Annotated in this window: 52 protein-coding genes and 1 pseudogene; 19 read left to right on the top strand and 34 right to left on the bottom strand. The window is 69.7% G+C overall.

Annotation, left to right across the window (positions count from 1 at the left end; translation table 11 throughout):
* Positions 1-30 precede the first annotated feature (30 nt).
* Positions 31-828 carry a serine protease gene (locus tag P1P70_RS03360; RefSeq protein WP_319234422.1) on the top strand — a complete coding sequence of 266 codons (798 nt, stop codon included), beginning with the start codon at positions 31-33 and terminating at the stop codon, positions 826-828.
* A 145-nt stretch (positions 829-973) separates the two neighbouring features.
* On the opposite strand, the gene P1P70_RS03355 is transcribed toward P1P70_RS03360, so the two are convergent.
* A complete protein-coding gene (locus P1P70_RS03355; RefSeq protein WP_319234418.1) occupies positions 974-2,092 on the bottom strand; it encodes a winged helix DNA-binding domain-containing protein in 1,119 nt (372 codons plus the stop codon).
* Between the two features lie 401 nt (positions 2,093-2,493).
* On the opposite strand from P1P70_RS03355, the gene P1P70_RS03350 reads away from it, so the two are divergent.
* From P1P70_RS03350 to P1P70_RS03335, 4 genes are all read left to right on the top strand, one after another.
* The gene (locus P1P70_RS03350) at positions 2,494-3,678 is read left to right on the top strand and encodes a magnesium and cobalt transport protein CorA (protein ID WP_319234416.1); all 1,185 of its coding nucleotides are present in this window, start codon (positions 2,494-2,496) and stop codon (positions 3,676-3,678) included.
* Between the two features lie 236 nt (positions 3,679-3,914).
* A complete protein-coding gene (locus P1P70_RS03345) occupies positions 3,915-4,052 on the top strand; it encodes a hypothetical protein (protein WP_319234414.1) in 138 nt (45 codons plus the stop codon).
* A complete protein-coding gene (locus P1P70_RS03340; protein WP_319234421.1) occupies positions 3,991-4,497 on the top strand; it encodes a hydroxypyruvate isomerase family protein in 507 nt (168 codons plus the stop codon). The genes P1P70_RS03345 and P1P70_RS03340 overlap by 62 nt, the downstream gene beginning before the upstream one ends.
* Positions 4,498-4,924: 427 nt before the next feature.
* Positions 4,925-5,278 carry a cupin domain-containing protein gene (locus tag P1P70_RS03335; protein ID WP_319234413.1) on the top strand — a complete coding sequence of 118 codons (354 nt, stop codon included), beginning with the start codon at positions 4,925-4,927 and terminating at the stop codon, positions 5,276-5,278.
* Between the two features lie 173 nt (positions 5,279-5,451).
* On the opposite strand, the gene P1P70_RS03330 is transcribed toward P1P70_RS03335, so the two are convergent.
* The 9 genes from P1P70_RS03330 to solA all read right to left on the bottom strand — a co-directional run bounded on the left by P1P70_RS03330 (position 5,452) and on the right by solA (position 14,261).
* The gene (locus P1P70_RS03330; RefSeq protein ID WP_319234412.1) at positions 5,452-6,435 is read right to left on the bottom strand and encodes a D-2-hydroxyacid dehydrogenase; all 984 of its coding nucleotides are present in this window, start codon (positions 6,433-6,435) and stop codon (positions 5,452-5,454) included.
* 1 nt (position 6,436) lies between these two features.
* A complete protein-coding gene (locus P1P70_RS03325) occupies positions 6,437-7,888 on the bottom strand; it encodes an NAD-dependent succinate-semialdehyde dehydrogenase (protein WP_319234411.1) in 1,452 nt (483 codons plus the stop codon).
* A 41-nt stretch (positions 7,889-7,929) separates the two neighbouring features.
* A complete protein-coding gene (locus P1P70_RS03320) occupies positions 7,930-9,210 on the bottom strand; it encodes an FAD-binding oxidoreductase (RefSeq protein ID WP_319234410.1) in 1,281 nt (426 codons plus the stop codon).
* Positions 9,211-9,219: 9 nt separating this feature from the next.
* Complete coding sequence (locus tag P1P70_RS03315; RefSeq protein ID WP_319234409.1) at positions 9,220-9,399, bottom strand: hypothetical protein; 180 nt, start codon at positions 9,397-9,399, stop codon at positions 9,220-9,222.
* Between the two features lie 71 nt (positions 9,400-9,470).
* Complete coding sequence (locus P1P70_RS03310; protein WP_319234407.1) at positions 9,471-10,238, bottom strand: amino acid ABC transporter ATP-binding protein; 768 nt, start codon at positions 10,236-10,238, stop codon at positions 9,471-9,473.
* Positions 10,235-11,194, bottom strand: coding sequence for an amino acid ABC transporter permease (locus P1P70_RS03305; protein WP_319234405.1), 960 nt, complete (start codon positions 11,192-11,194; stop codon positions 10,235-10,237). Before P1P70_RS03305 ends, P1P70_RS03310 begins: the two co-directional genes overlap by 4 nt.
* 1 nt (position 11,195) lies before the next feature.
* Positions 11,196-12,215: an ABC transporter substrate-binding protein gene (locus P1P70_RS03300; RefSeq protein ID WP_319234403.1), complete on the bottom strand. Its 1,020-nt coding sequence runs from the start codon at positions 12,213-12,215 to the stop codon at positions 11,196-11,198.
* A gap of 100 nt (positions 12,216-12,315) precedes the next feature.
* Positions 12,316-12,996 (bottom strand): haloacid dehalogenase type II, encoded by a 681-nt coding sequence (locus tag P1P70_RS03295; RefSeq protein ID WP_319234400.1) that lies wholly within the window; start codon positions 12,994-12,996, stop codon positions 12,316-12,318.
* 128 nt (positions 12,997-13,124) lie between these two features.
* A complete protein-coding gene (solA, locus tag P1P70_RS03290) occupies positions 13,125-14,261 on the bottom strand; it encodes an N-methyl-L-tryptophan oxidase (protein WP_319234398.1) in 1,137 nt (378 codons plus the stop codon).
* A 278-nt stretch (positions 14,262-14,539) separates the two neighbouring features.
* On the opposite strand from solA, the gene P1P70_RS03285 reads away from it, so the two are divergent.
* Complete coding sequence (locus P1P70_RS03285) at positions 14,540-16,168, top strand: PucR family transcriptional regulator (protein WP_319234396.1); 1,629 nt, start codon at positions 14,540-14,542, stop codon at positions 16,166-16,168.
* 46 nt (positions 16,169-16,214) lie between these two features.
* Here P1P70_RS03285 and P1P70_RS03280 read toward each other — a convergent pair whose 3' ends face one another.
* The 3 genes from P1P70_RS03280 to P1P70_RS03270 all read right to left on the bottom strand — a co-directional run bounded on the left by P1P70_RS03280 (position 16,215) and on the right by P1P70_RS03270 (position 19,879).
* Positions 16,215-17,273 (bottom strand): tartrate dehydrogenase, encoded by a 1,059-nt coding sequence (locus P1P70_RS03280; protein ID WP_319234394.1) that lies wholly within the window; start codon positions 17,271-17,273, stop codon positions 16,215-16,217.
* 73 nt (positions 17,274-17,346) lie between these two features.
* Entirely contained in the window at positions 17,347-18,231 is an 885-nt protein-coding gene (locus P1P70_RS03275) for a LysR family transcriptional regulator (protein WP_319234393.1), read from the bottom strand.
* 379 nt (positions 18,232-18,610) lie between these two features.
* Positions 18,611-19,879: an aspartate aminotransferase family protein gene (locus P1P70_RS03270; protein WP_319234391.1), complete on the bottom strand. Its 1,269-nt coding sequence runs from the start codon at positions 19,877-19,879 to the stop codon at positions 18,611-18,613.
* A 225-nt stretch (positions 19,880-20,104) separates the two neighbouring features.
* Between P1P70_RS03270 and P1P70_RS03265 the strand changes: the two genes are divergently transcribed.
* Positions 20,105-21,790, top strand: a complete 1,686-nt coding sequence (locus P1P70_RS03265) for a PucR family transcriptional regulator (protein ID WP_319234389.1) — start codon at positions 20,105-20,107, stop codon at positions 21,788-21,790.
* A 346-nt stretch (positions 21,791-22,136) separates the two neighbouring features.
* On the opposite strand, the gene P1P70_RS03260 is transcribed toward P1P70_RS03265, so the two are convergent.
* Together P1P70_RS03260 and P1P70_RS03255 are read right to left on the bottom strand one after the other, a co-directional pair.
* Complete coding sequence (locus tag P1P70_RS03260) at positions 22,137-22,922, bottom strand: hypothetical protein (protein WP_319234387.1); 786 nt, start codon at positions 22,920-22,922, stop codon at positions 22,137-22,139.
* Positions 22,915-23,859: an ATP-binding cassette domain-containing protein gene (locus tag P1P70_RS03255; RefSeq protein ID WP_319234386.1), complete on the bottom strand. Its 945-nt coding sequence runs from the start codon at positions 23,857-23,859 to the stop codon at positions 22,915-22,917. The genes P1P70_RS03260 and P1P70_RS03255 overlap by 8 nt, the downstream gene beginning before the upstream one ends.
* 484 nt (positions 23,860-24,343) lie before the next feature.
* Here P1P70_RS03255 and P1P70_RS03250 point away from each other — a divergent pair, with 484 nt between their 5' ends.
* Complete coding sequence (locus P1P70_RS03250; RefSeq protein WP_319234384.1) at positions 24,344-25,597, top strand: sensor histidine kinase; 1,254 nt, start codon at positions 24,344-24,346, stop codon at positions 25,595-25,597.
* A complete protein-coding gene (locus tag P1P70_RS03245; protein ID WP_319234382.1) occupies positions 25,588-26,235 on the top strand; it encodes a response regulator transcription factor in 648 nt (215 codons plus the stop codon). The genes P1P70_RS03250 and P1P70_RS03245 overlap by 10 nt, the downstream gene beginning before the upstream one ends.
* 159 nt (positions 26,236-26,394) lie before the next feature.
* Here P1P70_RS03245 and P1P70_RS03240 read toward each other — a convergent pair whose 3' ends face one another.
* The 3 genes from P1P70_RS03240 to P1P70_RS03230 are packed head-to-tail and all read right to left on the bottom strand — an operon-like array spanning position 26,395 to position 27,351.
* Positions 26,395-26,799, bottom strand: coding sequence for an amidohydrolase family protein (locus tag P1P70_RS03240; RefSeq protein ID WP_319234380.1), 405 nt, complete (start codon positions 26,797-26,799; stop codon positions 26,395-26,397).
* Between the two features lie 10 nt (positions 26,800-26,809).
* A complete protein-coding gene (locus P1P70_RS03235) occupies positions 26,810-27,085 on the bottom strand; it encodes an amidohydrolase family protein (protein WP_319234378.1) in 276 nt (91 codons plus the stop codon).
* Positions 27,082-27,351: a hypothetical protein gene (locus tag P1P70_RS03230; protein ID WP_319234377.1), complete on the bottom strand. Its 270-nt coding sequence runs from the start codon at positions 27,349-27,351 to the stop codon at positions 27,082-27,084. Before P1P70_RS03230 ends, P1P70_RS03235 begins: the two co-directional genes overlap by 4 nt.
* Positions 27,352-27,525: 174 nt before the next feature.
* Between P1P70_RS03230 and P1P70_RS03225 the strand changes: the two genes are divergently transcribed.
* A complete protein-coding gene (locus tag P1P70_RS03225) occupies positions 27,526-28,023 on the top strand; it encodes a CGNR zinc finger domain-containing protein (protein ID WP_319234376.1) in 498 nt (165 codons plus the stop codon).
* 26 nt (positions 28,024-28,049) lie between these two features.
* Here P1P70_RS03225 and P1P70_RS03220 read toward each other — a convergent pair whose 3' ends face one another.
* From P1P70_RS03220 to P1P70_RS03170, 11 genes are all read right to left on the bottom strand, one after another.
* Positions 28,050-28,967, bottom strand: a complete 918-nt coding sequence (locus P1P70_RS03220; RefSeq protein ID WP_319234375.1) for an AEC family transporter — start codon at positions 28,965-28,967, stop codon at positions 28,050-28,052.
* On the bottom strand, positions 28,964-29,359 hold the full coding sequence (locus tag P1P70_RS03215) for an aminotransferase class I/II-fold pyridoxal phosphate-dependent enzyme (RefSeq protein ID WP_319234374.1): 396 nt from the start codon (positions 29,357-29,359) through the stop codon (positions 28,964-28,966). Before P1P70_RS03215 ends, P1P70_RS03220 begins: the two co-directional genes overlap by 4 nt.
* A 547-nt stretch (positions 29,360-29,906) precedes the next feature.
* Positions 29,907-30,881, bottom strand: coding sequence for an aldo/keto reductase (locus P1P70_RS03210; protein WP_319234372.1), 975 nt, complete (start codon positions 30,879-30,881; stop codon positions 29,907-29,909).
* A gap of 163 nt (positions 30,882-31,044) precedes the next feature.
* On the bottom strand, positions 31,045-31,911 hold the full coding sequence (locus P1P70_RS03205) for an alpha/beta hydrolase (RefSeq protein ID WP_319234370.1): 867 nt from the start codon (positions 31,909-31,911) through the stop codon (positions 31,045-31,047).
* Between the two features lie 27 nt (positions 31,912-31,938).
* The gene (locus P1P70_RS03200; protein ID WP_319234368.1) at positions 31,939-32,826 is read right to left on the bottom strand and encodes a VOC family protein; all 888 of its coding nucleotides are present in this window, start codon (positions 32,824-32,826) and stop codon (positions 31,939-31,941) included.
* Between the two features lie 578 nt (positions 32,827-33,404).
* A complete protein-coding gene (locus tag P1P70_RS03195; protein WP_319234366.1) occupies positions 33,405-34,169 on the bottom strand; it encodes an IclR family transcriptional regulator in 765 nt (254 codons plus the stop codon).
* Between the two features lie 230 nt (positions 34,170-34,399).
* Positions 34,400-35,044 carry an FMN-dependent NADH-azoreductase gene (locus P1P70_RS03190; protein ID WP_319234364.1) on the bottom strand — a complete coding sequence of 215 codons (645 nt, stop codon included), beginning with the start codon at positions 35,042-35,044 and terminating at the stop codon, positions 34,400-34,402.
* Positions 35,045-35,476: 432 nt separating this feature from the next.
* Positions 35,477-36,496 (bottom strand): 4-hydroxy-2-oxovalerate aldolase, encoded by a 1,020-nt coding sequence (gene dmpG, locus P1P70_RS03185; protein WP_319234362.1) that lies wholly within the window; start codon positions 36,494-36,496, stop codon positions 35,477-35,479.
* Complete coding sequence (locus tag P1P70_RS03180) at positions 36,493-37,437, bottom strand: acetaldehyde dehydrogenase (acetylating) (RefSeq protein WP_319234361.1); 945 nt, start codon at positions 37,435-37,437, stop codon at positions 36,493-36,495. Before P1P70_RS03180 ends, dmpG begins: the two co-directional genes overlap by 4 nt.
* A gap of 2 nt (positions 37,438-37,439) precedes the next feature.
* Positions 37,440-38,222: a 2-keto-4-pentenoate hydratase gene (locus P1P70_RS03175; protein WP_319234360.1), complete on the bottom strand. Its 783-nt coding sequence runs from the start codon at positions 38,220-38,222 to the stop codon at positions 37,440-37,442.
* Positions 38,223-38,610: 388 nt separating this feature from the next.
* Positions 38,611-39,201, bottom strand: a complete 591-nt coding sequence (locus tag P1P70_RS03170) for a helix-turn-helix domain-containing protein (RefSeq protein ID WP_319234359.1) — start codon at positions 39,199-39,201, stop codon at positions 38,611-38,613.
* Positions 39,202-39,274: 73 nt separating this feature from the next.
* On the opposite strand from P1P70_RS03170, the gene P1P70_RS03165 reads away from it, so the two are divergent.
* From P1P70_RS03165 to P1P70_RS03150, 4 genes and pseudogenes are all read left to right on the top strand, one after another.
* Entirely contained in the window at positions 39,275-40,114 is an 840-nt protein-coding gene (locus P1P70_RS03165; protein ID WP_319234357.1) for an SDR family oxidoreductase, read from the top strand.
* Positions 40,111-40,416, top strand: coding sequence for a hypothetical protein (locus P1P70_RS03160; protein WP_319234356.1), 306 nt, complete (start codon positions 40,111-40,113; stop codon positions 40,414-40,416). Before P1P70_RS03165 ends, P1P70_RS03160 begins: the two co-directional genes overlap by 4 nt.
* 141 nt (positions 40,417-40,557) lie before the next feature.
* Positions 40,558-41,160 carry a hypothetical protein gene (locus P1P70_RS03155; protein ID WP_319234354.1) on the top strand — a complete coding sequence of 201 codons (603 nt, stop codon included), beginning with the start codon at positions 40,558-40,560 and terminating at the stop codon, positions 41,158-41,160.
* Between the two features lie 673 nt (positions 41,161-41,833).
* A pseudogene (locus tag P1P70_RS03150) lies at positions 41,834-42,097 on the top strand (SDR family oxidoreductase); the annotation flags it as partial.
* Between the two features lie 436 nt (positions 42,098-42,533).
* On the opposite strand, the gene P1P70_RS03145 reads toward P1P70_RS03150, so the two are convergent.
* On the bottom strand, positions 42,534-43,643 hold the full coding sequence (locus P1P70_RS03145) for an SPFH domain-containing protein (protein WP_319234353.1): 1,110 nt from the start codon (positions 43,641-43,643) through the stop codon (positions 42,534-42,536).
* 39 nt (positions 43,644-43,682) lie between these two features.
* Positions 43,683-44,120 carry an NfeD family protein gene (locus P1P70_RS03140; RefSeq protein WP_319234351.1) on the bottom strand — a complete coding sequence of 146 codons (438 nt, stop codon included), beginning with the start codon at positions 44,118-44,120 and terminating at the stop codon, positions 43,683-43,685.
* Between the two features lie 245 nt (positions 44,121-44,365).
* Here P1P70_RS03140 and sigJ point away from each other — a divergent pair, with 245 nt between their 5' ends.
* From sigJ to P1P70_RS03115, 5 genes are all read left to right on the top strand, one after another.
* Complete coding sequence (sigJ, locus tag P1P70_RS03135) at positions 44,366-45,310, top strand: RNA polymerase sigma factor SigJ (protein ID WP_319234348.1); 945 nt, start codon at positions 44,366-44,368, stop codon at positions 45,308-45,310.
* Positions 45,311-45,466: 156 nt separating this feature from the next.
* Positions 45,467-46,711 carry an NAD(P)/FAD-dependent oxidoreductase gene (locus P1P70_RS03130; protein ID WP_319234346.1) on the top strand — a complete coding sequence of 415 codons (1,245 nt, stop codon included), beginning with the start codon at positions 45,467-45,469 and terminating at the stop codon, positions 46,709-46,711.
* 262 nt (positions 46,712-46,973) lie between these two features.
* Positions 46,974-47,834, top strand: coding sequence for a molybdate ABC transporter substrate-binding protein (gene modA, locus P1P70_RS03125; protein ID WP_319234344.1), 861 nt, complete (start codon positions 46,974-46,976; stop codon positions 47,832-47,834).
* The gene (locus P1P70_RS03120) at positions 47,831-48,631 is read left to right on the top strand and encodes an ABC transporter permease (RefSeq protein WP_319234343.1); all 801 of its coding nucleotides are present in this window, start codon (positions 47,831-47,833) and stop codon (positions 48,629-48,631) included. Before modA ends, P1P70_RS03120 begins: the two co-directional genes overlap by 4 nt.
* Positions 48,628-49,776: an ABC transporter ATP-binding protein gene (locus tag P1P70_RS03115; RefSeq protein WP_319234341.1), complete on the top strand. Its 1,149-nt coding sequence runs from the start codon at positions 48,628-48,630 to the stop codon at positions 49,774-49,776. The genes P1P70_RS03120 and P1P70_RS03115 overlap by 4 nt, the downstream gene beginning before the upstream one ends.
* 98 nt (positions 49,777-49,874) lie before the next feature.
* Here P1P70_RS03115 and P1P70_RS03110 read toward each other — a convergent pair whose 3' ends face one another.
* The 3 genes from P1P70_RS03110 to P1P70_RS03100 all read right to left on the bottom strand — a co-directional run bounded on the left by P1P70_RS03110 (position 49,875) and on the right by P1P70_RS03100 (position 51,916).
* Positions 49,875-50,630 carry a class I SAM-dependent methyltransferase gene (locus P1P70_RS03110; protein WP_319234339.1) on the bottom strand — a complete coding sequence of 252 codons (756 nt, stop codon included), beginning with the start codon at positions 50,628-50,630 and terminating at the stop codon, positions 49,875-49,877.
* Between the two features lie 187 nt (positions 50,631-50,817).
* Entirely contained in the window at positions 50,818-51,369 is a 552-nt protein-coding gene (locus tag P1P70_RS03105) for a GNAT family N-acetyltransferase (protein ID WP_319234336.1), read from the bottom strand.
* A gap of 64 nt (positions 51,370-51,433) precedes the next feature.
* The gene (locus P1P70_RS03100) at positions 51,434-51,916 is read right to left on the bottom strand and encodes a DUF2267 domain-containing protein (protein ID WP_319234420.1); all 483 of its coding nucleotides are present in this window, start codon (positions 51,914-51,916) and stop codon (positions 51,434-51,436) included.
* Between the last annotated feature and the right edge of the window lie 49 nt (positions 51,917-51,965).

Raw genomic sequence — 51,965 nt, 5'->3', positions numbered from 1 at the left:
CCCCACCGGCAACCCCCCATGAGGAGAACCATGTTCGGGTTCAACCGCGCCAAGAAGTCGATGGTCGCCGCCGCTGCCACGGCCGCCGCTGCCGCCGGCGCACTGCTGACCGCGCCCGGCGCCGTCGCCGCTCCCCAGCCCATCGTGGGTGGCACCACCACCACCGCGAGCGCGTACCCGTACGTCATGCAGATCACGGACGCCTCGCAGAACCAGTTCTGCGGCGGCACCCTGGTCTCCCCGACGAAGGTGATCACCGCGGCCCACTGTGTCGAGGACAGATCGGCCTCCAGCACCCGCGCGGTCGGCGGCCGCACCTACCTCAACGGCACCAACGGTACGGTCAGCCGGGTCAGCCGCATCTGGATCCACCCGAACTACACGGCCGCCGAAGAGGGCAGCGACGTGGCGGTGCTGACCCTGTCGACGTCGATGCCGTACACCCCGATCTCGTACGTCTCCTCCTCCCAGACCGGTGTCTACGCGGCCGGCACGACCGCCCGCATCCTCGGCTGGGGCGACACGTCCGCAGGAGGCAGCGCCTCCAACCAGCTGCGCACCGCGACCGTGCCGATCGTCGCCAACTCGGTCTGCGGCAGCTCCAGTTCCTACGGCTCCGAGTTCATCGCGAGCGACATGGTGTGCGCCGGGAAAGCGACCGGCGGCGTGGACACCTGCCAGGGCGACAGCGGCGGTCCCCTGGTCATCGGGGGCGTCCTGGCAGGCATCACCTCCTGGGGTTACGGCTGCGCCGACGCGCAGTACCCCGGTATCTACACCCGGCTGACCACCTTCTCCAGCGCGGTGTCCGCGCAGGTCAACTCGTAACGCAGGACACGGGAAGAAGAGACGGGGAGAAGTCGGCCCACGGACTCCTGAGGCACATCCTCAGGTGATACCAGGGGGCGCCGCGAACCTGCCACGAGCGGTTCGGGGCGCCCCCTCTCCATTGCGCGACGGTGCCGAGGGTGGGTCAGCGGCCGGCGGCTGCCACGGTGCCGAAGCGGATGTCGTACGAGCCGGCGCCGTGCAGCGTTTCGAGCAGGCGGTCGGCCTCCTCCACCAGTTCCGTCCGCTGCCGCCCGGTGAGCTGTCCGAAGGGTTCGAGGGTCACGACGTCGGCGTCGAGCTTCCAGATGCCGGCCAGGAATCCGTCGACGAGGAAGGTGCGGTAGGCCTGGTTCCCCTGCCAGGAACGGCCCTTGAGGTCGGGCGGGACCACCCGGGAACGGTCGGCGTGGGAGAGGAGCAGATTGTCGAACTCGGGGAGCAGCCGGGGCGGCACCGGAGTCTCCGGGTCAGGGCGGGGCGCGTCCGGGAGGTCGAAGAGCTCCGTGCCACGGTCGTCCCGGAAGGTGACCAGCTCCGGGCGCAACCGCTCGAACGCCTCACGCAACCGGGTCAGTCCGGCCCAGGCCTGCATGTCCTTCACGGAAGCGGGCCCGAAGGCGGCGAGATAACGCCGGACCACGGCCTCGGGTGCCGGGGCCTCCTCGGCGGGCCGCCCGAGCCAGTGCTCGGCGGTGGTCAGCGCGACCTGCCCGCTCCTGCCCCACAGGCCGCGCGGGGTGACCTGGACGAGCGGCAGCCGACAGCGCGCGGCGAGACCGAGGGCGAACGGGTCGGCGTCGGGCCACTCCACGACCAGGGCCTCACGCAGCTGCTTCAGCGTGCGGGGCTCGGCCTCGACGAGTTCGCGGGCGATGGCCTCCAGCCGGTCGAGGTCGACGCCGACCAGGCCCTTGCGGAACAGGTTCAGCTCCCGTTCCCGGGCCGGCTGCACCAACGGCCGCAGGGTGAGGCAGTCCTCGGCGGTGTGCGTGTGGATCGTGGACCGCATGCTGACGATGCGGACGACTTCCCGATCGGCCATCAGCCCCGACAACTGCTCCGGCGCGAACCCGTCCAGGCGGGCCGCCAGCGCGTAGTAGGGCGGCTGGACGTTCTGCGCCTGGAGGCCGAGAAGGTGCTCGACGGCGTCGTCGGCTGACAACTGCGTCCGGTCCAGGAGGAGTTGACGGGCCAGGGTCGCTCGGTTGAGAGCGCGGGTGCCGAGCCGGGGAGCGGCGGTCTGGTGCGCCTTGTTCGTCATGCTGTGCACGCTAGCGGGCGTTGCGGACACCGTCTGTCCTCAACGTCGAACGTCGAGGGCACACGGTTTCGCTCCCTCTCGCCGCGCCCTCACCGACTCCCCCGGCGCGACGACCGCCGCTGGAACCCCGCCCGAAGCAGCCCCAACCGGCCGCCCCCCGCCGGAACTTGCCGCACCTGACCCAGCCTTGCCGAACTGCACAGAACGCCGCCGAACCCTGACCGTGTCGTCCGTCCGTATGGGGCGCGCATCCGGCTCATCCGGCCCGCAACCAGCTCACCCGGCCGGCAACCAGCTCGCACCCGACCCGCAACCAGCTCGCATCCTGTCCGCCTCCGGTCCGTATCCTGATCGGTGACCCCGCAGTCGTACGATTCCGCGCACCTCGGGAGGCATCCGCGATGGCCGATCGACGCGCCCGCCCGGCCCCGAAGAGCACCGGCCCCGCTTCCAGGGGCGGCCGGAAGTCCGTCTGGCGCCGCGCACTGCCCCCTCCCCCGGCACCACCCGGCGGGCCGACGACACCGAGCCCGGACCCGGCGCCACCGGCCTCGGCCGAGCGGGCGGCCAGCGTGGTGGAGGCGGCCGTCTACCAGGACGGTGTACGCGCCTCCTCACCGGCCACGCTCGCGGACACGTTCCGTGAACTCCGCCAGGCCCCGGCCGGCATGGCGTGGATCGGGCTCGCCCGGCCGACCGAGGCTGAACTGCTCTCCCTGGCCGCCGAGTTCGACCTGCACCCGTTGGCGGTCGAGGACGCGATGGAGGCGCATCAACGCCCCAAGCTGGAGCGCTACGGCGAGACCCTCTTCGTCGTCCTGCGTGCCGCGCGCTACCTCGACGCGCAGGAGGAGGTGGACTTCGGCGAGCTGCACGTCTTCGTGGGGCCGGACTTCGTGATCACGGTCAGGCACGGGGCGGCACCGGACCTGTCGGCCGTGCGCCGCCGGATGGAGGAGAGCCCGGAACTGCTGAAGCTGGGCCCGGAGGCCGTCCTCTACGCCATCCTCGACGCGGTGGTGGACGGGTACGCACCGGTCGTCGCGGGTGTGCAGAACGACATCGACGAGATCGAGACGGAGGTCTTCCGCGGCGACCCGAAGGCCTCCCGCCGCATCTACGAACTCTCGCGCGAGATGGTGGAGTTCCAGCGCGCCACACGCCCCCTCGTCGGCATGCTCCACGGCCTCATGGCCGGTTTCACCAAGTACGAGACGGACGAGGAACTCCAGCGCTACCTCCGTGACGTCGCCGACCACGTCACCCACACGAGCGAGCGCGTGGACGGCTTCCGACAGGCCCTCACCGAGATCCTCACGGTCAACGCCACCCTGGTCACCCAGCAACAGAACGCGGAGATGCGCGCCTTGGCGGAGGCGGGCTTCGAACAGAACGAAGAGATCAAGAAGATCTCGTCGTGGGCGGCGATTCTGTTTGCTCCCACGCTGGTCGGAACTATCTACGGCATGAACTTCGAGAACATGCCTGAGTTGGGCTGGAGCTTCGGATACCCCTTCGCGATCGGCCTCATGGGGGTTGTTTGTGCCAGTTTGTATGTGATTTTCAAGCGGCGGGACTGGCTCTGAGCCCTCTTGCCGAGCTCAGTTCTTGTGCGGCCTCTGCTCTCGCACCGGTCACGGATCGGGGCGAAATCAACTCTGGGGAGAATCCGGGGAGAATCTGCCGCCGACAAGGGCCCTGCGTCGGCGACTTCGCCCCTGCCCCGTTCCCCGCCAAGCCTGTCGCCGAGCGCCGTTGCCCCACCCGCAACGGACACAGACAGTGGCATTGACTCCTTGGTTGAAGCCACAAGCCCCCCAGCATGCCGAGGTTCGCAGCGAACCTGTCCATGATGTACACCGAGCACGATTTCCTCGACCGCTTCGCCGCGGCCTCGGCTGACGGCTTCGAGGCCGTGGAGTACCTCTTCCCTACCGGTCGAGCGGGCCAAGCATCGTGACACCTACCTGACCAACCTGGCCTGGGCCACGGAGCGGGCCGCCACGGCCGGCGTCGACATCCTGATCGAGCCGATCAACGGCCGCGACATGCCCGGGTACTTCCTGAACACCCAGGCCGAGGCCCACGCCGTGGTGCTGGGGGTGGGAGCCTCGCATCGCAAAGTGCAGCTCGACCTCTACCACTGCCAGATCGTCGAGGGTGACCTCACCGCGACCCTGCGCCGCGACCTGCCGACCGGCCGGGTCGGTCATCTGCAGATCGCGGGCGTGCCCGACCGGGGTGAGCCCGACCAGGGTGAGCTCAACGTCCGGCACCTGTTCGACGTGGTCGACGAGCTGGGCTTCGACGGGTGGATCGGCTGCGAGTACCGACCCCGCGCCGGCACGATCGAAGGTCTCCGCTGGCTCCACGACTACCGGAGCCGACGAGGGCAAAACGCGTGAAGACGCGGTTCGTCTGCCTGGTGCACCGAGGGACGGGCTGATGCGCGCAGACCCGTCCATGCCGCTGGATGCGCCCGCGGCGACCGATCCGCTCCTGGCCATGAATGCCCCTCCGGCCTCCCGCCTGACACAACGTCCGAACCTCGTGCCCACGACGGACAGATCACACGTGGGCTCCGTGCGCGGCGTCAGAAATACTCGATGGGCCGGGGCAGTCGTACGCTCCACACCGCTGGTGCAGGCCGCCGCCCAGCAGGTCGCCTTCGATGCCGATCGTCCGGCACTTCATGTCGGAGTCAAAACCCGTGGCGGCAGCCGTCAGGCCCTGCTCCGAGACGTGCGATGAGTCTGATCGAACTCGGCCCGGTGACGCCTGGTACGTCCGCTCCCGATTTCCGTCGTTGTCACATCCAGTAGAGGAAAAGAAATGTCACTCCTGAAGACCATCGATCCCAACCCCCCTTTCGCACCCCAGGAGTCCGGCCCGCTGCCGGAACGCCTGATCTCCGGTGACCCGACCTACAAGACCTGGGCCCAGGACGCCGCCCGCGGGGAAACGATCAAAACGGGCGTCTGGGAAGCCACGCCCGGCGAGACGCACTCGATCAAGGGCGAGCTCTTCGAGTTCTGCCACATCCTCTCCGGCGTCATCGAACTCACGCCGGAAGGCGGCGAGCCGGTGATCTACAAGGCAGGCGACAGCTTTGTCATGAAGCCGGGCTACGTCGGTGTCTGGAAGACCATCGAAACCGTGCGCAAGATCTACCTGACCGTTTCATAGGCCCGGCTCAGCGAAGCGGTACGGGGCGATGGGACCGGGCGGCTGCCGCCCGGTCCCATCCATGCTGCTCGGCCTCCGGGTCCAGCAAGGTGCGGCAAGTCGGAGAGAGAAAAGGCGAGTGGCACGCGCCGCGACCGGTAGGAGTCACCGGTCGGGGCGCATGCTACTCGCCTTCAGGGTGGGGGCGTGTCATCGACCACGTAGCCGAGCCGCTTGTCCACCACGTTGCGCAGCGGCCGGCCCTCGAGGTGCCGGGCGAAGTTGTCGAGGAACACCTCGATAAGCGCCTCCCGCTCGCGGGTGGTCTCGCCCGCCGTGTGCGGGGAGACGATCACGCCGGGCATGTCCCACAGTGGTGATCCGGCAGGCAGCGGTTCTTGAGCGAACACGTCCAGGGCCGCTCCGGCGAGCCGTCCGGCGGCGAGGTGGTCGACCAGCGCCTCCTCGTCGACGAGTCCGCCCCGGCCTACGTTGATCAGCCGCGCCCCCGGCTTCATGGCGGCGAGCACGGGGGCGTCGACCATGCCCCGGGTGCCCTGGGTGAGGGGGGCGGCCAGGACGACGTAGTCCGCTTCCGTCAGGGCGGAGCGCAGGGTCGTCGCACCGTGAACAGTGCCGAAGTCGGGATCGTCCGAGCGGGACTTGCGGCCCGCACCGCTCACCCGCATCCCGACGGCGCGCAGCAGCCGGGCGGTGGCCCGGCCGATCGGCCCCGTCCCCCAGACCAGCGCGGTGCGTCCGGTGATGCCGTCACTGGGGCGCGGACGCCACTCGCGGCGCCGCTGGTGCTCCCACGTGCCGGGGAAGTCCTTGGCGAGGGCGAGGATCAGGCCCAGGACGTACTCGGCGGTCGGCTGCTCGTAGACCCCGCGGGCGTTGGTCAGGACCACCTGCGGATCGTCCACCAGGGCGGGGAACAGCAAGGAGTCCACGCCTGCGGAGGACGCGTGGACCCAGCGGGGCGCCTTCTGCGGATCATCGGGCCACGCCTCCCGGATGGCCGGGGTGATGGTCACCCAGGCCAGGAGGACGTCGGCGCCGGGGAGGAGGTAGGGCAGTTCCTCCTCCGTGGCGTAGACGGTGTCGGCAAGGCCCTCGATGCGTGCGGTGGCGGGGGGCCGGTTGCCGCGGTAGAGGACGACGAGTCGCTCGCGCATGTCAGGCTCCGACGGGGACGGCCATGTACTTGTACTCCAGGAACTCGTCGATGCCGACGAGTCCGCCTTCGCGGCCAAGGCCGGACTGCTTGACGCCGCCGAAAGGCGCGGCGGGGTTGGAGACCAGTCCTGTGTTGATGCCGATCATGCCGCTTTCGAGACGTTCGGCGACCCGCAGGGCACGGTCGAGGTTCTGGGTGAACAGGTAGGCGGCCAGACCGAATTCGGTGTCGTTGGCGGCGGCGACGACCTCGTCCTCGGTCTCGAAGGTGCGGATCGCGGCGACGGGGCCGAAGACCTCGGAGTCGATGATGGCGGCGTCGGGGGCGATGCCGGTGAGGACGGTGGGCGGGTAGAAGCAGCCCGGCCCTTCGGGGAGTTCACCGCCGGTCAGGACGGTGGCACCGCGCTTGACTGCGTCCTGCACCAGGTCGTGGGCTTTGCTGCGGCCGGCGGCATCGATGAGGGGGCCGACGTCGGTGCCGGGTTCGGTGCCGGGCCCGACGGTGAGGGCGGCCATACGGGCGGTGAGGCGCTGGGCGAACTCGTCGGCGACGGAGGTGTGGACGAAGATGCGGTTGGCCGCACAGCAGGACTCGCCCATGTTGCGCATCTTGGCGACCATGGTGCCCTCGACGGCGGTGTCGAGGTCGGCGTCCTCGAAGACGATGAGCGGTGCGTTGCCGCCCAGTTCCATGGAGGTGCGGATGACGGTGTCGGCACACTGGGCCAGCAGGATCCGCCCGACCTGGGTGGAGCCGGTGAAGGAGAGCTTGCGGATCTTCCCGCCGCGAAGGAGGGGTTCGACGACGCCGGCCGCGTCGGAGGTGGTGACGATGTTCAGCACACCCGCCGGCAGGCCCGCTTCGGTGAGGATCTCCGCCAGTGCGAGGGTGGTCAGGGGGGTCTGGGGGGCGGGTTTGAGGACGATGGTGCAGCCGGCGGCGACGGCCGGGCCGATCTTGCGGGTGCCCATCGCCAGGGGGAAGTTCCAGGGGGTGATCAGCAGGCAGGGGCCGACGGGCTGACGGGCGACCAGCAGTCGGTTCCTGCCGTCGGGGGCGGTCATCATGCCGCCGTCGATGCGCACGGCTTCCTCGGAGAACCAGCGGAAGAACTCCGCTCCGTAGGCGACCTCGGCACGCGCCTCGGCCAGGGGCTTGCCCATCTCCAGCGTCATCAGCAGCGCGAGGTCCTCGGTGCGCGCGATGATGATGTCGTAGGCGCGGCGCAGGATCTCACTGCGCACGCGCGGCGGGGTGGCGGCCCAGGCGGCCTGCGCGGCGACCGCCGCCTCGAGGGCACGCCGGCCGTCGGCGGGTGAGGCGTCGGCGACCTGGCACAGTTCCTCGCCGGTGGCGGGGTTGTCGACGGACAGGGTCCGGCCGGACTCCGCGTCCTGCCAATCGCCGCCGATGAACAGCTGCTTGGGAACATCACGGACGACAGTCATGGTGAGTATCTCCTTGTAGGTGTAGTGGGACTGCCGACCGGTCAGCGGATGCGGTCGAGCGTCTTGTAGTAGGCGCCCGCGAAGGGCAGGAACCAGGCAGTGCCGTTGTAGAGGGGGATGCGGGGCGGGGCGATGTCGCGGACGGGGCTGACCTCGGGGTGGCCGTCCATCACCTCGGCCATGACCTGCCCCATGTGGGTGGCCATCTGCACGCCGTGCCCGGCGTATCCCAGGGAGTAGTAGACGCCGTCCTCGGTCTGCCCGGCGTGCACGATGCGGTCCATGGCGAAGCCGACGGAGCCGCCCCACACGTACTCGATCCTGGTGCGGGAGAGCTGCGGGAAGATCTCGCACATCTCACGGAACAGAACGGCCCCGCTCTTCTTGTCCGAGGTGGGGTCGGACGGGGCGAAACGGGCGCGGCCTCCGAACAGCAGCCGGTTGTCCGGGGTGAGCCGGAAGTAGTGGCAGACCTTGTTGGAGTCGACGATGAGGCGGGCCTTGGGGATGATGTCCCGGGCCAGCTCCTCGCCGAGCGGCTCGGTGACGATGATGAAGCTGCCCACGCAGACCTGCTGCCGGCGCAGCCAGGGGAAGTTCTTGTCGGTGTAGGCGTCGGTGGCCATCATGACCTGCCCGGCGCGGATGACACCGCGCTCGGTGCTGACCTCGAACCGGCCGGCGGCGGTACGCCGCACGCCGATGGCCGCGTTGCGCTCGTGGATCTCGACACCGGTGCGCTCGCACGCCTCGGCCATACCGCGCACGAAGCGGCCGACGTGCAGGGCCGCGCTGAACGGGTCGAGCAGGCCGCCGTGGTAGGCGTCGGATCCGATCTCGGAACGCAGCTCGGCCTTGCCGATCAGAGTGGTCTCGTGTCCGAAGTGCTTGGCCAGGTCACGTTGTTGGGCCTTCTTGCTCTCGAAGTGGGCGGGACGGGACGCGACACCCAGGCGTCCTACGCGGCGGAACTGGCAGTCGATGGACTCCTCGTTCACGATCCGCTCGACGGTGTCCACGGCCTCGCCGTAGGAGTTGTAGATCTCGCGGGCCCGTTCGAGTCCGTACCGGCGGATGGCCTGGCTCACGCCGATGGTGAAGCCCAGGTTCGCCATGCCGCCGTTGCGGGCGGAGGCACCGGAGCCGATCTGGCCCTTCTCGACGAGGGTGACGCGGGCGCCCTTGCGGGCGGAGTGCAGGGCGGTGGACAGACCCGTCAGGCCGGCGCCGACGACCACCACGTCGGTGTCCTCGGTCAGCGGCTTGCCGGATCGGTCGGGAAACGCCCCGGCGGTTTCTATCCAGTAGGGAATCGTCTTCATGTCGGGTCCTTAGCGGGGAGTTTCGAAGGAGGCGCGGCCGGGCAGCACCAGGTGCCCGGCCGACGGCGATGTCAGGTGCGAGGGCGGGGACGCCAGGGCGATGAGGACCGCGCTGACGGCTGTGACGGTCGGGGCCACGTCGAGACGGCGGGCGTTGGAGACCAGGGACCGGCAGGGCGCGGGTGTCACGTTCACCGCAGTCGGTCAGCTGCTCCTCCAACCTCGCTGCCGGAGCCGCTGCCACCTGTCGGTGCCACTGCCTACAGCACTCTTTCGAGGAAGGCCTGGGTTCGTTTCTCACAGGGGTTGCCCAGGACTTCGCGGGCATCGCCGCGTTCGACGGCGATGCCTTCGTCCATGAAGAGCACTTCGTCGGCGACTTCGCGGGCGAAGCCCATCTCGTGGGTGACGAGCAGCATGGTCATTCCGTTGCCGGCGAGGTCGCGCATGACGGCGAGTACTTCACCCACGCGCTCGGGGTCCAACGCGCTGGTGGGTTCGTCGAACAGCATGATGGTGGGTTCCATCGCCAGCGCGCGGGCGATGGCCACGCGCTGCTGCTGGCCGCCGGAAAGCTGGGCGGGGTACTTGTGGCCGCAGCCCTCGAGGCCGACCTTGGCCAGCAGCTCTTGTGCCTGCTCCCGGCAGGCGGCGCGGTTTTTCTTCTGCACCAACACCGGTCCGGACATGACATTGCTTTCGGCGGTCATGTTGGGGAACAGGTTGAACTGCTGGAACACCATGCCGATGCGGGCGCGTTGCTCGGCCAGCCGTTTCGGGCGGACGGCGTGGTAGGCGTCGTCCTTCTCGACGTAGCCGAAGTCCTCTCCGTTGACCTTCAGGACTCCGCGGTCGACGGGCTCCAGACCGTTGATGCACCGCAGCAGGGTGGATTTGCCGGATCCGCTGGGCCCGATGATGCAGGAGATCTCCCCGGCCGCGACGGTCAGGTCGATGTCACGCAGAACCTGGTGACGTCCGAAGCTCTTGCACAGCTTGCGTGCGACGATCGTTCCGTCGGCGTTCACAGCAGGGACTCCCTCGTGGTGGGAACGGGCCGGTCCGCCCCCGGCCCGGCCGGCGTGGCGGCCGGGGTCAGCCGCGTCCTGGTCGAGCGGGAGAAACGGCGCTCGATCATGGACTGCGGCACGCTCAGCACCAGCGTCATGATCAGGTACCAGAGGCTGGCCACGATCAGCAGCGGAATCGTCTGGTAGTTGCGGGCGTAGATCGACTGTGCGCTGTTCAGCAGGTCGGCGACGCCGAGCACACTCACCAGCGAGGTCTCCTTGAGCATGCCGATCACCTGGTTGCCGGTGGCCGGGATGACCGCCGGCATGGTCTGCGGGATGATCACACGCCGGAGCCTGGTGAACCCCGACATGCCCAAGGACTCCGCCGCCTCGTGCTGTCCCCGGGGAACCGAGGCGAACCCGCCGCGGATGATCTCCGACATGTACGCGGCCTGGTTCAGCGTCAGCCCCACCACGGCCGCGGTCATCGGCGTCATGATCGCGTTCACGTTCACCGGCGTGGAGATGTCGGTGAACGGGATACCGACGGAGATGTTCGGGTACAGCGCCGCGATGTTGAACCAGAAGATCAGCTGCACCAGCACGGGGGTGCCGCGGAAGAAGGCGATGTAGAGCTGGGCCAGCCCGGAGACGGGCCGCAGGTGCGACATCCGCATCACCGCCAGCACCAGCCCCAGCAGCGTGCCCAGAGCCATGCTCGCCACGGTCAGGAGGAGCGTGATCAGCAGGCCGTTGAGGATGGTCTCGGTGGTGAAGTAGCTGAACACCACCGGCCAGCGATAGTTCTCGTTCGTCACCACGGTCCACACCAGACCGGCGACGATCGCGATCGCGACGGCCCAGGCGACGTAGTCGCGCGGACGTTTCGGCGTGATCCGCTTCTTTTCTTCGGCCAGTAGTTGTGACACCGGTCGGCTCCTGGTCTTCATACCGATCAGATCCGTGGACATGTCAGTCCTGCGGGACGGCCATGGCCGCGGTCTTGATCCCGAGGTCCTTGAGACCCCAGCGGCCCAGCGCCTCGGTGTACTTGGGGTCGTCGACGATCGACTGGATGGCAGCCTGCACCGCGGGGGTCAGCGCAGAGTCCTTCTTCAGCGCGACGGCCACGGGCTTGGTGGCCACCAGGGGCTTGAGGACGTCGAACGTCTTGGGCTGCTGCCGGGCCGCCCACTCGAGCGAGACGAAGTCGTACATCACCGCGTCGATCCGCTTGGAGACCAGCTGGGTCAGAGCGTCGTTCACGCTGGGCAGGGTCACCGCGTCGATGGCCGGCTTGCCCTTGCTCGTACAGTCCTGCTTGGACAGCTGGGGCAGCCACTGCAGCTCCGCGGTGCTGCCGGAGGTGACGGCGACACGGTGCCCGCACAGCGTGTGGGTGCCCAGCTTCTGCGGGTTGCCGTAAGGGACGGACACTCCGGTCCCGGAGTTGACGTAGTTGACCATGTCGAGCACCTTCAGCCGGTCGCTGGTGGCACCCATGGTGGAGGCGGTGAAGTCGTACCGGTTGGCCTGCAGACCGGTGATGATGGTGTCGAACTTGACGTTGTTGATCTGCAGCTTCAGACCGAGCTTGGCGGCGATCAGCCGGGACATGTCCGGGTTGAAGCCGATCGGGGTCTTGTTGTCCGACGCCATGAACGTGGTGGGCGGATAGGCCAGGTCCATGGCCACCGAGAGCGTGCCCTTGGCCTTCACCGCCGCGGGCAGCAGCTTCACCGCCTTCGCGTCCGGCGTCACGCCCACCGAGATGTCGTCGGTGTGCTCGGCCGACGCGCCGGATCCCCCGCCCTGCGTCGTGCCCTTCGCCCCCGCGTTCTGTGCCGTGCCGCTCGCCCCGCACGCGGCGAGCGCGAGGGCCAGGGCGGTGGTGACGATCGGGATGCTCAGGTGCCTGTTGACCTGCATCGCGGCGGCCGCGGCGCCTGCGGTGCGGAATACGTTTCTGCGGCCTGTCCGGTTGGTTTCCATGGCGGTGCCTCCTGGGGATACGGGGATACGGGGAATCCGTGCTGCGGGGACGACGTGCGGATCGGACGGGAGGGGCGGCTGAGCGGGTGCGCGTCGCGCGTCAGATGCCCAGCATCTGGTTGAGCTCGTCCAGGGACTTGACGGTCACGTAGTCGTAGCCATGGGTGACCGGGTCGCAGCCGCGGTCCAGCAGGACGAGGTTGCGGAAGCCCATGTCGTGCATCGGCATCAGGTCGTAGCGGGTGTGCGAGGAGACGTGCACGAAGTCCTCGGGGGACGCGTCGAGCTGGTCGAGCATGTACTCGAACGCGGCGTAGCGGGGCTTGTAGTAGCCGGCCTGCTCCGCGGTGAAGACCGCGTGGAAGTCCGCACCGAGCCGGGGCACGCTCTCCGCGAGGAAGGAGTCGTCGGCGTTGGAGAGGATCACCAGCTTGTAGTTCTCGCCCATCTTCTTCAGGGGTTCCTGCACGTCGGCGTGCGGGCCCCAGCTGCGCACGCCGTCGGCGAGCCGCTTGCCCGCGTCCGGGGCCGCCTTGATCCCCCACTTGCGGCAGACCCGCTCGAAGGCGGCCTGCAGCGTCTGCTCATAGGGGTTGTACTTGTCGAGGACCGCGTCGTAGCGGTAGCCGCGGAACTCCTTGACGAACTGGTCCCAGTGCTCGGCCGGGATCTGGTCGCCGACGAGCTCACGCGTGATGGGGGTCATCGGCCACTCGATCAACGTGCCGTAGCAGTCGAACGAGACGTACTTCGGGCGGAACTGGAACGAGGGAATGGGCATGGAAGTGCTCCACTTTCTTGTGTCGGGGAACTGGTCAGGGCCGGCGCGACCCTTTTTAGGCATGCTCACGACAGATGACTCGCGACAGAGACGTGAGTGGGGGTGATGGCGTCGACAACCGCCGGAGATCAGGCGGCGCCGACTCCTGCCGGAGCAAGGAAGTCGACAGGGTGCTGCGTGGTGCCGTCGAGCGCCAGGTCGGCGGCGATCTCTCCCATCGCGGGCGAGAACTTGAAACCGCTGCCGGAGAACCCGGCCATGACGATGATGTCGTCCTCGCCGGGGAGATGACCGACGAGCGGGTTTCCGGACTCCGTGTAGCCCTCCATGTAGGCCGACATCCTGATGGGGTCGGGGTTCAGGTCGGGCATGAGTTCACCGATGAGCTCGCGGAAGACACCGAGTTCTTCGGGGCGGACGGTACGGTCGAGCCGTTCGGGCTCGGGCACCGGCGCATGGTATTTGAGGGAGAGACCGAGCTTGACGGAGATGCCGTCGGGCGACGGGATTCCGAAGCAGTCGTGGGGTGCGGCGCGCACGAAGGAGGGGGCGCCGCCCGCGAACCAGTCGTGGCGGGTGGGCAGGTGCCAGGAGCAGACCACCCGGCGGACGTCGACGGTCCGGGGGAGGTCCGGGAGCAGGGTGTTGATCCAGGGGCCCACGGTCACCACGGCGGCGTCCACGTGGTCCGTGCCCTGGTCGGTGACGACCCGCACCCCGCCGCCCGCCGCGGGGACGACCTCGCGCACTGTGGTGTAGCGGTGCAGCCGGGCGCCCAGTTGCTCGGCACGGGCGGCGGCGGCTTGGATCGATGCCTCCGGCCTGATGACGGCGCCCAACCGGTCGAGGAGAGCGGTGTGTCCGTCCGGGAGCCGGTGCTGCGGGTGGCGGCGGGCCAGTTCCTCCCGGTCCAGGACCTCGTGATCCAGCCCGTGCGCGGCGCTGGTGGACAGGAGGAGGCGCATGGACGGTGAGGCGGTCTCTCCCATCACGAGGCTGCCGCTGCGGCGTCGCAGCGGCAGGCCCGTCTCCGCCTGGAGCTGCTCCCACATCCGGTCCGCCAGCCGCAGCAGCGGAATGTAGCCCGGCTCGCCGAGGTGGGCGGCTCGGTAGATACGGCTCTCGCCCCCGGCCGCGCCGCGGTCGTGACCCGGTGCGTAGCGGTCGTAGCCGATGACCTCGGCTCCGCGGGCGGCCAGTCGCCACATGGCCTGGCTGCCCATGCTGCCGGCACCGATCACGGCGACGCGCTTCGGGACACGCATGAGGTCGCTCCTCTCGATGGTGTGGTGGGTGGCAGTCGGGCCCCAGCGCTGTCCGGACACCGTGCGGACCTTTGCGGTTCGCGTCCTGCTGGGGATGGCGTTCACTCTCCGCCCGGGGGAAGCTGCGGGGCAACCCACACTGTGTTCCGCCTCGCGGCCTTCTTGAGACGGTCTGTCACTGCGGACGACCGGGCGGCGCCAAAGCCGGCCCCCCTCTTGTCACGATGAGTGGCCGATGCGAAGGTGAGCCCCATTCCCCTCGGATGAAAGCACCACCTATGCCACCCAGACGTCACACAACCGGCCACTTCCCCACACTCCGGGAGATACTGCGCCTGCCCGTGTTCGCCGAAGGGATGCCTCGCGTGCTGGCAGGCGAGTCACGGCTGGACAGCCCGGTGCGCTGGGTGCATGTCACCGAGCTGCTCAACCCCGCCGATTTCCTGGAGGGCGGCGAGCTGGTACTGACGACCGGCAAGCCGCATCCCGAGAACGCCTCCGAGCTGCGCGGTTACGTCGACCAGCTCGCGGATGTCGGCGCGGCCGGCCTGATCGTGGAGCTCGGTTACCGGTACCAGAAGGTGCCCCAGGAGCTGGTGGCGGCGTGCCGTGCCCGTGATGTGCCGCTCGTCGAGCTGGCCCGCGGCGTCCGGTTCATCGACGTCACACACACGGTGCACGCGCTCATCCTCGACGCCCAGGGAGCCCTGCTGCGCCGCGGGCGGGACATCCAGGACATCTTCACGGCCCTGACGCTGCGGGGCGCGGACCCCGAGGAACTGGTGCACACCACCGCGGAGCTCACCGGAGCCCCCGTGGTGCTGGAGGATCTCACCCACCGGATCCTGATGTGCGAGCTGCTCGGCCGGCCGTACGAGCCGGTGGTGTCGGCCTGGTCGCGGCGATCACGGGCCGCCCCGACGCCGGAGAGGATCACGCCGAGCGGCCCGGAGGGGTGGCTGATCGCGCCGGTGCAGGACCACCACGGCCCGTGGGGGCGGCTGGTCCTGCTGGGGGACCGGCTGAGCGCCGAGCCCGACCCGGAACACGTCCTGGTGCTGGAGCGTGCGGCGATCGCGCTGACCATGGCGCGTCTGGCGGGGCAGGCCTGGTGGGAGCGCCGGGCCCACCGCTCCGTACTGCGAGACCTGTACGAACGGCGTTTCCGCTCCCCCGCGGACGCCCGCGCCCGCGCCGAGGCACTGGGACTGCCCACCCTCGGACACCGCCTGTTCGCCGTGGTCATCCTCCACCCGTACACCGGCACCGAGGGGGAGCACCTCGATGAACGGATCGCGAAGGCGCTGACGCACACCGGTGTCCGCGCCCTGGTCGGCGAGACGGCCCCGGGCCGCATCGGTGTCCTCATGGCTCTGGCACAGGCGAGCGCCTGGCAGCCGGTCGCCGAGCGGATCGGCCGCCTGGCCCGGGAAGAGCTCGGGCCGCGGGCAGTCGTCGCCGTCGGCCCCGGGGTGACCGACCTCGGCGGGATCGCCCGGTCGTGGCAGGAGGCGGAGCAGACGGCCGAGGCCATCACACCGTCCTCCCCCGAGCGATGGTTCTACGTCCCCGCCGACGTCCGGCTGCCGGAGTTGCTGGGCGTCCTTCGTGAGGACACCCGTCTTCAGCGGTACGCCGAACGGCAGCTGACCCGCCTCATCGAGCACGACGACCGCAACAGCGGCGATCTGCTCCCGGCACTGCGCGCCTATCTGGCGGCGGCCGGGAACAAGTCGGTCGCGGCGAAACGCGCCGGCATGTCCCGGCAGGCGTACTACCAGCGCCTGCACACCATCGAGCGGCTCCTCGGCTGCGACCTGGAGTCAGGTCTGGAACGCACGTCCCTGCACGTCGCGGTGCTGGTTCTGGACGCGGGAGAAGCAGCGGCAGAGGGCGCGCGGGAATGACTGGTGGGCGGCGTCGTCCCTGCCGCCCACCGCGGAAGAACACGGCTCAGAGGAGCTCGATCAGCCTGTCGGTGAACTCGGCGGTGGTCGCGGTTCCGCCCAGGTCACGCGTGCGGGTATCGGTCTTGGCCAGCACCGACGCGATCGCGTCCGTGATGTCTCTGGCCGCGGCTCGATGGCCGAGGTGGTCGAGCATCATGGCCGCGGACCAGATCGCGCCCAACGGGTTGGCGATGCCCTGGCCCGCGATGTCGGGCGCTGAGCCGTGTACCGGCTCGAACATCGAGGGGAAGTCGCCCTCGGGGTTGAGGTTGGCCGCCGGGGCGATCCCGATGGACCCGGCGACCGCGGCCGCGAGGTCGCTGAGAATGTCGCCGAAGAGGTTGGAGGCGACGACGACGTCGAAGCGGGCGGGGTCGAGGACGAACTTGGCCGCCAGCGCGTCGATGTGCTCCTGGTCCCAGGTGACGCCGGGGTGGTCGGCGGCCCGCTCGGCGATCAGCTCGTCCCAGAACGGCATGGTGTGAATGATGCCGTTGGACTTGGTGGCGGAGGTGAGCTTCCCTCGGCGGCGGGCGGCGAGCGAGAACGCGTAGTCGGCGACACGGGTGACCCCGGCCCGGGTGAACACCGCTTCCTGGACGGCCAGCTCCTCGGGCGTGCCCTGGTTCAGCCGTCCGCCGATCTCGCTGTACTCGCCCTCGGCGTTCTCCCGCACGATGACGAGATCGACCTCGCCCGGCTGTGCGCCGCGCACCGGACTGTCGATGCCCGCGAAGACGCGGACGGGCCGGAGGTTGACGTACTGGCGGAAGCTGCGCCGTATCGGGATCAGCAACCCCCACAGCGAGACATGGTCCGGCACTCCCGGGTAGCCGACGGCGCCCAGCAGGATCGCGTCCTTGTCGCGCAGCTGGTCGATCCCGTCGGCGGGCATCATCGCGCCCTCCCGCAGGTACCGCTCGCACGACCAGTCGTACGACGTGTAGGACAGGCTGAAGCCGTGGCGGCGGCCGAGAACATCGAGCACCTGCTGTGCTGGGGGCAGTACCTCGGCGCCGATGCCGTCGCCGGGGATCAGGGCAATGCGGTGGTTGGTCGTCATGCCGTCGATTGCAGCAAGGCGGTCCGCGGGACGTCCAAGACGCAAAGCGGATCTCCCTTATAGGCGGCGCCTATCAGCTGCCGGCGGCCGAGAGGGCGGCCGTGACGAACGCGGCAGCCGCCGGCGACAGGCTGCCGCGGCGGCTGACGAGAGCGATGTCCAAGGTGCTCTCCGGCTCGATGTCCAGGACGCGGGCGCCCAGCTGCCGGGCGAGGTCCCGCCAGGAATCCATGACCACCGCGAGCCCGACCCCGGCCAGTACCAGGGGCATGAGCGACACCCGGTGCTCGGTCTCGGCGGCGACGGTGAACTCGATGCCCTGTTCCCGCAGCGCGTCGACGTAGGCGCGCATCCCGGTACCCGGCTGCCCGACGATCAGCCGCTGTCCCGCAAGCTCCTGGCACCCCACCGCCGTCCGATCAGCGAACGGGCCGTCGGCCGGCACCATCAGCACAAAGCGCTGCCGCCCCAGCGCATGGCAGACGACCTCCTTCTCGGAGAACGGCCCGGCGGACGCCAGGAGCCCCAGTTCCACGGCACCGGTGCGCACCATGTCGGTCACATCACGCGAGGTGAACGCCGCTTTGATGGCCACGGAGACGCCGGGATACCGGTGGCTGAAGGCACTCACCAGACTCGTCAGCGGCTCCACCGCCTGCGACGGCACGGATGCCACGTCCAGGCGCCCCTCCCGCAGCTCATGCACCGCCGCGACACTCGCCCGCGCCGTCTCCAGACTCCGCACGGCCTCCCGGGCAGGCTCGATCAGAGCCCTTCCGGCCTCCGTCAGCACTGCCCTACGCCCGATGCGATGGAACAACTCGGAACCGAGATCACGCTCCAGTGCCCGCACGGCCTGCGACAGCGACGGCTGCGACACGTACAGAGCCGAGGCCGCACGGTTGAACCCCCCACGATCAACGATCGCGAGGAAGTACTCCAGCTGCCGAATGTCCATTGCGCATCCTCTGCCCCTCAGCAAAGCAGCCGACGACTCGATGGTCCCGACCATGGTCGCGTGAAGGACCGCCTCGACGAAGCACGGACCCCCGATGCGGTGACCGTTTCTGTCACCGCAGCGCGGCCACGGCTGATCGAGGCGCTCGTCGCCACCATGCGGGCCCGCCGCGGCCCGGACTCCGTCACCGGCCTCCCCGAGGGCCGTGGCTGCTCACCTGCGCAACGTCGCAAGCTCCTGACTCAAGACGCGAGGGAGGGTTGTCGAAGCCTGTGCGGTCGCCACCAGGCGGACCGTCGCCGCGGTGACGACCGCACAGGAACCCTCGGTGCGCGCAGGCCGGTGCGGCCGGAAAGGACGGCACCCCGGCCCGGTCACGTCATCGCCGCGCCGCTCCCGATGTGCCGGCCTCCACCGCGGCCGCCCATGCCTGGAGTCCCTGGTCCACCGCCGTCTCGTCGATCACCAGGGCCGGGATCATCCGCACGACCTGGTTCCAGGCACCGCACAGGAGCAGGAGCAGGCCCTGGTCGACAGCGGCACGCTGCACGCGGGCGGCCGTCTCGGGGTCCGGACCGCCGTCCTCGGTGACGAACTCCGTGGCGAGCATGAGACCGAGGCCGCGTACGTCGCCGATGCCTGCGGTCCGGTCGGCCACCGCTTCCAGGCCCTGGCGAAGTCGCTTGCCCATGGCCTCGGCGTTCTCGACGAGCCTCTCGTCGCGGACGACGTCGAGGGTGGCGCAGGCCGCGGCGCAGGCGACGGCGTTGGCGCCGTACGTACCGCCCTGCGAGCCGGGCCACGCCTTGGTCATCAGCTCCTCGGAGGCGGCGATGCCTGACAGCGGGAAGCCGCTGGCCAGACCCTTGGCGGTGACGAGGATGTCGGGCGTGACGCCGAAGTGGTCGTGACCCCAGAAGCGACCGGTGCGGCCGACGCCCGTCTGTACCTCGTCGAGAATCAGCAGGAAGCCGTGGCGGTCCGCCCGCTCCCGCAGGCCCTGCATGAAGGCGCGGTTGGCGGGGACGTATCCACCCTCGCCGAGCACCGGCTCGACGATGATCGCGGCCGTGTCGGCGGGCGAGGAGATCGTCTGGAGCGTGTAGTCCAGCTCCTTCAGGGCGAAGCGGGTCGCGGTCTCCTCGTCCCAGCCGTACCGGTACGCAGACGGGAACGGAGTGACGACGACACCGCTCATCAGCGGGGAGAAGCCGGACCGGAAGCGGGTGCCGGAGGTCGTCATGGAGGCGGCTGCGACCGTACGGCCGTGGAAGCCACCGTGGCAGACCAGGATGTTCGGCCGACCGGTGGCCTGCCGCGCCAGCCGCAGCGCCGCCTCCACCGCCTCGCTGCCGGAGTTGGTGAAGAACAGGCTGTCGAGCCCCTCGGGCAAGACCTCGCCCAGCTTGTCGACCAGCCGCCGCAGCGGCTGGTGCATGACTGTCGTGTACTGGCCGTGGACGAGGGTGCCCACCTGTTCCTGGGCGGCCGCTACGACCTTGGGGTGGCAGTGCCCGGTGCTGGTCACGCCGATGCCGGCGGTGAAGTCGAGGTAGCGGCGGCCGTCATCACCGTAGAGGTGGACGCCCTCTCCCCGGACCGCCACCACGGGCGTGGCCTGGCGAAGGTGCGGCGACAGTGCGGTCATGTTCGTCTCCCGGCGGGTCGTCGGTTTGGCTCCGGTCCGGTCGAGCATCTCCGCGTACCTCGATGACGCCAATGCTCGATCTGTCCGCCGGCGCCGCGGCATCTGGACGTTGTGTCAGCCGCACCCGGCATCACGCCCCGCTCGTCCTGCTCACAGCAGCCCTCTCAGAGCTCTTGCGCAGGTCAGCGAGGATTGTCAGGGTGACGGAGCACCCAGGGAGGTCCCATGCACGAGAAGCACCACACGGCTGCGAGGCCCGTCACCGACGGTCCTGACACCTCCTTGGCAGGCCCGGACATGGCCACCGCCGGCCATCCGCTCACCGTTGCCGACGTTCTGACCCTTCCCGTCCTCGCCGCCGGGCAGCCGCAGGTTGTGACCGGAGCAGACCTGCTCGACCGCCCCGTCCGCTGGGTTCACATGACCGAGCTGACCGATCCTGCTTCTTTCCTCAAGGGCGGCGAGCTCGTCCTGACCACCGGTATGCCCCTGCCCGAGGAGCCGGCCGGTGTACGCCGCTACGTGAACGAACTCGCCGACATCGGCGCGGCGGCCTTGGTCATCGAACTGGTCCGCCGTTACCACCGCCCGCCGGACGCCCTGGTCCATGCCTGCGAGGTCCGCGGGCTCCCCCTCGTGACCCTGGCCAAGGACGTCAACTTCCTTGAGGTCACACAGGTCGTCCACGCTCTCATCCTCGGCAACCAGGCCGAGGAGATGCGCCGGACCCAGCGCATTCACGAGGCGTTCACCGCCCTCACGCTGCGCGGCGCTGTGCCCGAGGAGGTCGTACGTGCCGCGGCTGAGATGAGCGGCCACACCGTCGTGCTGGAGAACCTGGCCCACCAGGCACTGATCTGCGCGCCCTCCGCAGGCACGGTCGAGGCGGCGCTCAGCGACTGGGAACGGCGCTCACGAGCGACACCTTCCGCCGGCCGCACCTCCGTGTCCGGACCCGGCGGCTGGCTCGTGACATCTGTGGAGTACCAGGGCGAAAGATGGGGCCGGGTGGTCATGTTGCCCGCCCCGTCACGCCGGCCCACTCCCTCGATATTCGGCCCCACCGCTGTGACGGTCCTGGAGAGAGCTGCGATGGCCCTGACCATCGCCCGCGTCATCCACCCCGTGCCCTGGGAACGCACCGCACACCGCAATCTCCTGCGCGACCTCGTCGGACAACGTCACCACTCTTCTGCGGACGCCGATGCCCGGGTCGCCGCACTGGGTCTGTCCACCAAGGACTGCAGCTTCATGGCCGTGCTCGCGGACTTCCCTCAGGAGACTGACGCGACGACGAGCGAGGCCCTCCTCTGCGAAGAGCTGAAGAAGCAGGGGACACAGGCCTTCGTCGGTGTTCTCAGCCCCACGCGCCTCGGCATCCTCCTGTCCCTGCGCCCCGGCCAGCCCTGCGCACCCGTGGTCGAACACCTGAGCCGCACCGTACTCGAGTCGGTGCCGGGGGCCACCGTCAGCGCAGGCAGCGAGGCGACGGACCTCTCCGATGTCGCCCGATCCTTCCGCGAGGCGACCCGCGTCACCGAAGCCACCGAACCCGGCCAGCCGCTCCCGCCGGGACGCTCCTACCACCAGCCGTCCGACATCGGCCTGCGCCGCCTTCTCTTCGCGCTCCGGGAGGACACCCGGATCCAGGACTTCACCGAGCGCCGACTGAGCCGGCTCCTCGACCATGACGCCCGCCACGGGACGGACTTGCTGACGACCCTGCGCCACTACCTTGACGCGGCAGGCAACAAGACCCTGGCAGCCCGCTCCGGCTGTCTGTCCCGCGAGACCGTCTACCAACGTCTACGCAGCATCGAGCGGATACTCGACTGCGATCTCGAGTCCGGCGAACACCGCACCGAACTGCACGTGGCCCTCACAGCGCTCGACGTCCTGCGGGCCAGGTGAGGGGCTCGGTAGACAACTTCCCAGAAGATCACGAGCCGGAATCGGCTCTGGCGAGTCCCTGGGGAGAAGTGATGCGAGCGAGGTCATGACGCACAACACATCCCTCCTCCTCCGGGGCGGAACAGGTTGCCACGACCAACTGCCCCGGCACGGCCCGTTGGGGCAGGCACGCTTGTGGGCTTTCGGGCTGACCGGTCGGCGCACCCGGTGAAGCCGTGCCTTCTGTCGTGCCGAGTCACCGGAAGCGACGCAACGGCGAACATGCTCTCGGTCTGGCCGCGCACCGCTGGAACCACCACAGACGTCAGGCCCGGAGCGATACTCCGGGCCCTTCGTCGTCGTGGGACTACGCGTCGCGCTTCTTGAACAGGATGCAGGCGGTACCGATGATCAGGGCCGCGAAGAGCGCGAACACGCCACCCGAGGCCCAGCGGTCGAAGAAGTCGAAGTCCGGAGCTGCGGGACCGAAGTTCGCCGGGCTGGTCAACATCAGCTCCTCCCCGGCGGTGAACGGCAGGAACTTCACGGCCGACGCCAGCCATTCCAGAGCCGGGACCATGGTGAGCCCCACGATCAGGGTCTCGATGATCAGCGGCATCAGGAAGATGACCACCAGCGCCGAGGGCACGCCACGGAACAGCAGCCCCAAGCCGAGCCCGACCAGGGCGTAGATCAGGTTGTAGGCCACGTACCCCAGCAGAGCCGAGCGTACGGGGTCGTCGAACAGGCCCGGGACCTCGCCCCAGAACAAGAGCACCAGGGTCGCGTTGATCGCTATCGACAGCAGCGTGGCCACGGCCGTCAGCGCCGTGACGGTCAGGATCTTCGCCAGGATCAGGCGCGCGCGCTGCGGAAGCGCGGTCAGGGTCGGCTGGATCGTGCCGTGCCGGTACTCGTGGCCGGTCGCGAAGATACCGACCACGGCCATGAACACCGCCAGGAACGGGATCACGAAACTCGCCCCGCCGTTGACACTGAGGTTCACGGCGTCGGCATGGAGCGGCTCGTCGCTGGCGCCGAGGCCGAGGACCACCGGGATCACGGCGGAGGCCACCAGGCCGGAGCCGACCATCCAGTAGGTCGAGCGGAGCGTGCGCAGCCGCGTCCATTCGAATCTGAGCGCATCAAGCATTCTGGGCACCTTCGGGGGTCTGAGCGGTCTGGCTCGGCTTTTCGGCGACGAACTGCTCGGCGGCGCCGGTGGCGGACATGAAGGCCTCTTCGAGTGAGGCCGAGCGGCTGGAGAGCTCCGTGAGCTCGATGCCCTCGGTGAAGGCAAGGTGCCCGACCATGCCGATCTCCATTTCCGAGACGACCAGTTCGCCGTCGTCGCCCTTGACGACCCTCGCGCCCTTGGCTTCGAGAGCGGAGAGGAAGGCGTCGGCAAAGGGGCTGCGCACGATCACCGTGGATGTGGTGAACTCGCGGACGAACTGATCGACGTCGCCGTTGAAGATCATGTGACCGCGGCCGATGACGACCAGCTCGTCGGCCATCAGCTGCATCTCCGAGAGCAAGTGGCTGGAGACGAAGATGGTGCGGCCCTCGGCGGCCAGACTCTTGAGTAGATCGCGCATCCAGTGGATGCCGTGCGGGTCGAGGCCGTTGGTCGGCTCGTCCAGCATCAGCGTGTGCGGGTCGCCCAGCAGCGCCTGCGCCAGGCCGAGGCGCTGTGACATGCCCAGCGAGTAGCCCTTGGGTTTCTTGCGCTTGGCCGAGCCGAGCCCGACCAGGTCCAGGACCCGGTCGATCCTGGCGTTGGCGATGCCGTTGGCGGAAGCGAGCATCTTCAGGTGGTTGCGGGCCGAGCGGGTGGGGTGGAACTGCTTGGCCTCCAGCAGGGTGCCGACGTGGTTCATCGGCCGACGGATCGAGGTGAACCGCTCACCGTCGAACAGGGTCTCGCCCCCGCCGTGGTCGAGGCCGAGCATCAGCCGCATGGTGGTGGACTTCCCCGAGCCATTGGGACCGAGAAAGCCGGTGACCACCCCTGGCCGGACATCGAAGGACAGATTGTCCACCGCGACCGTCTTCTCGTATCTCTTATGCAGGCCTTTCGCGGAGATCATGGTGTTCCCATCTGGACAATCGAATAAGTGAAGGTGTTGGTCGTCATGTGTCCGGCTCGGTCGGCCCGGGCTCGTCACCGAGCCGTTCACACCGCCGGCTCCGGGACTGCGGGCGGCTTGCCGCGCAAGCCCGTGACCGGTAGCAACAACCTAGGAGCCGCGCCAGGGGAGCGGACATCCCGCGCGCACACCAGTGCGTGATGGTGCAGGCACCACCACCGAGCGAGCGCTGTCCGGCTCGCACCGGTAGGTGGGCTTCAACGGCGTGATGAAGAGCGCTGCCACGTGCGTTGCGGCGGCGCGAGGTACATGGGGATCGCCTTCACCTCATGCGATCCCCACCGAGGCCGGAGCCGCGGTGACGGGCCGGTCCCGGCGACGCCGTCACCGGTACCGCGCCGTCGCCCGAGGTAGTGTCGGCCCTCCCCCGAACCGGCATGCTTGCCCCGATCATCGCCGACAACTCGCCGCCTAATATGCGAGCATGCGCCCGAAAGCGCGCCAAGTCGGCGCCCCCACCCTCTACTCGCTGACCACCTTCCCCTTGGCCCTGATGGGCGTGGCCCTGGTCATCCCCGTCCTGGCACTCGGCGTGGCCACGTCGGTCATCGGCATCGGACTGCCGATCCTGGCGCTCGCCCTGCGGATCGCACGCGGATTCGCCGAGGTCGAGCGCCGCGTCCTGCCGGAAGTCCTGGGCCATTCCGTGGCTCGGCCGGTGTACAACGAGCCTGCCGAGGGATCGGGTGTCTTCCGGCGGAGCATCGCCCCGCTGGGCGGCGGCCAGTACTGGTTGGACCTCCTGTACGGGATCGTGATCTTTCCCGTATCCGTGATCGTGTTCGTGATCACCGTGGGGTGGTGGTTGGTGACGCTGTCCACGCTCACCTGGCCGCTGTACGGATGGATCATCCACGAGGCGGTGGGCCTGGAGAACCTGCAGAAGCTTCCCAAACTGGTCGGGGTGGAGAACTACTGGTTCGCGTCAGCGTTCTACGTGACGATCGGCGCGCTGTTCGCCCTCGCCCTGCCGTTCGTCGTGCGCGGCACCGCCCTGGCAAGGGCGAACCTGGGGCGCGTCCTGCTGACGGCGGTCGGCGAGTTGCACGAGCGTATCGCTGACCTGTCCGAGGGGCGGGCCGCCGCCGTCGCGGCCGAGGCGAGCGCGATGCGGCGCCTGGAGCGCGATCTCCACGACGGGCCCCAGCAGCGGCTCGTACACCTGGCCATGGAGCTGTCGCGGGCACAGCGCCAGCTCGCCAAGGACCCCGACATGGCACAGGCCACCATCGCCGGCGCCATCTCCGAGACTCGGGAGACTCTGGAGGAGCTACGCACGCTGTCGCGCGGGATCGCGCCCCCGGTACTCACCGACCGAGGGTTACCCCATGCCCTGGCGGCCCTGGCGGCCCGCAGCCCGGTGCCGGTGGAGCTGGACGTCCCGGTCCCGGACCGCTTCTCCGCCGCAGTGGAGAACACCGTGTACTTTGTGGCCGCCGAAGCCCTGACCAACGTCGCCAAGCACAGCCGCGCCGACGCCGCGCGCCTCACCCTGTCCCGGACCGCGAACCGGCTGATCCTGACCCTGTCCGACAATGGCATCGGCGGCGCCCATCTGGCCAAGGGGCACGGCCTCACGGGGCTGGCCGACCGCGCCAGGTCGGTCGAGGGCGATCTCGTGGTCCACTCCCCCGAGGGAGGCCCGACAGTGGTGGTGATGGAGGTTCCATGCGGGTAGTGGTCGCCGACGACGCCGTGCTGATCCGTTCCGGACTCGTCCGGCTGCTGGAGGAGTTCGAGTTCGAGGTGGTCGCCGAGGTGGGCGACGGCGACAGCCTCGTCTCTGCCATGGTCGAGCACCGCCCGGACGTCTCGGTGGTGGATGTGCGGATGCCCCCCTCGTTCACCGACGAGGGCCTGAAGGCCGCAGTTGCGGCCCGCAAGCGGGTTCCCGGTGCGCCGGTGCTGATCCTGTCGCAGTATGTGGAGGTCTCCTATGCCGAGGATCTGCTGGCCGACGCCAGGGGAGCCGTGGGCTACCTGCTGAAGGACCGGGTGGTGGACGTCGACGAGTTCATTGACGGGCTGCGGCGGGTCGCCGCCGGGGGGACGGTGTTCGATCCGCAGGTGGTGGCCCAGCTGATGGTTCGGCGCCGTGGCAACGACCCCCTGGCGACGCTGACCGCGCGGGAGCGGGAGGTGCTCGGACTCATGGCCGAGGGGCACTCCAACCAGGCCATCGCGCGCAAACTCGTGGTGAGCGTCGGCGCGGTGGAAAATCACGTCCGCAGCATCTTTGCCAAGCTGGGCCTGTACGTCGAGGACACCGACCACCACCGCCGGGTGCGCGCGGTGCTGGCCTACCTGCGTTCCTGAGGGCCCATTGCGGCGATGTCGCCTTCATTGTTCGAATAAGTGAGCGAAGCCAGCGGGCGGGCCTGGGCCGGTGGCGGACCTCCTCAGCACCTCACCCGCCGGGTCACGGTTCCGCTGCCCGATCCGTGAGTGGCCGGGGGCGGGGCAGGCAGGGCCCTTTCACAGGTGGAGGATTCGTTCGGCGTTGCCGTGGGCGATGCGGTCCAGGTCGGCGGGGGCGTACTGCGCGGTGCGCAGGAAGTCGATCGCCTCGACGGTGGACTCGAAGGGGTAGTCGACGGCGACCAGGACCCGGCCGATGCCCACGGCGTGGGTGGCGCCCAGCAGGGCCGCGTGGGAGCAGACGCCGCTGGTGGTGCCGTGGATGTTGTTGCGCACGTAGTGGGAGGGCAGGTGCCGCATCTGGCGGGAGGAGGTCAAAACCTTGTAGCGGCTGTCGAGCCGGGCCGGCTGGAACGGCAGCAGCTCCCCCATGTGCCCGAGTGTCACCGACGCTCCCGGGAAGTCTCGAACACGCCACCGTGGATCAGTCGGAGGGCACGGCCGCCGGTACGCGCCGTCCACCCCCAGGCCATCATGTTGAGCGCGCGGTATCCCGAGAAGACCTGCCAGTCGTCTGCCGGGACGGCGCGGGATGGACGTAGAGCGTCACTCCGAGACGTACCAACTCCGCCCACAGCGGCCTGAATTGCGGTTCGTCGAGGTAGTGGCCGCGAATGTGGTCGTTGTGCAACGCTCCCTTGAGCCCCCACTCCTCCACCGCTCGGCGCAGCTCGGCCACGGCCGCCTCGGGGTCCTGCAGCGGCAGTGCGGCGAAGCCGGCGAACCGAGTCGGGTGAGCGGCGATCACCTCGGCCGGTAGTCGTTGACACGCCGTGCGGTGGCCACGGCCTCGGCCGGGTCGTCGATGACCTCGATACCGGGCGTGGTGAGCGACAGGACCTGCACGTCCACTCCGCCGGCCTCCATCTCCGCCAGCCGCTGGTCCGTCAGGTCAGCCAGCCGCGCCGACAGCTCCTTGAACCACTCGCCTCCCAGTTCGGCGTTCGCTCCCCACATGTTCGACGGGACCGCTTGCGGCACGGAGAACGCTTCCTCGACGGCGATGACACGCATGATCTTTTTCCCAGGATCCGGTGCAGTGTCCCCAGCGCGCAGCGGGGAGCATCTCCGGTGGCACATTGCCGCCCGCCGTGGGGAGGTGCGGAGTACAGGCATCGTACGACCGTGCGGCTGGCCTCAGCTGAGGTCAGGTGATGCAATGGTTATATGCGGTTTGAGCATGACAACATGGTCGGGGTTCGCCTGGCCGTGGCGCTGGTGAACCTGGAATCGAGCGGCGCATGGGCGACTGAAGCCCTGGAACAGGCGCTACGGGACCACGAGATCCGCCGTCCGCTGGTCACTGGTTCCACGGGCGAGGGAATCCGAACATGGACGCGGCGGCTGAGGCCGGTCTTCGAGGCGTCCTCCGCGACCGAACGCTGTCAATCCGTCAACGCGTTGCTCGCGGATGGCGCGGGCAGCGTCTACCTGACCACGCACGACGACCTGCGGCCGCACCTGCACTTCACCCCGGACGCCCAGGACCTGCAAAGTCGCGTGAAAGCCGTGACGGCCGGCGGTCTGGCCATCTTCACCATGGAGGCCGAGGGAGGGCGAATGGGTGTGTGCGCGCTGGACTCCTGTCGGACGGCCTTCGTCGACACCAGCCGCAACGGCCGCCGTGCCTACTGCTCCGCACGCTGCGCCAACACCGATGCCGTACGCCGTCACCGCGGGAAGTAGCGCGCGGTGGTCGGCTCGAGGCAGGACTATGCCGCGACCAGTGCCACGACGATCGGAACGGCGGCGATCCCGAGAAGCGTCTGCGTCGCGGTGATCCCGGCCATCAACGGTGCGTCGCCACCGAGTTGCCTCGCCAGGATGTACGACGACGACGCCGTCGGCAGAGCTTGGAAGAGCACGGCGGTGATCAGTGCGTGGGAGCCCAGCCCGAAGATCTGAGCCGCGGCGAACGTGGCAGCCGGCATGAGCGCGAACTTGGCCACCGAGGACGTGAGGATCGGCGCCGCCCACGACCGTGCCGCGCCGAAGCGCAGAGCGGCACCGATACAGAGCAGACCCAACGGCATCGAGGCGGCTCCCAGTGCCCCGAGTGCCGGTTCGATGCCCGGCGGCAGGCTCAGGCCGAGTGCCTGCAGGAGGATGCCCCCTGCGCAGGCGAGGATGAGCGGGTTGGTCGCGAGTTGTCTTCCGATGCCCGACAGGCTCAGGCGCGCGCTTCCGAACCACGCGAAGACCAGCACACACAGCACGTTGACCGTGGGCACGATCGCGGCGTTGCAGACCGCGGCGAACGCGACGCCCTGGGTGCCGAACAGGCCCGCCGCGATGGTCACGCCGATGTAGTTGTTGAAGCGGACACTGCCCTGGAAGACCGACGTGAAAGCATCGCCCCGCAGTCGCATCAAGGGCTTCAAACCGATGACCAGCACGGCCACCACCAGCGTGGAGGCGATGAGTGCGCCCACCAGGGCACCCACCGGAAGGCCGTCGATGTCCGCGGTCGCCAGACTGTGCAGGAACAGCGCCGGCAGCAGGACGCGATAGCTGATGCGCTCAGCCTCGGTCCAGAAGCCCTCGTCCGTGAACATCGACCGCTTGAGCGCGTAGCCCAGCGCGATCAGCAGGACGACGGGTATCAGCGCCCGTACGGTCAGTGCGATCACGCCGAGATCCCGTCCAGCGTGTCGACGATGATGCGGCAGCCCTCTTCGAGGGTCGCGATGTCCGTGGCGAAGGAGAGTCGCAGGTGGCCCGGCGCACCGAAGGCGCTGCCAGGGACAGTGGCACACCCGGCTTCGAGCAGTGCGTCGGCCGCGGCGAGGTCGTCACCGGAGGCAAGGCGCGGGAAGAGGTAGAACGCCCCGTCCGGTTCCACCGTGTCCAGGTGCGGGCTCTGCCTCAGGCGGGCAGCGGCTTCCTGCGCGGCGGCGACGACATGGGAAGGTGGGGCGAAGTCCGGTTCGCCGAGCGTGAGGTCGACGATGCGTCGCCCGGCAGCGCGGTACTCCGCCGCGCGACGGGCCACCTCAAGGATCGGCGAACCGGCAGGGGACACCGAGCGACCGGACCGAGGTGCGAGGTCAGTGCCCGAGTGGTGCGTCATGGCGTGCATGCGGCCAGCCTGATGTCACATCACAGGGCATTACAACCATTACAGAACACTCCTGGAGATCCTCTGCGCTGCCAATGCCGATCACCCGATGCCGGGCTTGGCCGTGGTCCTCGAGCAGTTGGAGCCGCGCGGGAGCGGGCATGATCCAGGTCGTACAACCGCGGATGGCGGTGATGCTCGTGATGGCGGCGAGAGCATCACGGATCCTGCCGTGCTGCGGAACCACGCTGAGGCATTCGGCTCCGTAGCCTCCACGTCCACCGCCTGGCGGCTGCTTGCCGACACGGATGAGGTCGCACTCGCCTGATGCGAGCGGGCTCGCGCGCCAGCCCGAGAAGTCACCTGATACAGGCTGCCGCGACCGGCGAGGGCACGCCCCGTCATGTCCGCTCGGCGGGAGGCCGAGCGCTTCCTTGCCTTCGTCGCCGTCGCAGCAGCGCTCATCAGCCATCGCTGACTGACCGGTTGCAACACCGCGCCTGTCTCGTGATCAGTCGAGGAGCTTTTTGAGGCTCATGACGTCTTCGTCGGTCCGGTTGCCGTGGATCTCGATCTTCGCCAGCTCGTTCTCGATTCGGTCGAACTCCTCGTCGGTGAGGTCGAGTTCGGCAGCCTCGAAGTTCTCCTGGATGCGGTCGAGCTTGCGGGAGCCGGGGATGGGCACGATGAAGTCCTTCTTGTGCAGCATCCAGGCCAGCGAGATCTGTGCCGCAGTGGCTCCCTTCTGGTCCGCGAAACCGGTGAGGAGGTCCACGAGGGGCTGGTTGGCGCGGACGTTGTCCTTGCGGAAGCGAGTGATGACGCGGCGGGCGTCGTCCCCGGTGTAAGTGTCGTCGGCCGAGACCTGGCCCGCGAGGAAGCCGTTGGCAAGAGGGCTGAAGGCGACGAAGGCGATGCCGAGTTCCTCGCAGGCGGGGATGACGTCCCGCTCCCACATCCGCTCCATGATCGAGTACTCGCTCTGCACGGCCGTCAGCGGAGTGACGGCGTGGGCACGGCGGATCTGTTCCTCGGTGGCCTGGGACTGGCCCCAGCCGAGAATCTTGCCCTCGGCGATCAGTTCGCCCATGACTGCCGCGACGTCCTCCACCGGTATCGAGTCGGGCACCCGGTGCTGGTAGTAAAGCTCGACGTGGTCGGTGCCGAGCCGGGTCAGGGATGCCTCCAGGTGGGCGCGGATCTTCCGGCCCAGCTCAGGGCGGGTGTGAGAGCCGTCCAGGTAGAACTTGGTGGCGATGACGACCTGGTCGCGGATGGGTGCCAGCGCGCGGCCGACGAGGTGTTCGTTGGCACCGTCGGCGTAGACCTCCGCGGTGTCGAAGTGGTTGCAGCCCAGGTCGAACGCCTTGCGGATCACGTCGACGGCCTCAGGTTCGCTCACTGCGGAGCCGTAACCATGGCTGAAGCCCATGGTCCCCAGCCCGACTGCGCAGACCTGGAGTTGTCCGATGTTCCTCGTTTTCATGGGGAGCTTCTTTCGGTACGGAAGTACGGGTTCAAGTCCGGTCGGGGTACAGGACGTTGACGTAGCCGGGGATACAGGGACCGCCGACCGAACCGCGAACAGGGCTGTTGATGAGTTTCGGCGGGCCCTCGTCGGCAGGAGGGCCCGCCGCTGGTCCGAGGGGTCAATTCGCCGAGATGAACTCGTGCACGACGCGGTTGAATTCCTCGGCGTGTTCCATCTGCGCCCAGTGGCCGCAGTTGTTGATGAGGTACAGCCGGGAGGATGGAATCATCGCCAGCAACCGCAGCGCGTTCTCGAAGTGGACGGCCCGGTCGTTCCGCCCTTGCACGATCAGCGTGGGCACGGTGAGCTCGGCCAGCAGCGGCGGTAGCTCCTGGAACAGCTGCGGCGGGCCATTGAGATCCCCGCTGGGTAGCGAGAGCCTCATGTTCTCCAGGTGGTCGGGACGGGCGAGCGCGGCCTCCGACCGCCGGCGGGCGAGGTCGACGTCCTCGGCGAGCGCCGGGTCGTGCGCGAGCGCTCCGACCATCGCCTGGAAGTTCGCCGGCGACGGGTCGAAATAGGCGCGCACCAAGGGGAGGATTCCCTCCGTCTTGTCGTTGGGCGGGCCGAGCACGTTGAACCCCGGGGCGGGCGCGCCCATCGGAATCAGGTGGCTGACGCGCTCGGGATGGTGCGCCGTGAACCGGAGCGCCGTCCTTCCCCCCAGCGAGTTGCCGACGATGGCGACCTGGTCCAGTTCGAGGGCGTCCAGCGCCAGTTCCAGCGCCTCCACGTGGTCGCGGTCGCCCGGCACGGCGGTGTCGCTCCTGCCCCAGCCAGGCATGTCGATGGTGAACACACGGTAGTGGCGCGCCAAGGCGGCGATATTGCGGGAGTAGTTGCTCCAGCCACTGGCGCCTGCTCCGCCGCCATGCAGAAGGATCAGCGGGTGCCCGGCACCGGCCTCGTTGTAGTGCAGCTTCCACTTGGTCGTCTGCACGTACTTGCTGGTCGCCGACTCGGTCAGGACCTTGGTTGTGGACATGGCTTCCCCTTCGTTTCGGGCGGCGGTTCAGGCGTCGGCCGCGATGTACTTGTGGCCCCAGGCGCTTATCCGGTCGTGGTGGGAGACCTGCCACGTGTCGTCGTCGATCACCAGGCCGTTGCAGCCGTACTCGATCTGGAATCCCGACGGCGTGGTCACGTAGAACGAGGTCATCCGGTCATTGGTGTGCTCGCCGAGCGTGATGATGATGTGGTCGGGATCGTCGTTGATCTTGCTCATGATGCGGCCGACGGTCGAGAAGTCGGAGACTTCGAGCATGAGGTGATCGAGGCCTGGTACGGGGCCGACGCCCTCGCCCACGCCGATGGAGTGATGCCGGGGATTGCAGTGCAGGAAGTAGGCGTTCTCGTCCGATCCGAACTGCGCCATCGAGATCGTGTCGGTCAGCCTGAATCCCAGCTCACGCTGGTAGAACTCGGCCAGCTCGCGCGCGCCACCCGGACGGGTCAAAAGGGCGTGCCCGACCCCCAGATCACCGGTGACGAAACGGACGCCCAGCGGCGATGTGAACGGGGTGTCGGCCAGCGGCAGGCCGTGGACAGCCTCGATCGTCTGGCCTCCGAGGTCGGAGAAGACCCGCAGCCCTGCCACGCCTCGGCGGACTCGCAGTTCCTCGTCCTCGCGGACCGTGATGCCACGGGATGCCAGGTGGGTCTCCAGTCCGGCGAGCGCGGCCGCGTCCGCAACGGTGAGGCCCAGTGCCACCAGGGACCGGGGGCCCGCGGGCTCGCCGTCCTCGACGAGGATGCGGTACGCGTACTCATCGAGCCGCAGGCGCAGTTCGCCTGCGGCGGACGGCGCGGGTTGCGCGCCGATGGTCTCGGTGGCGAAGCGGGTCCACTCGTCAAGTGGACCGCGGACCACGACATAGCCCAGCGATGTGAAGACACTCATGAGGTTTCTCCTCAGATGGTCGGGGATGGTCAGTGAGCCGCGGTAGCGGTCTTTCCGGCGGCTCCGCGTCTTGGGAAGGGCGGGCATCCCGAACGTGTGGGCGACCGCGTCGAGAAGAGCCTCCCGATCGGGGCGGCACCTGAACTGGTGGCACTGGAGACGCTAAGGCGCGGGATCCTGCCGACGAAGAACGTGTTCCGGGAACCGGCACATCGTTGTGCCGGCAATGCGCGTGTTCCGGGAACCGACACAACCGTTCCGCCGCGAGTCGGGCAGCGGCCTACTCTCTCGTCGCCACCTCGACCACGACGGAGAGGGCTCTTTTGTGGGGACGAACACGCGGCCCGGTTGGCGGAACGGGACGGGGAGACTTATCGCTGACAGTGGATACACGACCGGACTGCTTCCTCGGCCGAGGATGTCGATCAGCAGAACCGAAGTGGTCGCAGAGTGAAACCCGTCGAGCCACAGAGCTTTCACAGCGCCGAAGCCGCTCGGAAACCGTAGCTGCCATCAGATGCACGGCGGCGGTCATGCCGGCTCGCGTACGGAGGAGTCCCGCCCTGCGCTCGCCCCCGTCACGTCAGGACACGGGGCAGTGCCTTGACGATCGACGCCACAGTCCGCCGCAGGGGCGGCACGAACACATCAGCCGACCCGAGTTCGGTCGGAAAGCCGATCGACACCGCCGCCACCGCCTCGCCGCCGAGGACGATCGGCATGGCCACACACGACCGTCCCGGCGCCGCCTCCTCGACGTCGGTGGCGACCCCACGCTGTCGGACCCTTCGCAGCTCACGACGGAGCAGCTCCGGATCCCGCACCGAGGCCGCGGTGAGCGCGCGCAGACGGTCCGTGGTGGTCGCCTCGACCAGGCCGGGGTCCGCGTGGGCCAACAGAGCCTTGCCCACACTCGTGCAGTGAGCGGGCAGAGTCATCCCGACCTCCGTGGCGAACAACCGCGCCCGTGGCGTGTACAGCTTCTCCACATAGACGACTTCCGGGCCGCGCAGGACGCACAGATGGATGGTGTGCCCCACGGCCCGGTGCAGGTCCAGCAGGTACGGAAGCGCGACGTGGCGCACCGCTCCTTCGACCGACGCCGCACCGAGGGCCATCATCCGGAACGCGATCCGGTATCCGGCGCCCTCATGTTCGACCGCCCCCACCCGGACGAGCATCCCGAGGACGCGGTAGGCCGTCGACTTCGGCAGACCGGCACGGCGCGCCACCTCACTCAATGTCAGCACGCGGCCGTAACGGAACACTTCCAGCAGATCGAACGCCTTCTGCATGACCGACGACGGAACGGCCGTCTCCCGCACTGCGGCTCCATTGCCCATATGCAGTCCTTTCTAGACGCCTCAAGAACGATCGTTCCGTGTCTGTCTCGCAGATCGGCGCGGTGGCGAGCCGCCGTCCGCGAGGGTGCCTCGCACGGCGGCGGAGGAACGCTCGCCCGGGAGCCCTCCGTACGACGACGCCGACGCCGACGCAGCCAGTCCCCCACAAAGGGGAGGTGTCGTCGGGGTCCGGCAGCCCGCGGTGATCCACGAGACAGACCTCAGGGCGGTCAGGCCCTGCTCAGCTTGGCGACCCGCAGCCAGTGCTCAGCGGCGTTCTCGTGCCCCGTCTTCATCGACTCTTCGGCCAGCTCTCGCAGGTGCGCCATCTCCGGGTTCCAGAAGGCGTGGGTCAGCTCCGCCTCCGCGACATGCAGGTCGAGGCCGAACACGTCCGCGAGGATTGTGCGCAGGTAGGGCGTGGCGTGGTCCCAGCCTTCCTTCGGGGTGCCGGGCCCGTAGCCACCACCGCGGCTCAGCGTCAGGAGCGCCGGCTTGCCCTTGAGCGGCCAGTCACCGTGCACCCCCAGCCGGGGGTGGTTCAGGATCAGGTCGATCCAGGTCTTGACCTGTGCCGGGATATTCCAGTTGTACATCGGCACCGCGAACAGGAACGCGTCGGCCTCGAGGAGTTCCGCGCCGAGACGGTCGAGGAGCTCGCGCGCCTCGGCCGGGGCCGGTGCGGACGGGTTGACGACGGCGCCGGCGAGCGCGGTCCACGCGTCCCCGGGCAGCGGGTGGACCCCGAGGTCGCGCCGGGTCACGACGCCGCCGGGGTGCTCGGCGAGCCACGCCTGCTCGGCGGTGTCGGCGAGGGCGCGGCTCGCCGATCCTTCGGTTCGGATGCTCGCGTCGAGACGGAACAGGTTCTTCACGGTGCGGCCCTCCAACACAGTTCTGCCGATGTGCAGATAGTATGCATGACAGAACATCTACCCACAAGAAAAGTGATCTGACTGACAAGTGGGCACGAGCGGGCGCCGTCCCTCGATGCGGACGGCTTCCAGTGAGGCCGCATTGGCCCGCATACCCGACGGGCCGAACCCGGACGCCAGGCCACACGGGTCGCAGCCGGAGTTCGGGCCGAGCCAGACCCGACCAGGAGCATCGATCCGTCCTGCGGCGTCAGTGTGCGCCGTCGGGACGAACTCATCGACGGCAGCGCCGGACACCAGGGCGTCCAGGTCGCCGACGTCCGGCAGCCGACCGCTGAATCCGGTCGGATCCGCCGGGCCGACAGCCATGAAGAAGCGACACCACCGTCACCCTGGACCGCTCACACAACGGCGCCTCCTCGGCTCCGCCCGTCAGGGAGTGGTTTGCGTCTGCGCGGCCAGGTCCAACGCGATGTCGGTGATCATGTCCTCCTGGCCGCCTACCATGCGCCGTCTGCCGGCCTCGACGAGGATGCTGCGGGTGTCCAGGCCGTGGCTCGTGGCGGCTGTTTCGGCATGGCGCAGGAAGCTGGAGTACACGCCCGCGTAGCCGAGGGTGAGTGTTTCGCGGTCCACCCGTACCTCGCGGTCCTGCAGCGGTCGTACGAGATCGTCGGCGGCGTCCATCAGGGGGAACAGGTCGCAGCCGTGCTGCCAGCCCATCAGGTCGGCGACCGCGACGAACGCCTCCAGCGGGCAGTTGCCCGCCCCCGCTCCCTGGCCGGCGAGGGAGGCGTCGACGCGGGTGACACCGTGCTCGACGGCGACGACGGTATTGGCCACACCCAGGGCGAGGTTGTGGTGGGCGTGGATGCCGAGTTCGGTGGCCGGGTCGAGGGCGTCACGGTAGGCGCGGACGCGGTCACGGACCCCGTCCATGGTGAGCCGGCCCCCGGAGTCGGTGACGTACACGCAGTGAACACCGTACGACTCCATGAGCTTCGCCTGGCGGGCGAGTTCGGCCGGTTCGGCCATGTGGGACATCATCAGGAACCCGGCGACGTCCATCCCCAGCTCCCGCGCGGCGGCGATGTGCTGGGCGGAGATGTCGGCCTCGGTGCAGTGCGTGGCGACGCGCACCGAGCGGATGCCCAGGGAGTGCGCCTGCTTGAGGTCGTGGACCGTTCCGATGCCGGGCAGGAGAAGAGTCGTGGGGACGGCCCGGCGCACGGCACCCACCACCGCCTCGATCCACTCCCAGTCCGTGTGGGCGCCGACGCCGTAGTTGACGCTGGAGCCGGACAGCCCGTCACCGTGCGCGATCTCGATGGCGGCCACCCCGGCGGCGTCCAGTGCGGCGGCGATCGTAGCGGCCTGGTCGACGGTGTAGCGGTGCCGGACGGCGTGCATGCCGTCCCGCAGGGTGACGTCCTGGACGTACAGGCGGGTCATCTTGAGGCCACCTCCGTGGACCGGTATGCGGCCATGCGTTCCGCGGTGCGCAGCGCGGCCGAGGTCATGATGTCGAGGTTTCCGGCGTAGGCCGGGAGGTAGTCGGCGGCACCCTCGACCTCCAGGAAGACCGAGACCTTGAGGACCTCGCCCGCGCCGGGGGCGAAGGTACGCAGCGGGTCGTCTGCCGCCACCTTGGCGAACTGCACCTTCTGCTTGAGCCGGTAGCCGGGTACGTACTCCTGCACGCGCGTGACCATCTCCTCGACCGATGCCGTGACGGACTCGGTGGCGCAGTCGGAGACGAGGCAGTGCACGGTGTCCCGCATGATCAGCGGGGGTTCCGCCGGGTTGAGGATGATGATCGCCTTGCCGCGGCGGGCGCCGCCGACCCGCTCGATGGCGGAGGAGGTGGTCTCGGTGAACTCGTCGATGTTCGCCCGGGTGCCGGGCCCGGCGGAGCGGGACGAGATGGAGGCGACGATCTCGCCGTAGTGCACGGGGGTGACGGAGTTGACCGCGGCGACGACCGGGATGGTGGCCTGGCCTCCGCAGGTGACCATGTTGACGTTCGGTGCGTCGATGTGGGCGTCACCGTTGACGGGTGGCACCACGTACGGGCCGATCGCGGCCGGAGTGAGGTCGACGAGGGTGCGGCCGAGCGGGCGCAGTACGTCCTCGTGGTGCCGGTGTGCGCCGGCCGACGTGGCGTCGAAGACGATCTCGACGTCTGCGAACTCGTCCAGCCGGACGAGTCCTTCGACGCCCTCATGGGTCGTGGCGACCTTCAGGCGGCGGGCGCGGGCCAGGCCATCGGAGTCCGGGTCGATGCCGGCCATCGCCGCGATGTCGAGGGTCTCCGACAGCCGAAGCACCTTGATCATCAGGTCGCTGCCGATGTTGCCCGAGCCGATGACGGCGACCTTGGTTCGTGCACTCATGATCAGCCCTTCTCGCTCGTGAACTCGACACCTACGGTCCCCAGGTGGCTGAAGGACGCCTCGAACCGATCACCGGGGACGGCGGGAGCGACCGGACCCAGGGCCCCGGTGAGCACCAGGTCCCCGGCGCGCAGCGGGTCGCCCCGCCCGGCAAGGGCGGAGGCCAGCCAGACGGCCGCGTTGAGCGGGCTGCCGAGACAGTCGGCACCGGTGCCCTCCGAGACGGTTTCGCCGTTCCGTGTCATGGTCATCGTCACGGCGCGCAGATCGACGCCGGTGAGCGACAGCGGGGCGCCGCCGAGGACATACAGGCCGCAGGAGGCGTTGTCGGCGACCGTGTCGACGAGGGTGATGTCCCACCCCCGTACCCGGCTGTCCACGATCTCCAGAGCGGGCAGTGCGAAGTCGACCGCGCGCAGCACGTCCACCACGGTGCACTCGTGGTGCGGCAGATCGCGGCCGAGCACCAGCGCGACCTCGGCCTCCACCTTGGGCTGCAGCAGCCGTCCGGGCGGCACCCGGCCGCCGTCGGCCACCGCCATGTCGGCGAACAGTGCCCCGAAATCGGGCTGGTCCACGCCCAGTTGGCGTTGCACGGACACCGAGGTGAGGCCGATCTTGCGACCCACGATCCGGCGGCCGACAGCCTGGGCGCGCCGGACGTTCAGCTGCTGCACGGCGTAGGCGGTCTCCAGATCGCCCCCTCCGTCGAACAGCGTGCGCACCGGTGGGCAGGAGGTCCCGGTGCGGGCTGCCTCCGCCAGCAGGTCGGCTGCCTCGACCACCGCTGGTGGCACTGTGTCCGGGCTTGCGTTGTCGAGCCTGGTCGACACGGGTTACCTCCAGGGGGAAGCGGAAGCGGCGGTTGTACACCGGTTTAGACATCACCACCGCGACGGGCCACTCTTTGTTCCGGGACGCGGAACACCATGGGCGGAACTGGCGGCTGTGGCTGCCGATGTGGGGCCAGGCTGAGTGGTGGCAGCGGGGCCCTTCCCCCTCCGGCGGTTGCGCCACCGACGGCTACCGGCCGCTGCGGCTACCAGTCCAGGGCCGACCTCTGGCTGCGCGGCCCGCGGTGGCCGGATCGTCCGGCCCTGCTGGGCGCGGTCAGACGGTTCGTGCCCCTGTCCCCACCCCCGGCGACCGTGGTCAAGCTGGAGGCGGCCGGTTTCAGGTGGGGCGGCGGATGGCCTGTACGGCGGTGTCGTAGAGGTCGAACATGTCGGCCCGGCCGTCCAGGCGTACCCATTCCTCGTTGGCTGCCTGCAGGCAGATGATCGCTGTGGCTGCGATCGCGCGGGCTTGCAGGGTGCCGCGGTCGGCGTCGGGCAGTCGCGGCTCGATGTGCGGTGCGAACAGGTCTTGCCAGCGGGCTTGCTTCTCGGCGTGTCCGGCTCGTAGGGAGTCGTTGCCGAACAGCAGCGTGATGAACTCCAGGCGCCCTTCGGCTGTCATGTCGATCTCCTCGAGCACCTGGAACGCCGCGCGCAGCGCCGTCCAGGCATCCTCGTCGGCCGGGCGCTCGGCGAGGCGCGCGGCGATCAGTTCGCCCTGTTCGTCCAGGCCGCTGAGCGCGAGGTCTTCCTTGTTGCGGAAGTAATTGAACAGGGTCCGCCGGGAGACGCCTGCGGCGGCGGCGACCTCGTCGAGGGTCGTGTCGTCGTAACCCTTGGCGGCGAACAGCTCGATAGCGGTCCGGGCCAGCAGTGATCGGACCACGGAGCGGGTCTGCTCCCGGATGGGTTTCGGTTTCTGAGCCATGCACCGATTGTATGTCGCCTCACACGATGCAGACACTTGCACTCAGTGCAAATGCGTGCGTAGAGTGAATGCCATGAGCGAAATCGACTACCACCGTCAGACCGTCATCGTCACCGGCGCCAGCTCCGGCCTCGGCGCCGAATTCGCCCGCCAGCTCGCCCGCCGCGGCGCCGACCTCGTGCTGGTCGCCCGCCGCGCGGACCGGCTTCAGAGCCTGGCCGCCGAACTCACCCGCGCCCACGGCGTCACGGTGACCGCCGTCGCCCGCGACCTCGGCCAACCCGACGCCGGCCGCACGCTGCGCGCCGAGCTCGAGTCCCGCGGCATCTACGCCACCGGGCTGGTCAACAACGCCGGCTTCGGCACCCACGACGCCTTCACCGACGAAAACCCCGATCGCCTGCAGAGCATGATCGCGCTGAACGTCAGCGCGTTGGTCGACCTCAGCCGCGCCTACATCGACCCGCTGACCTCCGCCGACACCGGCGTTCTGATCAACGTCGCGAGCCTGCTGGGCCACCAGCCGACCCCCTACATGAGCACCTACGGCGCCACCAAGGCCTTCGTCCTCAGCTTCACCGAATCACTGTGGGAGGAGACCCGCGGCACCGGCCTGCGCGTCCTGGCCCTGTGCCCCGGCGCCACCCGAACCGAGTTCTACGACGCCGCCGGCAGCCAGACCGCTGACTACGGCACGAAGCGGGCCACCCCCGAGCAGGTCGTGAAGATCGCCCTCGACACGCTCGACCGACGGTCGGCGCCCCCGTCGGTGATCACCAACGGCCGGTCGCTCGCCCTCGCCGGCAGGCTCCTGCCGCGCCGCTCGATGGTCCGGCTCATGGGCTGGACGGCCCGCCGCCAGCTCCCGCAGCACCCCGTCACCCTCGTCAACGGCCTAGGAACACCGTCATGACCAGCGCCGACGCCCTCAGCCAGCCCACCGAGGCGGAGCGCTTCCAGCGCATCCTCCGCGCTCAGCGCGCCACCTGCCTAGGCGACGGAGCGCCCTCCTCGGCCGCGCGGCGCAGCGACCTGACCAGGTTCAGGGCGGCGCTGATCGCCCGGCGCGGCGTCATCGAGGAGGCGATCGACACCGGCTTCGGACATCGCTCGCGACAGGACAGGGCGACCACCGACGTCGAGCGCGTCACCGGGAAGCGGCCCCTGACCGTCGAGGAGTTCGTCGCCGTCCGCAAGGGCTTCCACCTCGGCTGACTGCCGCAGCAAAGCGCCGTGAAGCTGCCCGCTGTCGAGCGCTATCGGTAGCTGCGGATATTCGAGTGGACACGGAACAGGCGGGGGTGAGCAAGGGTCGCGGCCCCGCCCGGCCGTCACACCTCGCGGTAGCCTCCGGCCATGAGTCACGGGGAGGGCGAGGGCGCGCTGGTTCTGGAGGCGCAGGAGATGCTCGCAGCAGGGCAAAGCGGCGAGAAGGTCTTCGCCGAGCTGGCCGCGAGGACCGGCGACTGGGGTGTCTGCGTGTTGGCCGTGTGCTTGGCCCTGGGTGTGCCCCGGGCTGACGCCGCGGCCCGGCTCCGCGAGGTCGAGCCAGTCTTCTCAGAATTCGCGGTGGGTGAGGAGGACGACCTCGCCTACTATCTCGAGTTTGGGCACGTCTTCATCGTGGACCGAGTACTTGAGGAACACGAGGAGCGCATCCGCGACCTCTTGCGAACCGCCGCTGGTGCCCGCGGAGGCTTTCCCGCCGGCCTGCTCGCGTGGTTTCGCACCGGGGAGCTCACGAAAATCTTCCTCTACTTCGCCGAAACCAGGTTCCGGAACGGGCGGGGCTCACCACCCGTCTTCTGGGCCGCTATGACCGCGGCCGGCGAACTACTGGCCAGTCAGGACCGCCCGGACCACGAAGAGGTGACTGCAGCGCTGGAGCGATGCCGCACGCAGGCTGCGGCCATCAGCGCGAAGCAGCATCGTCAACGGCGGACACCCGCCGCCGAGTAGGTGGTCGTGTTGGCTCCCCACGGCCCAACGGCCCGGCACGGGCCACGCTGCATCCCGTAGCAGACCCCCGCGTTCGCTCCCTGCAGTCGCCGCATGGCCACCGAGGACGAGAGCCGAAGTCAGCCCGACATCCCCGAGATGCTCAAAGACCAGACCAGTGCCTGCAAGGCAGCCCGCGACGCCCTCGCCGTCGGCGGCGAGGTAACGCTCCACGACCAACACCCGCCACAGTGGATGGTCCTCGGCATCGCTGCGACAAGGCTGAGACGGTCGTTGAAGATCGGCCTGACGACCCTCGGCCTTGACGAGACCGTTGAGATCCTCCGCGCTCGGCCCCCGACGAGCAACTGCGTACCGGCAACATCGTCGCGGCAGACCGATCCTGGTTCTTCACCCTGTACTTCGACGCCACCGGGACCGAGCTCCTGGCGCGCAGCGGCGTCAAGAACGAGCGGGCCCTCGCGGGGAGACGGTCAGAAACCGAGGGGAGCCAGCAGCGGCATCGGCGCCGCGACCGCCCGCGCACTGGCCCGAGACGGTGCCACGGTCGTCGTCGGCTACCACGGCGGTGCCGTGCGGGCGGAGAAGGTCGTCGCCGGACTGGTGATCGTCAACGTCTCGTCCATCTCGGGTCGGACGGCGTCCGGCAGCAGCATCGCCTACTGCGCGGGCGAAGGCAGCGCTCGACAACCTCACCATGTCCCTCGGCCGGGTCCTCGGCCCCGAGATCCGCGTCATCGGCCTGGCACCCGCCGCGGTCGACACCAGCTTCGTCGCGGGCCGGGGCCGTGACGCCATCGCCGCCCAGGCGGCGTCGACTCCGCTCAAGGTCATGGTGCATCCCGACGACATCGCCGACGCCGCGCCGGCCGTGGTCACCCAACTCCGGGTGGCCACGGGAACCACCTTCGTCGTCGACGGGGGAAAGCACCTCTGACCCATCAGGGCATGCGGTAGCCGCCGTTGACGCCGACGGTCCGGTGATGTGGTCGGCGCCGTCGGAGCACAGGGGAAGGAGTCACCCGTGCCGCGCCGTGGGATCACCGCCCGTGGTGAGCGCGCCGCAGGACTCCCCCGCGACCGCGATGCCCGCCTCGACGTTGGTGGTGAAGCCGTCGGCCAGGCGGTGGATGAGGGCGGCGAGCCGCTGCCGGGTCCTCGGACGGCCAGCTCGCCAGGACCATGGCGATGCCCCGGTGGGTCACCTCCCTCATGCGGCCGGCCGCGTTTAGGCCGGCGACGGTGAGCTGGATGCGCTGGGCGCGTCCGACCGGACGGGGACCCCGCGACGGGTCACGGGTCTGTCCGCGTCGAGTACACCGGTCGGAACCCAGCCCTACGGACTCGCAGGTCCTGGAGACAGTCGTGGCGGCTCAGTCGTCGGAAGCCCTCGCGCGGCGCGGTGCCTGGGGTGACTTCGCCGCCTCGGCCTCGGCCTTGGCGTCGCTCACCGCCGCGGCTGCCTGCTTCCCGGCCTCGTCCGCCGCGGCTGCGGCGTCGAGGGACGCCGTGGAGCCCGCCTCCAGCTGGGGGGTCCTGATGTCGTCCGGGGTGTCGTGGTCGCCGACGGTGGCCGCTTCCTCGGGCTGCCCGGGGGTGGGTGCGACCGTCGTCGACGGGTCACCGAAGGCTCGGGAGACGGTTCGGACCGCCTCGGTCAGCTCCCCGGGGATCACCCAGAACGTGTTGTTGTCGCTGCTCGCCAGGTGCGGGAGCGTCTCCAGGTACTTGTAGGCCAGCACCTTCGGGTCGGCGTTGTTGCGGTGGACGGCCTGGAAGACGAGCTCCACCGCCTTGGCCTCGCCGTCCGCCCGGAGAATCATGGCCTGTTGCGCGCCCTGGGCCTCCAGGATGTCCTTCTGCTTCGTGCCTTCCGCGGTGAGGATCTTGGCCTGTCGCTCGCCTTCGGCGTGCAGGATGGCCGCACGCTTGTCCCGTTCGGCCCGCATCTGCTTCTCCATCGCCTCCTTGATGGTGTGCGGTGGGTCGATGGCCTTGATCTCCACGCGGTTGACCCGGATGCCCCACTTGCCGGTGGCGTCGTCGAGGACGGCGCGGAGCCGGGAGTTGATCTCCTCGCGCGAGGTGAGCGTCTCCTCCAGGTCCATGCTGCCGATGACGTTGCGCAACGTGGTCACGGTGAGCTGGTCGATCGCCTGAAGGTAGTCGGCGACCTCGTAGGCCGCCGCCCGCGGGTCGGTGATCTGGTAGTAGAGCACCGTGTCGATGTTCACCACGAGGTTGTCCTCGGTGATCACCGGCCTGGGGTCGGACGAATAGACCTGTTCGCGCACGTCGAGCTTGGTGTTGATGCGGTCCGCCACCGGCAGGACCAGGTTCAGGCCGGGTTGCAGCGTCCGGCGGTACCGGCCGAACCGTTCGATGTTGTAGCGGCGCGCCTGCGGGACGATCCGCACCGTGGAGGCCACGAGGAAGACGACGACGAGGGCCGCCACGAGGAGGGGGACGACGACGGGATCCACAGTGCCTCCGTTGCTGTTGGTTGGGCCTCGTTCAGCCGTTCACGGAAGAAGTTCGCGGGGGTAGACGATGGCCGTGGCACCTTCGATCTCCATGACGTCCACAAGCGCACCCACCGGGATCACCAGGGTCTCGTCGAGCGCGCGGGCGGACCACTCCTCACCGGAGAGTTTGATCAGGCCACGGGTCGCGGTGACCTCCTGCACGACCTCGGCCCGCCTGCCGATCAGCGCGTCGGTGCCGTCCCGCACGAGCGGCTGCTGTGCCATGTGCCGCAGCGCGACAGGACGCACGATCAGCAGACCCGCCGCCGTCGCCGCCGCGAGGGCCACGAGCTGGCCGAGAAGGCCGATGCCCACACCGGCCACCACCGCGGCGACCACGGCGGCGCCCGCCAGCAGTCCGAAGACCAGTGTCAGGGTGAAGAACTCCGCGGCACCCAGCACCGCGGCGGCGAGCAACCAGAAGAGCCACGGCATCGGATCGCCCTCCTTCGGAGGCCTTCCCCACCAAGCTACCTTTCGGAACGCCGGTCAGACAGACGCGGCAACCGTGGTTCTCGCGCGGCGAGGGGGCGTCCCTGATCGGCCGGGGGGTCTCCGCTGTCCTGCCGATCTTCCCGGCTGTGCCGCCGGGCGCTTCGGCGACGCGGTCGGACGCAGAAGCCTGCTCCCGGCGGCCCACGCCCCTCGGGCGTCGTCCGTGCCGCACTAGGATCCGGGACATGGCGCTGACGATGCACGACGTGGACCGGTTCGAGGAGGCGAGGCCCCGGCTGGAGGCGATCGCCTATCGCCTCCTCGGCTCGGCGGGCGAGGCGGAGGACGCCGTGCAGGAGACGTTCCTGCGCTGGCAGGCGGCGGACGTCGAACGGGTCGAGGTGCCCGAGGCCTGGCTGACGAAGGTGCTCACCAACCTGTGCCTCAACCAGCTCACCTCGGCCCGCGCACGTCGCGAGACCTACGTCGGCCAGTGGCTGCCCGAGCCGCTGCTCGCCGGCGACCCCATGCTCGGCCCTGCCGACACCGCCGAACAGCGCGAGTCCGTCTCGTACGCGGTCCTCACCCTGCTGGAGCGCCTCACCCCCGACGAGCGGGCGGTGTACGTGCTGAAGGAGGCCTTCGACTACCCGCACCGGGAGATCGCCGAGATCCTCGACATCAGCGAGGCGGCCAGCCAGCAGATCTTCCACCGTGCGAAGAAGCACGTGGCGGCGGGCAAGACCCGTACGGAGATCGACGAGGCGGCGGCCCGGCGGATCGTCGAGGAGTTCCTCGCGGCGGCCACGAGCGGGAGGACCGAACCGCTGGTGGCGCTGCTCACCTCGGACGCCTTCGCGGTCGGCGACGGCGGCGGAAAGGTCCCGGCCCGCGCCAAGGCGTTCGAGGGTGCCCTCGCGGTCGCGAAGTTCATGCGGGGCCTGTTCAAGCCGGCCCCGCAGAAGCGGACCCTGGTCGGCGGCTCGCCCGAGATCCACATCTCGACGGCGAACGGCGGCCCCGCGGTCCTGGCCGTGGTCGAGGGCCGGGTCGTCGGGGTCATCTGCCTGGAGATCGGCGCGGACGGCATCGTCGCCTTCCGCAGCCAGGTCAACCCCGACAAGCTGGAACGCGCGACCGAGGTGTGGGCGGCCACCGAGCACGGGAAGCCCCTGTTCCACGCGTTCTGAGGGTTCAAGCGCTTCCCGTCGGCACCTTCCCGAGCCTCCTCAGCGAGCTGTGACCTGGTTCACATTCATTTCCTGTCAGGAAATCGCGGGCTGCCCGGTTCAAGGGGCGTGACCGAGCAACGGCAAGCCTCGAACCCGCGCAGACAGGAGCAGACAATGCAGCACCGCGTCATCGTCCTCGGAGCCGGCTACACCGGAGCGACCGCCGCCGGGCGCCTCGCCAAGCGGCTGCACCGCGCAGACGTCGCCATCACCCTCGTCAACGCCGAGCCCGACTTCGTCGAACGCGTGCGGATGCACCAGCTGGCGGTCGGCCAGGAGCTCAAGCCCCGGCCCTTCGACGAGATGTTCGCGGGCACCGGCGTCGAGGTGCAGCTCGCCGAGGTCGCCGGGATCGACGCCGACCGCAGGACCGTCACCGTCGTCGACACACACGGCGCCGAGCAGCGGGAACTGGAGTACGACACCCTCGTCTACGCCCTCGGCAGCGGCTGGAACCCCCAGAGCGTCCCCGGCACCGCCGAGCACGCCCACGAGATCTCCAGCCGCCCCGGAGCGCTCCGGCTGCGCGAGCGGCTGGCCGGGCTGGACGCGGGACAGCCCGTGGTGATCGTCGGCGGCGGCCTCACCGGTCTGGAGGCCGCGACGGAGATCGCCGAGACCCGCCCGGACCTGGACGTAGCCCTCATGGCCCGCGGCGGCTTCGGCGACTGGCTCTCCGACAAGGGCCGGGAACACCTGCGGAAGGTCTTCACCGACCTCGGCATCACCGTGCACGAACACACAGCCGTCACCGCCGTGGAACCCGACCGGGTCCTGACCGACGGCACATCCGTCCCGGCCGCGGTCACCGTGTGGGCCACCGGCTTCGCCGTCCACCCGATCGCCGGGGCCAGCACGCTGGAGGTCTCCGGCACGGGCCAGATCGTGGTCGACGGGACCATGCGCTCGGTCTCGCACCCCGAGGTGTACGCCGTCGGCGACGCGGCCCTGGTGACGGGCCCCGGCGACAAGCCGCTGCGGATGTCGTGCGCCTCCGGCGTCCCCACCTCGTGGCAGGCCGCCGACACCATCGCGGCCCGCCTGACCGGGGGAAAGCTCCCGAAGACCCCGATCCGCTACTTCCAGCAGTGCATCTCGCTCGGCCGCAGGGAGGGCCTGATCCAGTTCGTCACCGCGGACGACCAGGCCCTCCCCAAGGCCCTCACCGGCCGCCTCGCCGCCCTCTACAAGGAGGTCATCTGCAAGGGCGCGGCCTGGAGCGTCGCCCACCCGACCGTGGGCATGCCGGTCCGCCGCCGCCGGACGGTACAGCGGGCCGGCCGGGCGGAGCAGGTGGGTCGGGCGAGCGCGGGGAGCCCGGCTGGGCAGGTGGACTCGCCGGCGGAGGCCGCGGCCTGAGCCGTACGGCGCGGGGCCCTCGTCGCCGACGACGAAGCTCGCTCCGGGGCCGCGCAGCCGTCCCGCACGGCCGACCCGCGAAACGCACCTGCCATGCTGACCGTCGGATCATCCAGCTCATGCGATGCCGTCGAGGGCTTCCACCTGGCACTTGCGGCGCTATCATCGGCTCGTGCGCACCCGCGGGGTCGGTGACGGGGAGCGTGGAGCAAGGCCGCGGGACCGCGGCCGAGTCCATCAGGACCGAGGGAGTGGACCCGTGATGACCCGTTCCGTACGCCGGACCCGTCCGAGCCGGCGGACCCTGCGGGCAGTCGGGGCCGGCAGCGCCGCCCTGCTGGCCCTGAGCGCCTGCGGTTCCTCCGCCTCCGACTCATCCGACTCATCCGACTCATCCGGCTCCTCCGACTCCTCCGCGACGTCGGGCTCCTCCGGCTCGGAGCGGCTCTCCGGTGAGGTGACCGTCTTCGCGGCCGCCTCGCTCAAGGAGAGCTTCACGACGCTGGGCAAGCGGTTCGAGGAGGAGCACCCCGGTACGAAGGTGACGTTCAGCTTCGGCGGCAGCGACGCGCTCGCCGCCGGCATCACCGGAGGCGCCCCGGCGGACGTGTTCGCCTCCGCCAGCCCCAGGACGATGGCCGTCGTGACCGACGCCGGTGACGCCTCCGGCACCCCGGAGACGTTCGTACGCAACCAGCTGGAGATCGCCACCCTCCCCGGCAACCCGGACAGGATCTCCTCCCTCAAGGACCTCACGGACTCCGACCTGAAGGTCGTGCTCTGCGACAAGGCGGTCCCCTGCGGTGCCGCCGCGGAGAAGGCGCTCGACGCGAGCAGGCTGAAGCTGACGCCGGTGTCGTACGAGGAGGACGTGAAGTCCGCGCTCAACAAGGTGGTGCTGAAGGAGGCCGACGCGGCGGTCGTCTACAAGACCGATGTGAGGGCGGCCGGTGAGAAGGTGGAGGGCGTGGAGTTCCCCGAGTCCGCCGACGCCATCAACGACTACCCGATCACCCTGCTCAAGGAGTCGGAGAACACCGGTGCCGCCAGGGCGTTCATCGCGCTCGTGCGGTCCGCCGAGGGCCAGAAGGTCCTGACCGAGGCCGGATTCCTGAAGCCGTGACCTCCCGCTCCGGGCACCGAGGGGGTGTCCCGCTCCCCCTGCTCCTGCCCGCACTGATCGGCCTCGTCCTGCTCGTCCTTCCCCTCGTCGCCCTCCTGGTCCGGGCGCCCTGGCGCAGCATGCCGGACCTGCTCACCAGCCCCGAGGTGTGGCAGGCGCTGCGGCTGTCCCTGGTGTGCGCCACGGCGGCCACGGCGGTGAGTCTGGTCGTCGGGGTGCCGCTGGCCTGGCTGCTGGCCCGGGTGGACTTCCCCGGACGCGGTCTCGTACGGGCCCTCGTCACCCTCCCCCTCGTCCTGCCCCCGGTGGTCGGCGGTGTGGCGCTGCTGATGGCGCTCGGTCGCAACGGGGTCGTCGGGCAGTGGCTGGACGACTGGTTCGGGATCACCCTGCCGTTCACCACGGCCGGGGTGGTGGTCGCCGAGGCGTTCGTGGCGATGCCGTTCCTGGTCATCAGCGTGGAGGGCACGCTACGGGCCGCCGATCCCCGGTACGAGGAGGCCGCGGCCACGCTGGGGGCCTCCCGGTTCACGGCGTTCCGCCGGGTCACGCTGCCGCTGATCGCGCCCGGGGTCGCGGCGGGCGCCGTGCTGGCGTGGGCCCGTGCGCTCGGCGAGTTCGGGGCGACCATCACCTTCGCCGGCAACTTCCCCGGACGCACCCAGACCATGCCCCTCGCCGTCTACCTCGCCCTCCAGAACGATCCGGAGGCGGCGATCGCCCTCAGCCTGGTCCTGCTGGCCGTGTCGATCGCGGTACTGGCGGGACTGCGTGACCGATGGATGACCGCCTCATGACCGACGACGGGAAGACCAGCGCCGCCGCCCACCCCCAGGGCGACGACAAGGACTCCGCCTCGGGCCCAGCCCCTGCCCATGCCCCGGCCCCGGCCTTCGGCGAGGGCCTCGACGCCCGGCTGGTCGTCGCGCGCGGTCCGTCGTTCCGTCTCGATGTGACGCTGACCGCCGCGCCCGGCGACGTGGTGGCGCTGCTCGGCCCCAACGGCGCCGGCAAGACGACGGCGCTCCGGGCCCTCGCCGGGCTCGTGCCGCTGTCGGACGGGGGGCGTCTGCGGCTGGACGGCGTCGAGTTGGACCGTCGGCCACCGGAGTCACGCCCGGTCGGAGTGGTCTTCCAGGACTATCTCCTCTTCCCCCACCTCACCGCTCTCGACAATGTGGCCTTCGGTCCCCGCTGCCACGGAGCGAGCAAGACGGAGGCCCGGGCGCAGGCAGCGGAGTGGCTGGAGCGGATGGGCCTCACCGCGCACGCCGGAAGCAAGCCCCGGCGGCTCTCCGGCGGTCAGGCGCAGCGCGTCGCCCTCGCCCGCGCCCTGGCCACCCGTCCCCGCCTGCTCCTCCTCGACGAACCCCTCGCCGCCCTCGACGCCCGCACCCGTCTCGACATCCGCGCCCAACTCCGGCGCCACCTGGCCGACTTCGAGGCCGTCGCCGTACTCGTCACCCACGACCCGCTGGACGCCATGGTTCTGGCCGACCGACTGGTCGTCATCGAGGACGGCCGCATCGTCCAGGAGGGCACCCCCTCCGACATCGCCCGCCGCCCGCGCACCGACTACATCGCCCATCTCGTCGGCCTCAACCTCTACCGGGGCGAGGCGGAGGGCCACACCGTCCGTGTCCCGGGCGGCTCCGCGCTCACGACCGCCGACGACCTCACCGGACCGGTCTTCGTCGCCTTCCCGCCCAGCGCCGTCACCCTCCACCGGGACCGCCCCACCGGCTCCAGCGCCCGTAACCTCTGGCACGGCGAGGTCACCGGCATGGAAGCCCACGGCGACCAGGTCCGGGTCTCCGTCGCCGGTGAACTCCCGCTGGCCGTCGACCTGACGACCGTCGCCGCGGCGGAACTCGGCATCCACCCGGGCACCGAGATCTGGGCGACGGTCAAGGCGAGCCAGACCCACGCCTACCCCGCCTGACGAGGGACGGCGACGGGAGTTGGCGGAGGTCGCCCTCGCGACCGCCCCACCCGCACGACAGCCCCACCCGCACGACCGCCCTGGCGCCCTGGCGCCCGTCAGCGCAGGGCCGCCAGGACGTGGCTCGGGCCCACCTGCCAGACCGGGCCGACGTGTTCGAAGCCCGCGTCGCGCAGGAGGGTGACATGGCCGGAGAGGGTCAGATCGTTGCCCTCGCAGTGGGGGCGTCCGGTGTCCGCGCGGTGCGAGAGGAGCCGGGCGAGTTCCGGGTCGGCGGCGGCGCCGGCCCACCAGGAGTCCCAGTCCTCGACGAGGGACCCGGCGGTGCGTTCGCTCCGTCGGCGGCCGATGTCGATCGCGAGCTCGGACACCTTCGTGGAGTCCGGGCTGATGTGGTCGCCGTTGATGAGGATGCCGCCGGGCCGCAGCAGCCCGGCGAGTTCCCGGTAGACGCCCCGCAGGGTCTCCGTGCCGAGGTAGTGCAGGGCGGTGGTCGACACCACCGCGTCCACGGGGCGCTCCAGGGCGAGTGAGTCGAGCCAGCCGGGTGCGCCGATCACGGTTCGGACGTAACGCAGGGCGGAGCCGTAGTGGGCGCTGCCCAGTTCCAGGAGGAGCGGGTCCGCGTCGACGGCGAGCACTTCGGCGGTCGGCAGGCGGTCGGCGAGCCGTGCCGCCAGGCACCCCGGGCCACTGCCCAGATCGAGGACGAGCGGTACGGCCCGGTCGCGTGTCACATGCTCGACCAGATCCGCGATGACCTCGAACCGTTCCTCGCGGTCGACCGCGTACAACTGCTGCTGGCGTTCCCAGCGCTCCACCCAGCGCGCCGCCGTCGTCGTACTCAGACCCATGCCTGTCGCACTGCCCCCGTCTCCGGAACCCGTTCCTGTTAATGGAAATCATTGCAGAGTGGCGGGGGTGGTGAGCGGCTCTTGCATCTCTTCAGGGGTGTTCTGCACCTGCGGGCTCACCTGTACCGAGCCGCCCTCCGGGGCTCGGCCCGCTGGCAGCCTCCGGGTCGCGGCCCGCATGACAGCGTCAGAGGGCGAGGCTCATCAGGATCGAGTCCCGGTCGTCGCCCGGCGCGATCCGCAGCGCGCCGGGCCATCGGCCGACCTCCACCCAGCCGACCTTGCGGTAGAAGTCCTCCAGCCCTACGCCGCCTCGGGCGGAGAGCGACAGCCTCTCCAGACCCATCTCGTCCCGCGCGATGTCGCGGACGTGATGCATCAGTGCGACGCCGATGCCCCGGCCCCGATGGCGCGGACTCGTCTGGACGTGGCTGACCGTGCCGCAGTGCGCACCCAGGCGGTGCGGCTCGCGGCGCAGAATCAGCCAGCCCGCGAGCGTGCCGCCGACGGTGGCGACGAGCAGCCTGCCGTGCGCGGGATGCAGTCCGCGCACGAGCCCGTCGACCACGGGGGCGACGTCCCGCGCGCTGAGGGGCAGCGGCGGGAACTCGGTGGCGAGCACCGCGCCGCCCGCGTTGGCCACTTCTCCCCAGCAGTCGACGATGCCCTGTCTGAGATCACCGGTGACCTCATCGGGACTGGTCAACTGCCGCAATTCCGGAACTCCGTGCATCGTCATGCCCCTCAGCCTCCCAGAGCGGCGGCGCCCGCACAGGTCGACGAGGGGCCTGGCCGGCCAGGGCTCAGCGGGTCCTCGCGCCGGCCGCTGCTCCCGCGCCCACCAGGGGAGCCGTGGGCGCCGGGGTGAGTTCGGCTCGGCCGAAGAGTAGGGCGTAGCCGGGTGGGAGGTGGGCGAGGATGCGGTCGAGGAGTTCCTCGCCCGCGAGTTGGGCGACGATCCGCAGGACGGTCCCGGTGTCCCAGCGGGTCGTGGCCGCCGTACCGCCGGTGCGGGACGCCAGGTCCTTGACGAAGCCCCAGCCGGTGACGGGTTCGGTGTCGGGGATCTCCGCCGTGAAGCAGAGAGCGGCCTCGTGGGGAAGTCTGGCCGCGAGTTCCACGCGCTCGTCACCGGTGAGCCGGCGGCCGAAGGCGGCGAGGACGGTGCGCACGGCCTCCTCGGCCCGTGCGCGGGTGGGGTAGGCGCCTTCGTAGCGCACTCTTCCCAGCATCTGCTCGAACGTCATGCCCACGGTCTGCCGGCACGGCTCTTGCAGGGTGAACATCGTGAAGCGGTTGCCTTTCTCGTCCGAGGGGGTTGAGGAGTCGCGGGGG

It is taken from the genome of Streptomyces sp. MB09-02B, from assembly GCF_033794485.1.
Lineage (GTDB): Bacteria > Actinomycetota > Actinomycetes > Streptomycetales > Streptomycetaceae > Streptomyces.
Note: the sequence above shows the minus strand (reverse complement) of the source record. Positions and strands in the feature narration are given on the sequence as shown.

Excerpts from the sequence above, each read along its gene's own strand:
- P1P70_RS03360 (WP_319234422.1), top strand. The coding sequence starts at position 31 with ATGTTCGGGTTCAACCGCGCCAAGAAGTCGATGGTCGCCGCCGCTGCC.
- P1P70_RS03355 (WP_319234418.1), bottom strand. The coding sequence starts at position 2,092 with ATGACGAACAAGGCGCACCAGACCGCCGCTCCCCGGCTCGGCACCCGC.
- P1P70_RS03350 (WP_319234416.1), top strand. The coding sequence starts at position 2,494 with ATGGCCGATCGACGCGCCCGCCCGGCCCCGAAGAGCACCGGCCCCGCT.
- P1P70_RS03345 (WP_319234414.1), top strand. The coding sequence starts at position 3,915 with ATGCCGAGGTTCGCAGCGAACCTGTCCATGATGTACACCGAGCACGAT.
- P1P70_RS03335 (WP_319234413.1), top strand. The coding sequence starts at position 4,925 with ATGTCACTCCTGAAGACCATCGATCCCAACCCCCCTTTCGCACCCCAG.
- P1P70_RS03330 (WP_319234412.1), bottom strand. The coding sequence starts at position 6,435 with ATGCGCGAGCGACTCGTCGTCCTCTACCGCGGCAACCGGCCCCCCGCC.
- P1P70_RS03325 (WP_319234411.1), bottom strand. The coding sequence starts at position 7,888 with ATGACTGTCGTCCGTGATGTTCCCAAGCAGCTGTTCATCGGCGGCGAT.
- P1P70_RS03320 (WP_319234410.1), bottom strand. The coding sequence starts at position 9,210 with ATGAAGACGATTCCCTACTGGATAGAAACCGCCGGGGCGTTTCCCGAC.
- P1P70_RS03305 (WP_319234405.1), bottom strand. The coding sequence starts at position 11,194 with ATGTCCACGGATCTGATCGGTATGAAGACCAGGAGCCGACCGGTGTCA.
- P1P70_RS03300 (WP_319234403.1), bottom strand. The coding sequence starts at position 12,215 with ATGGAAACCAACCGGACAGGCCGCAGAAACGTATTCCGCACCGCAGGC.
- P1P70_RS03295 (WP_319234400.1), bottom strand. The coding sequence starts at position 12,996 with ATGCCCATTCCCTCGTTCCAGTTCCGCCCGAAGTACGTCTCGTTCGAC.
- solA (WP_319234398.1), bottom strand. The coding sequence starts at position 14,261 with ATGCGTGTCCCGAAGCGCGTCGCCGTGATCGGTGCCGGCAGCATGGGC.
- P1P70_RS03285 (WP_319234396.1), top strand. The coding sequence starts at position 14,540 with ATGCCACCCAGACGTCACACAACCGGCCACTTCCCCACACTCCGGGAG.
- P1P70_RS03280 (WP_319234394.1), bottom strand. The coding sequence starts at position 17,273 with ATGACGACCAACCACCGCATTGCCCTGATCCCCGGCGACGGCATCGGC.
- P1P70_RS03275 (WP_319234393.1), bottom strand. The coding sequence starts at position 18,231 with ATGGACATTCGGCAGCTGGAGTACTTCCTCGCGATCGTTGATCGTGGG.
- P1P70_RS03270 (WP_319234391.1), bottom strand. The coding sequence starts at position 19,879 with ATGACCGCACTGTCGCCGCACCTTCGCCAGGCCACGCCCGTGGTGGCG.
- P1P70_RS03265 (WP_319234389.1), top strand. The coding sequence starts at position 20,105 with ATGCACGAGAAGCACCACACGGCTGCGAGGCCCGTCACCGACGGTCCT.
- P1P70_RS03260 (WP_319234387.1), bottom strand. The coding sequence starts at position 22,922 with ATGCTTGATGCGCTCAGATTCGAATGGACGCGGCTGCGCACGCTCCGC.
- P1P70_RS03255 (WP_319234386.1), bottom strand. The coding sequence starts at position 23,859 with ATGATCTCCGCGAAAGGCCTGCATAAGAGATACGAGAAGACGGTCGCG.
- P1P70_RS03250 (WP_319234384.1), top strand. The coding sequence starts at position 24,344 with ATGCGCCCGAAAGCGCGCCAAGTCGGCGCCCCCACCCTCTACTCGCTG.
- P1P70_RS03245 (WP_319234382.1), top strand. The coding sequence starts at position 25,588 with ATGCGGGTAGTGGTCGCCGACGACGCCGTGCTGATCCGTTCCGGACTC.
- P1P70_RS03230 (WP_319234377.1), bottom strand. The coding sequence starts at position 27,351 with ATGCGTGTCATCGCCGTCGAGGAAGCGTTCTCCGTGCCGCAAGCGGTC.
- P1P70_RS03225 (WP_319234376.1), top strand. The coding sequence starts at position 27,526 with ATGGTCGGGGTTCGCCTGGCCGTGGCGCTGGTGAACCTGGAATCGAGC.
- P1P70_RS03210 (WP_319234372.1), bottom strand. The coding sequence starts at position 30,881 with ATGAAAACGAGGAACATCGGACAACTCCAGGTCTGCGCAGTCGGGCTG.
- P1P70_RS03205 (WP_319234370.1), bottom strand. The coding sequence starts at position 31,911 with ATGTCCACAACCAAGGTCCTGACCGAGTCGGCGACCAGCAAGTACGTG.
- P1P70_RS03200 (WP_319234368.1), bottom strand. The coding sequence starts at position 32,826 with ATGAGTGTCTTCACATCGCTGGGCTATGTCGTGGTCCGCGGTCCACTT.
- P1P70_RS03195 (WP_319234366.1), bottom strand. The coding sequence starts at position 34,169 with ATGGGCAATGGAGCCGCAGTGCGGGAGACGGCCGTTCCGTCGTCGGTC.
- dmpG (WP_319234362.1), bottom strand. The coding sequence starts at position 36,496 with ATGACCCGCCTGTACGTCCAGGACGTCACCCTGCGGGACGGCATGCAC.
- P1P70_RS03180 (WP_319234361.1), bottom strand. The coding sequence starts at position 37,437 with ATGAGTGCACGAACCAAGGTCGCCGTCATCGGCTCGGGCAACATCGGC.
- P1P70_RS03170 (WP_319234359.1), bottom strand. The coding sequence starts at position 39,201 with ATGGCTCAGAAACCGAAACCCATCCGGGAGCAGACCCGCTCCGTGGTC.
- P1P70_RS03165 (WP_319234357.1), top strand. The coding sequence starts at position 39,275 with ATGAGCGAAATCGACTACCACCGTCAGACCGTCATCGTCACCGGCGCC.
- P1P70_RS03160 (WP_319234356.1), top strand. The coding sequence starts at position 40,111 with ATGACCAGCGCCGACGCCCTCAGCCAGCCCACCGAGGCGGAGCGCTTC.
- P1P70_RS03155 (WP_319234354.1), top strand. The coding sequence starts at position 40,558 with ATGAGTCACGGGGAGGGCGAGGGCGCGCTGGTTCTGGAGGCGCAGGAG.
- P1P70_RS03140 (WP_319234351.1), bottom strand. The coding sequence starts at position 44,120 with ATGCCGTGGCTCTTCTGGTTGCTCGCCGCCGCGGTGCTGGGTGCCGCG.
- sigJ (WP_319234348.1), top strand. The coding sequence starts at position 44,366 with ATGGCGCTGACGATGCACGACGTGGACCGGTTCGAGGAGGCGAGGCCC.
- P1P70_RS03130 (WP_319234346.1), top strand. The coding sequence starts at position 45,467 with ATGCAGCACCGCGTCATCGTCCTCGGAGCCGGCTACACCGGAGCGACC.
- modA (WP_319234344.1), top strand. The coding sequence starts at position 46,974 with ATGACCCGTTCCGTACGCCGGACCCGTCCGAGCCGGCGGACCCTGCGG.
- P1P70_RS03115 (WP_319234341.1), top strand. The coding sequence starts at position 48,628 with ATGACCGACGACGGGAAGACCAGCGCCGCCGCCCACCCCCAGGGCGAC.
- P1P70_RS03110 (WP_319234339.1), bottom strand. The coding sequence starts at position 50,630 with ATGGGTCTGAGTACGACGACGGCGGCGCGCTGGGTGGAGCGCTGGGAA.
- P1P70_RS03105 (WP_319234336.1), bottom strand. The coding sequence starts at position 51,369 with ATGACGATGCACGGAGTTCCGGAATTGCGGCAGTTGACCAGTCCCGAT.
- P1P70_RS03100 (WP_319234420.1), bottom strand. The coding sequence starts at position 51,916 with ATGTTCACCCTGCAAGAGCCGTGCCGGCAGACCGTGGGCATGACGTTC.